The organism is Streptomyces sp. HNM0575, assembly GCF_012726265.1.
Classification (GTDB): Bacteria; Actinomycetota; Actinomycetes; order Streptomycetales; family Streptomycetaceae; genus Streptomyces.
In genome coordinates, this window is sequence record NZ_JAASAG010000022.1 from 1 (window position 1) to 44,172 (window position 44,172).

37 protein-coding genes and 1 pseudogene are annotated in these 44,172 nt (G+C 72.7%); 19 read left to right on the forward strand and 19 right to left on the reverse strand.

Going from position 1 to position 44,172, the window contains the following annotated elements:
* A partial coding sequence (locus tag HCC61_RS30340; RefSeq protein ID WP_206323191.1) for a hypothetical protein occupies positions 1–196 on the reverse strand: 196 nt, incomplete at its 3' end.
* 482 nt (positions 197–678) lie between these two features.
* On the opposite strand from HCC61_RS30340, the gene HCC61_RS29600 reads away from it, so the two are divergent.
* The 4 genes from HCC61_RS29600 to katG all read left to right on the forward strand — a co-directional run bounded on the left by HCC61_RS29600 (position 679) and on the right by katG (position 5,960).
* On the forward strand, positions 679–2,247 hold the full coding sequence (locus HCC61_RS29600; RefSeq protein ID WP_169140871.1) for an MFS transporter: 1,569 nt from the start codon (positions 679–681) through the stop codon (positions 2,245–2,247).
* A 171-nt stretch (positions 2,248–2,418) separates the two neighbouring features.
* Complete coding sequence (locus HCC61_RS29605; RefSeq protein ID WP_169140873.1) at positions 2,419–3,081, forward strand: LysE family translocator; 663 nt, start codon at positions 2,419–2,421, stop codon at positions 3,079–3,081.
* A 213-nt stretch (positions 3,082–3,294) separates the two neighbouring features.
* Complete coding sequence (locus HCC61_RS29610) at positions 3,295–3,699, forward strand: Fur family transcriptional regulator (protein WP_206323184.1); 405 nt, start codon at positions 3,295–3,297, stop codon at positions 3,697–3,699.
* A 29-nt stretch (positions 3,700–3,728) separates the two neighbouring features.
* Positions 3,729–5,960: a catalase/peroxidase HPI gene (gene katG / locus HCC61_RS29615; protein ID WP_169140877.1), complete on the forward strand. Its 2,232-nt coding sequence runs from the start codon at positions 3,729–3,731 to the stop codon at positions 5,958–5,960.
* A gap of 115 nt (positions 5,961–6,075) precedes the next feature.
* Here katG and HCC61_RS29620 read toward each other — a convergent pair whose 3' ends face one another.
* A complete protein-coding gene (locus tag HCC61_RS29620) occupies positions 6,076–7,041 on the reverse strand; it encodes a GNAT family N-acetyltransferase (RefSeq protein ID WP_169140931.1) in 966 nt (321 codons plus the stop codon).
* Positions 7,042–7,438: 397 nt separating this feature from the next.
* Between HCC61_RS29620 and HCC61_RS29625 the strand changes: the two genes are divergently transcribed.
* Complete coding sequence (locus HCC61_RS29625) at positions 7,439–8,017, forward strand: DUF1707 and FHA domain-containing protein (RefSeq protein ID WP_169140879.1); 579 nt, start codon at positions 7,439–7,441, stop codon at positions 8,015–8,017.
* On the opposite strand, the gene glgX is transcribed toward HCC61_RS29625, so the two are convergent.
* The gene (gene glgX, locus HCC61_RS29630; protein WP_169140881.1) at positions 7,965–10,319 is read right to left on the reverse strand and encodes a glycogen debranching protein GlgX; all 2,355 of its coding nucleotides are present in this window, start codon (positions 10,317–10,319) and stop codon (positions 7,965–7,967) included. The genes HCC61_RS29625 and glgX overlap by 53 nt on opposite strands.
* A 256-nt stretch (positions 10,320–10,575) precedes the next feature.
* Between glgX and HCC61_RS29635 the strand changes: the two genes are divergently transcribed.
* From HCC61_RS29635 to HCC61_RS29650, 4 genes are all read left to right on the forward strand, one after another.
* Complete coding sequence (locus tag HCC61_RS29635) at positions 10,576–11,838, forward strand: SAV2148 family HEPN domain-containing protein (protein WP_169140933.1); 1,263 nt, start codon at positions 10,576–10,578, stop codon at positions 11,836–11,838.
* Positions 11,839–11,887: 49 nt separating this feature from the next.
* Positions 11,888–12,415, forward strand: coding sequence for a DUF1697 domain-containing protein (locus tag HCC61_RS29640; RefSeq protein WP_169140883.1), 528 nt, complete (start codon positions 11,888–11,890; stop codon positions 12,413–12,415).
* A 355-nt stretch (positions 12,416–12,770) separates the two neighbouring features.
* Positions 12,771–14,006 (forward strand): S8 family peptidase, encoded by a 1,236-nt coding sequence (locus tag HCC61_RS29645; RefSeq protein WP_169140886.1) that lies wholly within the window; start codon positions 12,771–12,773, stop codon positions 14,004–14,006.
* Between the two features lie 617 nt (positions 14,007–14,623).
* Entirely contained in the window at positions 14,624–15,352 is a 729-nt protein-coding gene (locus HCC61_RS29650) for a winged helix-turn-helix domain-containing protein (RefSeq protein WP_240969413.1), read from the forward strand.
* A gap of 340 nt (positions 15,353–15,692) precedes the next feature.
* Here HCC61_RS29650 and HCC61_RS29655 read toward each other — a convergent pair whose 3' ends face one another.
* The 9 genes from HCC61_RS29655 to HCC61_RS29695 form a co-directional block, all read right to left on the reverse strand.
* Positions 15,693–16,562 carry a sirohydrochlorin chelatase gene (locus HCC61_RS29655; RefSeq protein WP_169140888.1) on the reverse strand — a complete coding sequence of 290 codons (870 nt, stop codon included), beginning with the start codon at positions 16,560–16,562 and terminating at the stop codon, positions 15,693–15,695.
* Between the two features lie 44 nt (positions 16,563–16,606).
* Positions 16,607–17,977, reverse strand: coding sequence for a GTP-binding protein (locus HCC61_RS29660; protein WP_169140890.1), 1,371 nt, complete (start codon positions 17,975–17,977; stop codon positions 16,607–16,609).
* Between the two features lie 2 nt (positions 17,978–17,979).
* On the reverse strand, positions 17,980–18,915 hold the full coding sequence (cysD, locus tag HCC61_RS29665) for a sulfate adenylyltransferase subunit CysD (RefSeq protein ID WP_169140892.1): 936 nt from the start codon (positions 18,913–18,915) through the stop codon (positions 17,980–17,982).
* On the reverse strand, positions 18,912–19,589 hold the full coding sequence (gene cysC / locus HCC61_RS29670; RefSeq protein WP_169140894.1) for an adenylyl-sulfate kinase: 678 nt from the start codon (positions 19,587–19,589) through the stop codon (positions 18,912–18,914). Before cysC ends, cysD begins: the two co-directional genes overlap by 4 nt.
* Before the next feature lie 91 nt (positions 19,590–19,680).
* Complete coding sequence (locus HCC61_RS29675; RefSeq protein WP_169140896.1) at positions 19,681–20,391, reverse strand: phosphoadenylyl-sulfate reductase; 711 nt, start codon at positions 20,389–20,391, stop codon at positions 19,681–19,683.
* Positions 20,388–20,582: a hypothetical protein gene (locus HCC61_RS29680; RefSeq protein ID WP_169140898.1), complete on the reverse strand. Its 195-nt coding sequence runs from the start codon at positions 20,580–20,582 to the stop codon at positions 20,388–20,390. Before HCC61_RS29680 ends, HCC61_RS29675 begins: the two co-directional genes overlap by 4 nt.
* A 234-nt stretch (positions 20,583–20,816) precedes the next feature.
* Positions 20,817–22,514 carry a nitrite/sulfite reductase gene (locus tag HCC61_RS29685; RefSeq protein WP_169140900.1) on the reverse strand — a complete coding sequence of 566 codons (1,698 nt, stop codon included), beginning with the start codon at positions 22,512–22,514 and terminating at the stop codon, positions 20,817–20,819.
* A gap of 616 nt (positions 22,515–23,130) precedes the next feature.
* Positions 23,131–23,790 carry a GNAT family N-acetyltransferase gene (locus HCC61_RS29690; protein ID WP_169140937.1) on the reverse strand — a complete coding sequence of 220 codons (660 nt, stop codon included), beginning with the start codon at positions 23,788–23,790 and terminating at the stop codon, positions 23,131–23,133.
* 170 nt (positions 23,791–23,960) lie between these two features.
* Complete coding sequence (locus tag HCC61_RS29695) at positions 23,961–25,904, reverse strand: P-loop domain-containing protein (protein WP_169140902.1); 1,944 nt, start codon at positions 25,902–25,904, stop codon at positions 23,961–23,963.
* A gap of 345 nt (positions 25,905–26,249) precedes the next feature.
* Here HCC61_RS29695 and HCC61_RS29700 point away from each other — a divergent pair, with 345 nt between their 5' ends.
* Entirely contained in the window at positions 26,250–27,233 is a 984-nt protein-coding gene (locus HCC61_RS29700; protein ID WP_169140904.1) for a carbohydrate kinase, read from the forward strand.
* A 130-nt stretch (positions 27,234–27,363) separates the two neighbouring features.
* Here HCC61_RS29700 and HCC61_RS29705 read toward each other — a convergent pair whose 3' ends face one another.
* Positions 27,364–27,855 carry an ATP-binding protein gene (locus tag HCC61_RS29705; RefSeq protein WP_346777442.1) on the reverse strand — a complete coding sequence of 164 codons (492 nt, stop codon included), beginning with the start codon at positions 27,853–27,855 and terminating at the stop codon, positions 27,364–27,366.
* 188 nt (positions 27,856–28,043) lie between these two features.
* Between HCC61_RS29705 and HCC61_RS29710 the strand changes: the two genes are divergently transcribed.
* A complete protein-coding gene (locus HCC61_RS29710; RefSeq protein ID WP_169140906.1) occupies positions 28,044–28,913 on the forward strand; it encodes a helix-turn-helix transcriptional regulator in 870 nt (289 codons plus the stop codon).
* Positions 28,910–29,119 (forward strand): DUF397 domain-containing protein, encoded by a 210-nt coding sequence (locus HCC61_RS29715; protein WP_169140908.1) that lies wholly within the window; start codon positions 28,910–28,912, stop codon positions 29,117–29,119. The genes HCC61_RS29710 and HCC61_RS29715 overlap by 4 nt, the downstream gene beginning before the upstream one ends.
* Positions 29,120–29,191: 72 nt before the next feature.
* Here the strand turns inward: HCC61_RS29715 and HCC61_RS29720 are convergent, their stop codons facing one another.
* Positions 29,192–30,928 carry an acyl-CoA dehydrogenase family protein gene (locus tag HCC61_RS29720; protein ID WP_169140910.1) on the reverse strand — a complete coding sequence of 579 codons (1,737 nt, stop codon included), beginning with the start codon at positions 30,926–30,928 and terminating at the stop codon, positions 29,192–29,194.
* 18 nt (positions 30,929–30,946) lie between these two features.
* On the opposite strand from HCC61_RS29720, the gene HCC61_RS29725 reads away from it, so the two are divergent.
* A complete protein-coding gene (locus HCC61_RS29725) occupies positions 30,947–32,074 on the forward strand; it encodes a YihY/virulence factor BrkB family protein (protein WP_169140912.1) in 1,128 nt (375 codons plus the stop codon).
* Positions 32,075–32,188: 114 nt separating this feature from the next.
* Here the strand turns inward: HCC61_RS29725 and HCC61_RS29730 are convergent, their stop codons facing one another.
* Positions 32,189–32,845 (reverse strand): hypothetical protein, encoded by a 657-nt coding sequence (locus HCC61_RS29730; protein ID WP_169140915.1) that lies wholly within the window; start codon positions 32,843–32,845, stop codon positions 32,189–32,191.
* Positions 32,842–33,195 (reverse strand): PadR family transcriptional regulator, encoded by a 354-nt coding sequence (locus tag HCC61_RS29735; protein ID WP_169140917.1) that lies wholly within the window; start codon positions 33,193–33,195, stop codon positions 32,842–32,844. The genes HCC61_RS29730 and HCC61_RS29735 overlap by 4 nt, the downstream gene beginning before the upstream one ends.
* 353 nt (positions 33,196–33,548) lie before the next feature.
* Here HCC61_RS29735 and rsgA point away from each other — a divergent pair, with 353 nt between their 5' ends.
* From rsgA to HCC61_RS29750, 3 genes are all read left to right on the forward strand, one after another.
* The gene (rsgA, locus tag HCC61_RS29740; RefSeq protein WP_169140919.1) at positions 33,549–34,718 is read left to right on the forward strand and encodes a ribosome small subunit-dependent GTPase A; all 1,170 of its coding nucleotides are present in this window, start codon (positions 33,549–33,551) and stop codon (positions 34,716–34,718) included.
* 356 nt (positions 34,719–35,074) lie between these two features.
* Complete coding sequence (locus HCC61_RS29745; protein WP_240969416.1) at positions 35,075–35,617, forward strand: hypothetical protein; 543 nt, start codon at positions 35,075–35,077, stop codon at positions 35,615–35,617.
* A gap of 184 nt (positions 35,618–35,801) precedes the next feature.
* Positions 35,802–36,602, forward strand: a complete 801-nt coding sequence (locus HCC61_RS29750) for a maleylpyruvate isomerase N-terminal domain-containing protein (protein ID WP_169140923.1) — start codon at positions 35,802–35,804, stop codon at positions 36,600–36,602.
* A 118-nt stretch (positions 36,603–36,720) separates the two neighbouring features.
* Here the strand turns inward: HCC61_RS29750 and HCC61_RS29755 are convergent, their stop codons facing one another.
* On the reverse strand, positions 36,721–37,191 hold the full coding sequence (locus HCC61_RS29755) for an NUDIX domain-containing protein (protein ID WP_169140925.1): 471 nt from the start codon (positions 37,189–37,191) through the stop codon (positions 36,721–36,723).
* Positions 37,188–37,454: pseudogene (locus tag HCC61_RS29760) on the reverse strand (XRE family transcriptional regulator); the annotation flags it as partial. The pseudogene HCC61_RS29760 and the gene HCC61_RS29755, both read right to left, overlap by 4 nt.
* Before the next feature lie 177 nt (positions 37,455–37,631).
* Between HCC61_RS29760 and HCC61_RS29765 the strand changes: the two are divergent.
* Entirely contained in the window at positions 37,632–38,927 is a 1,296-nt protein-coding gene (locus tag HCC61_RS29765) for an MFS transporter (protein ID WP_206323183.1), read from the forward strand.
* 106 nt (positions 38,928–39,033) lie between these two features.
* Complete coding sequence (locus tag HCC61_RS29770; RefSeq protein ID WP_169140941.1) at positions 39,034–40,611, forward strand: AlkA N-terminal domain-containing protein; 1,578 nt, start codon at positions 39,034–39,036, stop codon at positions 40,609–40,611.
* A gap of 39 nt (positions 40,612–40,650) precedes the next feature.
* Here HCC61_RS29770 and HCC61_RS29775 read toward each other — a convergent pair whose 3' ends face one another.
* Entirely contained in the window at positions 40,651–41,040 is a 390-nt protein-coding gene (locus HCC61_RS29775) for a PPOX class F420-dependent oxidoreductase (RefSeq protein WP_169140929.1), read from the reverse strand.
* Positions 41,041–41,788: 748 nt separating this feature from the next.
* Here HCC61_RS29775 and HCC61_RS31095 point away from each other — a divergent pair.
* On the forward strand, positions 41,789–43,261 hold the full coding sequence (locus HCC61_RS31095; protein ID WP_346777443.1) for a protein phosphatase 2C domain-containing protein: 1,473 nt from the start codon (positions 41,789–41,791) through the stop codon (positions 43,259–43,261).
* Positions 43,262–44,172: the final 911 nt, after the last annotated feature.

A 44,172-nucleotide genomic window follows, 5' to 3' on the forward strand; every position in this document is an offset into this window, starting at 1 on the left:
TGTCCAAAATCCCCGCCACCGGGATCAGCACATCATCCTCAGCGACCTGCGGCTCAGCATCCTCACGCCCACCACGACGCCCACGACGATCCCGATAACGCCCCCGACGACCACGACGACCCTCCCGCTTGTCGCGCTTCGACGGCGGGCCCTGCTCGGCGCCGGGACGTGCGGGCTTTTCGACGGTGTCGCTCACGGAGGGCCTTCCGGACGGGGATTCATACGTACGTCCTCGCAGGCGGAGACGCCGGAGAACGGAAGCCTCCGCCGTGCTTCGCCAAGCGGACTCGGTCCGGGCGGGCGCGGGCACGGCCGCAGGCTCGGGGACGGTGGACGGACCACACCGTCATGCGTGCACTTCCCACGCTGGCCGCCGGGAAACCCGGTCGACCGCTCCCGCGCCCCCTCGTACGGTGCTGTGGCGGCGGCACGGAATAGCGAGGCGGGGGGCGGCGGTTCGCTTGTACGTTGCAATGGATCGCGGCGGTCCTGCCGACCCGGCCCGGGCCTCCGTCCGGGCCGGCCGCCCCGGGAGCCCGAACGGCCCCGGCGGTCCCGGCCGCCCCGAGGTTTCTGCCGTACGCGCAGCCGCCCGCCGCCCGTCCCGCACCGCCTTACGTCCCGCACCACCGCCCTTACGTCCCGTACCGCCGCGTCACGACCGAATCCGGAGTCCGCATGACCCAGGCCAGCAGTGCCGTCCCGTCCTCGACCGCCCGCTCCCGCGGTTCCGGCCAGGGAAGCGAGGGCGGCGTCGGGCCCGACGGCGGCGGGCGGTCCCGTACCTACGGAGGCCCGTCCTCCGGAGGCCCGTCCTCCGGAGGACCGGCCTCCGGCGATGTGCCGCGCCGGGGGGTCGTCCCGGTGCTGGCCTTCGCCGGTATCTCCGTCGCGGTCATGCAGACGCTGCTCGTCCCCGTCGTCGCCAGGCTGCCCGCGCTGCTCGGCACCGCTCCGTCCGACGCCGCCTGGGTCGTCACCGCGACGCTGCTCTCCGGCGCCGTGGCCACGCCCATCATGGGGCGCCTCGGCGATCTCTACGGCAAGCGCCGGATGATCCTCGTCAGCCTCGCGGCGATGGTGATGGGCTCGCTGCTGTGCGGCGTGACGTCGTCCCTCGTGCCGATGATCACCGGCCGGGCCGTGCAAGGGTTCGCGATGGGCGTCATCCCGCTCGGCATCAGCATCATGCGGGACGAACTGCCGCAGGACAGGCTGGGTTCGGCGATGGCGTTCATGAGCTCGTCGCTCGGCGTGGGCGGGGCGCTGGCGATGCCCGCCGCCGCGTACATCGCACAGCAGGCCGACTGGCACGTGCTGTTCTTCGGCTCCGCGGGGCTCGGCGCGCTGGCCATGCTGATCGTGGTCGCCGTCGTGCCCGAGTCGGCGCAGCGCACCGGCGGACGCTTCGACGTGCCCGGTGCGCTGGGCCTGACCACCGGGCTCGTGGCGCTGCTGCTGGCGATATCCAAGGGCGGCGACTGGGGCTGGAGCAGCGGGCTCACGCTGGGCCTCTTCGCCGCCGCGCCCGTGGTCTTCGTGCTGTGGGGCCTGATGGAGCTGCGCGTGCGCGAGCCGCTTGTCGACCTGCGCAGCACGGCCCGCCGTCAGGTGCTGCTGACGAATCTGGCCTCCATCACCGTCGGGCTCGCCTTCTACGCCGCCACCCTCGTGCTGCCGCAGCTGCTTCAGCTGCCCCGGGCCACCGGCTACGGGCTCGGGCAGCCCCTGGTCGTCGCCGGCCTGTGCGTGGCGCCGATGGGCTTCGCGATGATGCTCGTCTCGTCGCTCTCCGCGCGCATATCCGAGGCCCGCGGCCCGAAGGTCTCGCTGATGTCGGGGCTGGTGATCCTCGCCGTCGCCTATCTCACCGGCACGGTCCTGATGGGCGCCGTGTGGCAGGTCGTGCTCACCGCGGTCCTCATCGGCACCGGCATCGGCATCGCCTACTCGGCCATGCCCGCGCTCATCATCGGTGCCGTCCCGAAGTCGGAGTCGGGCGCCGCGAACGGGCTCAACACCCTGATGCGCTCGATCGGTACGTCCTCGTCGAGCGCCGTCGTCGGCGTCGTACTGGCGCGCATGAGCGTCCCGCTGGGCGGCGCCCACGTCCCCACGGAGAGCGGCTTCCGCGTCTCGTTCCTCATCGCGGCTGGAGCGGCGCTGACGGGGCTGCTGATCGCCTCGTTCCTGCCGGGGCAGGGCGAACGCGAGGCTGCGGACGCAGCGGAGGCGGTGCGCGACTGAGCCTCGTACGGCGGCTGGTCGCTGGTCGCTGGTCAGCAGCCGGTCGCCGGTCGGAGCGGCGGGGAAGCGGGGGAGCGGGGGAGCGGGGGAGCGCAACGGTCCCGTCGGTACCCGCGTACCCGCCCGGAAAACGGTTCGCGGCGGGAACCGCGCCCCGCCAGGATGGCCCGTATGCCCGCCACCCTCCTCTCCTTCCTCGGCGCCTGTCTGCTGATCGCGATGGCGCCCGGCCCCAGCACGGTGCTGATCGTCCGCAGTTCGCTGCGCAGCCGCCGCTCGGGCTTCATGACCGTGCTCGGCAACGAGACGGGGGTCTTCATCTGGGGCCTCGTCGCCGCCTTCGGGCTGACGGCGCTGCTCGCCGCGTCCCAACTGGCGTACGAGGCACTGCGGTTCGGCGGCGCGGCCGTGCTGATCGTCTTCGGTGTGCAGGCGATGCGCTCGGCGCGCCGGGGCGGCGGCCTCGACACGGCGCCCAGCGCACCGGCACCGGCCGGCGCACCGGCACCGCCCGGCGCACCGGCACCGGCCGGGGAGCGCGCCTGGCGGTCCTACCGCGCGGGGCTGCTGCTGAACCTCGCCAACCCGAAGGCCGCCGTCTTCGCGATGTCCTTCCTCCCGCAGTTCGTCCCCGAGGGTGCGCCCCAACTCCCGCTGATGGTCTCGCTGGCGGCGCTCTGGGCGGTCTTCGAGGTGGGCTACTACGGGATGTACGTATGGTTCGTGGGGCGGATGCGCCGCGTGCTCTCGCGCGAGGGAGTGCGGCGCCGGCTGGAGCAGGTGTCCGGCGGCGTGCTGCTGGCGCTCGGCGTGCGGATGGCGTTGGACGGTTAGCGCGGCGGGCTCTTGGACCGGCCGGGACCGGGCGGCCCGGGCTTCGTGGACCGGGCCGGGGGACTCCGAGCCGCAGGTGCCGGATCGGCCGGGGGACTCCGAGCCGCAGAGGCCGGACGACCTGGTGACAGCCCTCGTCGGTGCAGATTCTTGATTGATTCCAGAAAATGAGGCACGCTTCCGACCGTGCCAACGAACTCGGACTTCGAGCGCATGCTGCGCGGGGCTGCTCTGCGTGTCACGCGGCCCCGGGTGGCGGTTCTGCACGCGGTGCACGTACATCCGCACGCCGAGACCGAATCGATCATCGGTGCCGTGCGTGAGGAGCTCGGCGGGGTGTCCCACCAGGCGGTCTACGACGTGCTGCGCGCGCTCACCGCCGCCGGTCTCGTGCGGCGGATCCAGCCGCCCGGCTTCTTGGCGCGCTATGAGGCGCGGGTCGGCGACAACCACCACCACGTGGTGTGCCGTTCATGCGGTGCCGTCGCCGACGTCGACTGTGCCGTGGGCGAGGCCCCCTGCCTCACCGCGTCGGAAGACCACGGCTTCGAGATCGACGAGGCAGAGGTCACGTATTCGGGCCTGTGCCCGGGCTGTTCCGCCGTACCCGATTTCTGATCAACCCTGATCCACGTGGAAGGATTTCCGTGTCTGAGAACAATGACGCAGTCGTCGAGCAGGCGAGCACGGAGAGCGGAGGTGGCTGCCCGGTCGTGCACGGCCGCGCCCCTCACCCGACTCAGGGCGGCGGCAACCGCGGCTGGTGGCCGAACCGCCTCAACTTGAAGATCCTCGCCAAGAACACCGCCGTGGCCAACCCCATGAGCGAGGACTTCGACTACGCCGAGGCGTTCAAGAGCCTCGACCTGCCCGCCGTGAAGCAGGACATCGCCGAGGTCCTCACGGACTCCAAGGACTGGTGGCCGGCCGACTTCGGCCACTACGGCCCGTTCATGATCCGCATGGCCTGGCACAGCGCGGGCACCTACCGCATCAGCGACGGCCGTGGCGGCGGCGGGGCCGGCCAGCAGCGCTTCGCCCCCCTCAACTCCTGGCCGGACAACGGGAACCTGGACAAAGCCCGCCGCCTGCTGTGGCCGGTGAAGAAGAAATACGGGCAGCAGCTGTCGTGGGCCGACCTGATGATCCTCGCCGGGAACGTCGCCCTGGAGTCGATGGGCTTCCAGACCTTCGGCTACGCCGGCGGCCGTCCCGACGTGTGGGAGCCCGACGAGGACGTCTACTGGGGTCCGGAGACCACCTGGCTCGGCGACGAGCGCTACAGCGGCGACCGCGAGCTCGAAAACCCGCTCGCCGCGGTCCAGATGGGCCTCATCTACGTCAACCCGGAAGGCCCGAACGGCAATCCCGACCCGATAGCGGCCGCGCGCGACATCCGTGAGACGTTCCGCCGCATGGCGATGAACGACGAGGAGACCGTCGCACTGGTGGCCGGCGGCCACACCTTCGGCAAGACCCACGGCGCGGCCCCCGACAGCAACCTCGGCCCCGAACCGGAGGGCGCGCCCCTCGAGTTGCAGGGCCTGGGCTGGAAGGGCGGCCACGGCACCGGCGTCGCCGGTGACGCCATCACCAGCGGCCTTGAGGGCATCTGGACGGACACCCCGATCACGTGGGACAACAGCTTCTTCGAGATCCTCTTCGGTTACGAGTGGGAGCTGACGCAGAGCCCCGCCGGGGCCAACCAGTGGCAGCCGAAGGGCGGCGCCGGCGCCGGCACCGTCCCCGACGCACACGACCCGTCGAAGACCCACGCCCCGACGATGCTCACGACCGACCTGGCGCTGCGCATGGACCCGGTCTACGAGCCGATCTCGCGGCGCTTCAAGGAGAACCCGGCGGAGTTCGCGGACGCCTTCGCCCGCGCCTGGTTCAAGCTGACCCACCGCGACATGGGCCCGATCCAGCGCTACCTCGGCCCCGAGGTGCCGAGCGAGACGCTGATCTGGCAGGACCCGGTGCCCGCCGTCGACCACGAGCTGATCGACGCCGGCGACGTCGCCGAGCTGAAGAGCCGGATCCTGGACTCCGGTCTGTCGGTGGCCGAGCTGGTCTCCACCGCGTGGGCGGCGGCCTCGTCGTTCCGCGGCAGCGACAAGCGCGGCGGCGCCAACGGCGCCCGCATCCGCCTGGAGCCGCAGAACCGCTGGGAGGTCAACAACCCCGAGCAGCTGACGGCGGTCCTGGGCAAGCTGGAGGCCGTACAGGAGTCCTTCAACTCCGCCCAGAGCGGCGGCAAGCGCGTCTCGCTCGCCGACCTCGTGGTCCTCGGCGGCTGCGCGGGAGTCGAGAAGGCGGCCAAGCAGGCCGGTTACGACGTGGAGGTGCCCTTCACCCCGGGGCGTACCGACGCCTCCGCCGAGCAGACCGACGTGGACTCCTTCGAGGCGATGGAGCCGAGCGCGGACGGTTTCCGCAACTACCTCGGCAAGGGCAACCGGCTTCCCGCCGAGTACCTGCTCATCGACCGGGCGAACCTGCTCACGCTGAGCGCGCCCGAGATGACGGTGCTCGTCGGCGGTCTGCGCGTCCTGGACGCGAACTACGACAGGTCCTCGCTCGGCGTGCTCACCTCCAACCCGGGCTCGCTGACGAACGACTTCTTCGTCAACCTGCTCGACATGGGCACGCAGTGGGAGCCGGCGTCGGAGGCCGCCGAGTCCTACGAGGGCCGCGACACCGCCACGGGCAAGGTCAAGTGGACCGGCAGCCGCGTCGACCTGCTCTTCGGGTCGAACTCGGAACTGCGGGCGCTCGCCGAGGTGTACGCCTGCGACGACGCGGGTGAGAAGTTCGTGCACGACTTCGTCGCCGCGTGGGACAAGGTCATGAACCTCGACCGGTTCGACCTGGCCTGACGGCCCCGGGCCGGGCAGCCCCGTACGGGCGCCCGCGCTCCGACTCCCGGAGCGCGGGCGCCCGTTCATGTGCTCCTGCGGCTCCCGGGCGCCGCAGTTCCGCGCGTCCGACGGGTCATGTCCGGCCGTCCGGCGGGGACATGCAGAAGCGGTGCTGTACGACCGGGTAGCCCGCCTTCGCGAACGCCGCGGCCATCGGGGCGTTGCCCAGATCCGTGGAAGCCGCGATCGACGTGGCGCCCTCCGCGGCGAGTTGCCGGGTGCACTCCGCGAGCAGGTCGTATGCGTAGCCGTTGCCGCGCTGCCCCGGCACGACGCCGATGAAGCCGACCGCCAAGCCGCTCGGGGTGCGGCCCGGCACCTGCACACCGGCCGTCCGGCCATCCGGCGTGTACGCCAGGCGCCACCACTTGCGCCCTCCGTACGAGGCCATCCACCGCAGATGCCCGAGGTCCTCACGGGCGGCACGCTCGATGCCCGCCGCGGTGACGCCCTCACCTACGTGCTCGGCGTCGAGGGCCTGCCGCGCGTGCGCGTCGAGGGTGCCGTGCTCGATCTGCCGCAGCACGTCGAGGACCACTTCGTCGTCCGGTTCGGGCCGGAAGGCGAGACGCCCCGGTCGTTCCGGCAATCCGCACTCCGGGGTCCACAGGTAGCGGAAGCGTTCGACGAGCGGGGTCCAGCCCGCGTCCGAGGCCGCGTCGATGCGGGCCCGGGCCGCGGCCCGTACGGAGGGGTCGGTGCGCCAGCCCGGCGGCAGCAGGAGTTCGTACTCCACCTTCGGCGACATGGCGCGCAACAGCCGTACGCCCGCGTCGTGTTCACCGGGGGCGAAGTCGAACCAGTCGATGACCATGGGCCGTTCGTCGCCGGTCCCGGCCCAGCAGGCGGCCCGTGCGACGACATGTCCCGCGCGCTCGGCGACCCAGGTCCACTCGGGCCGGTGTTCGCCGCCCCCGCGGAGGGTGTTGTACGGGCGGCCGAGCAGAGCCCCGCCCACCGCGCCGGGATCGTGCAGAGAAGTGAAGACGTCGCGGGCCTCGGACTCCCCGAGCGTGCGTACGACGAGATCTCCGGTCATGCCGGTCATGGTCAAGTGGTCCTTCCGGGAGGTGTGTTGCGCTCCCGGCAGGCGCCCCGCCGGCTAGTGCGGGTGCCTGTTCCTGGACGATGCCCGGTGGGAGGAGCCGCCCCCGGCCATGGGGCCGAGGGGGAGGGAGCGCGGGTGTGACGGTGCGGTGCACATCGGCTCTCGCCTCCTCTCCTCTTTCCTGGGCATCCTTCCCCGGTCCGTGGGCCGGGGGAGTGCTCGCAAGCTATCGGGCCTCCGCGAGGACGTCCACGGAGTTTTCCGTGAATGCCCGTCGGCTCCGTCTGCCGGGTTTGCCGCGGGCAGTGGGTGAGTTGGATGTCTTGGTTCCGCTACTGCGCGAGGCCGGGCCTGGACAGGGGGTTTTGGGGCGCTGAGAATGCTGTACATGACATCCCTGGAGTCCGGTGCCTACCCGCCGCGGCTGTCCGACGCCGACCGGGAGCGGGCTTTGGAGGTTCTGCGCGAGGGCGCCGCGGAGGGACGCATCTCGCACAACACGTTCGAGCGGCGCATGCACGTGATCCTCCAGGCGCAGTGGCACGGCGAGCTGCACCCGGTGCTGCACGACCTGCCGACGCGGCGGCCCCGCAAGCGCTGGCTCGTCGAAGGCATCGCACGGCTGCTCTCCTTTCCGCGCACCGTGCGCGACGCGTGGCAGTCCGAACGGCTGCCGGAGCTACTGCTTCCAGGGCCGGGTTCGCATGCGTACTCCATCGGCCGGGCGCCCGGTTCGATGCTGCGGCTCAACCACTTCACCGTCTCCCGTACGCATGCGCAGCTGCGCGCCACCGGCGACGGCTGGAAGCTGCGCGACCTGGGGTCCAGCAACGGGACGTGGGTCAACGGCAGCAGGGTGACGGGCTCTGTGCGGGTGCGGCCGGGCGACGTGGTGAGGTTCGGGCAGATCGGCTTCAAGCTCGCGCTGTCCACGCCGCCTTCGCTGGAGCCGCCCGCCCGGTTCTGACGTACGGCAGCCGCAGCACCGCCATGCTGCGGGCGGTCAGCGCGATCCGCTCGCCGGGCGCCGCAGCGCGGTCCTCCTGCTGCGACGGAGGCGCCTCTGCGGCGGTGTCCAGCACGAGCCGCCAGGGCCGCCCGTCCGCCGGGTCGCCGGGCCGTGAGCCGGGTCCGTGCGGGACGGTGAACTCCACTGCCTCCGCATGGGCGTTGAACAGCAGCAGGAACGAGTCGTCCGTGACCGGTTCGCCGCGCCGGTCCGGTTCGGGGATCGCGCCGCCGTCGAGGAGCACCGTCAGGGAGCGGGCGCTCTCGTCGTGCCAGTCGGCGTCGGTCATCGCCTTGCCGGCCGGGGTGAACCAGGCGATGTCCGGGGGCCGTTGGGAGACGGCGTCGTCGCTTGCCTCCGGCCCGGAGCCGCGGAGGAACCGGCGGCGCCGGAAGACCGGGTGGCGGCGGCGCAGGGCGGTGAGTTCGCAGACGAACGCGAACAGGTCGCCCTCCGGGCGGAGTTCGCGACCGGACGCACCGCCCCCGTCCGGGTCTGCGCCGCCCCCGTCCCGGTACGCGCCGCCCCCGTCCCGGTCCGCTGCGCCCCCGTCCGGGTACGCGCCGCTGTCCTGGTCCGCATCGCCGCCGTCCGCCCGCGTACCGCTCTCCTTCGGCTCCGGCCAGTGCACCCACGTCAGTTCGCCGTCATGGCAGTAGGCGTTGTTGTTGCCGCGCTGCGTGCGTCCGAACTCGTCGCCGTGGGAGAGCATCGGGACGCCCTGCGACAGCATCAGCGTCGCGACGAGGTTCCGCATCTGCCGCCGCCGCAGCCGCTGTACGTCGGGGTCGCCGGTGGGGCCCTCGGCGCCGCAGTTCCACGACCTGTTGTGGTCCTCGCCGTCCCTGCCGTCCTCGCCGTTCGCCTCGTTGTGCTTGCCGTCGTACGCGACGAGGTCGTGGAGGGTGAAACCGTCGTGGCACGTAACGAAGTTGACCGAGGCCGTGGGACGCCGGCCGTGCCGGAAGAGGTCGCTGGAGCCCGTCAGCCGGGACGCGAACCCGGGGAGCGTGCCCGGCTCTCCGCGCCACAGGTCCCGCACGGTGTCGCGGTAGCGGCCGTTCCATTCGCTCCACAGGGGAGGGAAGTTGCCTGCCTGATAGCCGTTCTCTCCCACGTCCCAGGGCTCGGCGATCAGCTTGACGCGGCTGACGACCGGGTCCTGCTGCACCAGGTCGAAGAAGGACGAACGCCGGTCCACCTCGTGGAACTGCCGCGCCAGCGTCGCCGCCAGGTCGAAGCGGAAACCGTCCACGTGCATCTCGGTCACCCAGTAGCGCAGCGAGTCCATGATCAGCTGAAGGACGTGGGGGCTGCGCATCAACAGTGAATTACCCGTGCCCGTCGTATCGGTGCAGTAGCGCGGATCGTCACCGAGCCGGTAGTACGAGGGATTGTCGAGTCCCCGGAAGGAGAGCGTGGGACCGAGATGACCGCCTTCCGCCGTGTGGTTGTAGACGACGTCGAGCAGGACCTCGATGCCCGCGTCGTGCAGCGCGCGCACGGCCTGCTTGAACTCCCGCACCTGCCCGCCGAGTTCGCCGCGGGAGGCGTAGGCGTCGTGCGGTGCGAAGAAGCCGATGGTGTTGTAGCCCCAGTAGTCGGCCAGGCCCGCCCCGGCGAGGCCCTGGCGGGTGACCGACTGGTGCACCGGCATCAACTCCAGTGCTGTGACGCCGAGTTGCTTCAGGTGGCCGACGACCGCCGGGTGCCCGAGCGCCGCGTACGTGCCGCGCAGCTCCGGCGGGACGCCGGGATGCAGCATCGTCAGGCCCTTCACATGGGCCTCGTAGACGACGGTGCGTTCGGGGCTCGTTCGCGGCGGCCGGTCGTCGCCCCAGTCGAAGCCGGGGTCGATCACGACCGAAGTCATCGTGTACGGCGCCGAGTCGAGGTCGTTGCGCACGTCCGGGTCGTCGAACCGGTGGCCGTAGAGTGCCTCGTGCCACTCGACGCTTCCGCTCATCGCCTTGGCGTACGGGTCGAGCAGCAGCTTCGCGGCGTTGCAGAGCAGCCCGCGCCCCGGTTCGTACGGGCCGTGCACCCGGAACCCGTAGCGCTGCCCCGGCCCCACGCCCGGCAGATAGGCGTGCCGCACATGGCCGTCGTGCTCGCGGAGCTCCACCCGCGACTCGCGGCCCGCCTCGTCCAGCAGGCACAGCTCGACGCGGTGCGCGGCCTCGGAGAAGACGGCGAAGTTGGTGCCCGCGCCGTCGTAGGTCGCCCCGAGGGGGTAGGCGTCTCCCGGCCAGACCTGCATGCGATGCTCTCCTCCTGCCGTCTGAGGCCTTCCGGCCGGCGCGCGGGCCGGCACCGTGCGGCCGCTGCCGCCGCCGCACCGGGGCATCCTTGCGCAGGTGGCGCGAAAGGGACGGGGCAGCGGGTGGCACAGTGGGCGGCAATCCCTCGTACGGCCGTACGGGCGGGGCAAGTTGATGGGGGTTCAGGGTGCGGCCTCTCCAGGGCCGCAGTAGTCTTCCTTGATCGCTCAACAGGGTCAGGAAGGCGGTGCGCGGGTGGGTGCGGGAGGGCTTGAGCTCCCCCCAGGTGAAAGCGGCGACGACGGTGACGGGGAGGCCGCCGGCGCGCCGGCCGGTGCGGTGTCACTGGCACGCCCCATGGAGATCGGCGCGGACCTCGACTGGGACGCGGACGCGTGGTCCGAGGTGCGCACCCGAGCCCGTCGCGCGGGACGGGCCTACATCTGGCTGAATCTCGTCGAACAGCGCCTGCGCGCGGTCGTCTCCGCCGTGCTGCGCCCCATCTACGAGCCGGTGCACGGCGACGAGTGGGTCATCGCGGCGGCGGGCCCGGCCGGTCAGGAGTGGGTGCAGCGGGCCGTGGCGGTACGGGAGGTGAGCCGCCGCAAGGGCTATCTCCTCGACCCCGCCGACGACAACGTTCTCTGCTTCCTCACGCTGCCGCAGCTGCGCGAGCTGATGGTGCAGCACTGGCCGTGCTTCGAGCCGTACTTCGACGACCGCCGCGAGGTCGAACTCGCCCTGGACGAGCTGGAGGTGGCGCGCAGCGCCGTCGCCCGCAACCGCGCGCTGTCCGAGACGGTCCTCGCACAGGCCGAGCGCACGTGCGCCCGGCTGCTGGAGATGCTCGGGGCCTCCGGCGACGAGACGCCCTCCGCCCACCGGCTGCCCGTCGACGCGGTGGAGGACCTCGTCGGCGACCGCTTCGCGGACGTCGTGGGCGTCCACTCCGACCGGGTGCGCCTCCAGCGGAGCCTGCCCGCCGAGGACCTCTTCGCCGGCGCACGCCGCCTGGACGCCATGGGCATAGGCCTCAACCTGCTCGTGCAGAACTACTCGGGGCGCCGGCTGGTGCGCCTCGCGGCGTCCGGCTGCCGGCTGCGGCTGCTCTTCCTCAACCCGGCCAGCAGTGCCGTACGCCGCCGGGAGCGCGAACTGGGCATAAAGAAGGGCGAGTTGAGCCGCACCGTCGAGATGAACATTCTCCACATGCGGCGGGTGCGCGCCCGGCTGCGCGACACCGCCGCCTTCGAGATCCACGTCTTCGACGAGACGCCCCGCTTCTCCGCGTACATGGTCGACGGCGACGGCGCGGACGGGCTCGCGGTGGTGCAGTCGTATCTGCGGCGCGTGCGCGGGATGGAGGCGCCGGTGCTGGTGCTGCGCGGCGGGGGGCGCGATCTCGTGCAGCAGCGCGCCGAGCAGCAGAAGCCCCAGGACGAGGGCGTGCAGGGCCTGTTCCAGACCTACCGCGAGGAGTTCGAGACCGCCTGGACGGACTCCCGCCCCGTCTCGTGAACCGGCGGCCGGGCACCGGGCATGCCGTGCCTCTTCTAAGCTGCCGCCCATGACGACGTATGCGGCGCTACTGCGGGGGATCAACGTGGGCGGCCACAAGAAGGTGCCCATGGCCGAGTTGAGGGACGTCATGGCGGGACTGGGGTGGACCGGGGTCCGCACCTATCTCCAGAGCGGCAACGCGGTCTTCACCACGGACGACCCCGACCCGGGCGGCCGCCTGGAGAGCGCGGTCGCCGGGCACTTCGGGTTCGAGGTCCGCTGCCTGATCCGTACGGCCGAGGAACTGCGCGCGGTCGCGGACGCCTGCCCCTATCCCGCGGCGGAGCTGGACCCGGCGAAGCTTCAGGTGCTCTTCCTCGAAGACCCCCCGGAGAAGGGGCACTTCGACTCCGTGGACGCCGCGGACTTCGCTCCGGACACCTTCGAGCACATCGGCAGCGCCGTGTACTGCTACTTTCCGGACGGGATGGGCCGCAGTAAGCTTCCGGCCGCGCTGGAGGCCGTACGTCCCAAGGTGACGATGACCGGCCGCAACTGGCGTACGGTCCAGCGGCTGATCGAACTCGCGAGCTGAAGCCCGGGGCCGAACTCCGGGCGACTCGCGGCGACTCGGGGCGTATCGCCCTCCGGAGGGCGATACGTGAAGGTCCAGGCGGGAGTTGTGAAGGTCCCGGCGTGAATTGCTCCCGGGTGAGTCAGTCCGGTCAGATATCTGACCGAAGTGATGCCTCGTCAGGTCAACTTGGAGGGATACAGGGCGCTTTGCCGTGCCACCCCGAAAGTTGCCTATGTCACACCCGCTCATACGGCTTGAGGTGAGCGGATCAATCAGACAGTGTTTCGAGTCCCGGTTGCGGATCATCACCGCTGTGCACCGGGGCTGACAACGTGACCAAAACCCCCCACACCTCACGAGGAGGACCCTCGTCATGGCAACCAACACGCCCAGAAGCCCGGAGAAGTCCGCCAGGCGGCGCCGTATCACTCTGGCGACCGGCGTCGCCGCGGCGGTGGTCGGGGCGGCGACGCTGCTGACGCTGCCCGCCGGTGCCTCTCCCGCCGAGGGCCACGTCTTCGGCACGAAGGCCAAGGGCGCGGTCGACGGCAGCTACATCGTCATGCTGAAGGACAGCAAGGGTGCCAACTCCGTGAAGTCCGCGGGGAGCGACCTGGCCGACCAGTACGGCGGCAAGGTCAAGAACACCTACGACTCCGCGATCAACGGCTTCTCCGCCAAGGGCCTCAGCGCCAAGGAGGCCCGTCAGCTCGCCGGCAACTCCCAGGTCGCGAAGGTCGTGCAGAACCACACCTTCAGCGTGAACCAGACGCAGTCCAACCCGCCGTCGTGGGGCCTGGACCGCATCGACCAGGAGAAGACCAAGGGCGACAAGAAGTACACCTTCCCGAACAGCGCCGGTAAGGGCGTGACGGCGTACGTCATCGACACCGGCGTCCGCTTCACGCACGAGGACTTCGGCAAGCGCGCCAAGTCCGGCTTCGACGCGGTCGACGGCGGCAAGGCGGACGACGGCCAGGGCCACGGCACGCACGTGGCGGGCACCATCGCGGGCAGCGCCCACGGTGTCGCCAAGAAGGCCAACATCGTCGCCGTGCGCGTCCTGGACGACCAGGGCTCCGGCACGACCGAGCAGGTCGTCAAGGGCATCGACTGGGTCACCAAGAACGCCAAGGGCCCGTCCGTCGCCAACATGTCGCTCGGCGGTCCGAAGGACGAGGCGCTGGACGCGGCAGTGCAGAAGGCCGTCGACGCGGGCATCACCTTCGCCGTCGCCGCCGGCAACGAGAGCCAGGACGCGGACAACAGCTCCCCGGCCCGTGTGAAGGACGCCCTCACGGTCGCCGCCAGCGACGACACCGACAAGCAGGCCGACTTCTCCAACTTCGGCAAGCTGGTCGACATCTACGCGCCGGGCGTGGACATCGTCTCCGCGACGAACACCAGCGACAGCGCCACGGAGACGCTGTCGGGCACCTCGATGGCCTCCCCGCACGTCGCGGGTGCCGCGGCTCTCTTCCTCGGCGAGAACAAGGACGCCAAGCCGGCGGACGTCGCCAAGGGCCTGAGCAAGGCCGCGACCAAGGACGCGATATCCAACCCGAGCTCGGGCACCAAGAACGAGCTGCTGAACGTCAACAGCAAGTGACCTCCGGGCACGCTTGCTGAGCGGACAGCTCACGCACGACGCCGCCCGCCGCGCTCCTCGTCGAGTGCGGCGGGCGGCTGCGTTCTGTCCAGGGCCACCGGCCGTCTCAGGGGCTCCCGGCCGGGCCTCATCCGCTATTCGAGACGTCGCGTCCCATTCGTTGACGCCGTACCGTAATTGCTGTCATGCTCAATTCCGTGAATCAGTCTGCGAAGCTCGTAGCGCGCCTGCACGTCGACCTTCGACGGCACGCCAGCGCAATCTGTGCCGCCGGCTCCTGAGCCGCGCGCTCCCTGATTCCGCCTCCGCTCTGCTCTCGGCTCCGCCCCCGGCGGGACCGATCCGAGCTGCGGTTCTTCCTCCGCCGGCCTGAGCGAGGGCGCCGAACTGCCGCCCCCGGCCGACGGTTTGTTCACCACCGGATTCCCGATTCCCGATTTCCGCCGCATCTCCGGCCGGACGCATTCCCCGCCCGCACTCAAGGCTGTTCGTACGCCCGCACCACGTGATTCCGGCACGGCCGAAATGCGGTGCCGCTCACGGCCGTTCGTACGCGGGGACGCGGATTCGCCGGTATGCGCTCACCCACGAGAACTCTCCGCGAAGGAGCCCTCCCGATGACCTCCGCACTTTCAGCCGCACGCCATCTCCGCATCGTCGACGAGTCCGCACCCGGGGAACCGGGGACCGCGAAGGACGCGGGCGACGGCGACGGTGCGCACCCCGGTGAACAGGCGCCCGTCGTGGGCTATGTCGTGCTCGTCCCCGAAGGCACGGACCCCACCGAGCTGTTCACCGCGGACGGCACGAGAGCCCGATTCCGCCCCCTGCTTCCCGCCGAGCAGCCGCCGGCTCCGCCGGCGCAGCATCCGCCCATACAGCAGCCCGCGGGCGCCGAAGCGGTCGCTGCCGAGACGCCCTCTGCCGCGCACGCCCCGGCCCACGCAGCACCGCACAACGGAGCCGGCGGTTCGGCCGACGCCGCGTCCGGTGGCTCGGCCGGCACCGCGTCCGGTGGTTCGGCAGGCACCGCGGCTCAGGCCCCGGCCGACCCCGGCTCCGGCGTGCACGTCGACCCCGAGCGGCACACCGCGCACGTGGACGGGCGCCAACTGGACCTGACATACCTGGAGTTCGAGCTGCTGGCGCACTTCGTGGCGAATCCCCAGCGGGTGCACACCCGCGGCCATCTGGTGGGGACGCTCTGGGGCTACAGCCACGTCGGGGACGGCCGCACGGTCGACGTGCACATCGCCCGGCTGCGCCGCAAGCTCGGCCGGTACCGGGAGACGATCGTGACCGTCCGCCGCGTCGGCTACAAGTACGAGCCGGGCAGGGCCCGTTGAGGCTGCCGCGGGTTGGTCGCGGGGCGCGGCAGCGTTGAGGCCGTAGCCGTGGCCGTGAGGCCGCAGCGATGAGGAGGCCGCAGCCGTCGGATGACATGACGGCTGCGGCCTCTCGTCGAGAGCGGCAAGCGTGCCGGGTTCTTCGAGGACCGGCCCGGCGAGGCCGGTCCGTTCAGGAGCGGGCCCGTCGAGGACCGGCTCGTCGAGAAGTGACCGTCGAGGACCGCCTGTTGAGGACGGCCCGCCGGATCTAAGCGGTCCCGGCCCGGGCCCGGGCTCGTTCGCTCCGCGTTGTTCAGGCCCCCTCGTTCAGGCCCGTCTCGTTCAGATCCCGCCTCGTTCAGGCGCTCAGCGCCAGCGGCCCCCGTGCCGCCGCCTCGTCGTACCGCAGCGCCATCAGCGACGCCAGCTCGGGCGCGGAGCCCAGCACGGGCGCCAGCACGTCCGCGCGCTCCTGGAGCGCGCCGTTGCGGATGCGGTCGGGCAGATACCCGGGCGCGATCACGTACGGCGCCACCGCGACATGCTCCACACCGTCGGCGCGCAGCCCCCGTACGGCGTCCTCGGTACGGGGAAGGGAGGCGGAGGCGAACGCAGGACGCACGGCGCACCAGCCACCGGCACGCCGCCACTCCCGCGCGGTCTGTGCGATCACTGCGATCGCCTCCGGGTCGGAGGAGCCCGCCGAGGCGAGGACGACGCCCGTCGAGCGGTGCCGGTCCGCCGTGAGCCCCGCCTCGCGCAGCCGCCGCTCCAGCGCGCCGACGAGCAGCGGATGCGGACCCAGCACCTCCGCCTGCCTCACGCGCAGCCTCGGCAGCCGTGACGTCGCCTCGTGCAGTACGGCGGGGATGTCGGACTTGGCGTGGAAGGCGCGGCTGAGCAGCAGCGGCAGCGCGACGACGTCGCGTACGCCCTCCGCGTGCAGCCGCTCCAACAGCCGTGGCACCGAAGGGGTGTTGAACTCCAGATGGGCCGCCTCCACGCGCAGTCCGGGGCGCAGCGCCCGCAGACGGGCGCAGAGCGCCGCGACCGTCGCGGAGTGCCGCGGATCGCGGCTGCCGTGTGCGACGACCACGAGAGCGGGGCCTGCGGCGGGCCGTGCCTGTGTGCCTGCGGCGTTGCCCGCGGTGGTCGCCGCCGGGCCTGCCGCAAGCCGTGCCGCGAGCTGCGTCGCGTGCCGTGTGGCGTGCCGTGTCGCGTGGTGCATGGCGCTGGGTCCGTTCGTCCTTCGCTTTCCTTCCGGCGGGAACCTCAGAAGTCCCAGCCGTCGTCGTCCGCGCCGCGTCCGGCCTCGGCCTCCGCCGTCTCCCGTACGGCGTCCGCGAAGGCGTGCCCGGCCATTCCCGCCGTCAGCGTCGAGCCGTCCGCGGGGTCGATGAGCACGAAGGAGCCGGTGCGGCGCGAGTCGGCGTACGCGTCGACGGGCAGTGCCTCGGAGGTGCGCAGCACGACGCGGCCGATGTCGTTCGCCACCAGTCGCCCCGGCTCGGGGTGCTGGGACAGGTCGTCCAGCGTGAGCCGGGAGGGGATCTCCTTCACGATCGCCTTCACGGTGCGGGTGGTGTGCTTCAGCAGCACGCGCGCGCCGGGCGTCAGCGGGGTGTCGTGGAGGTGGCAGACGGTCGCGGTCAGGTCCTGGCTGGCGGTGACGGTCGCGTCCGACGGCACGATCATGTCGCCGCGCGAGATGTCGAGGTCGTCGGCGAGCAGCACCGTCACGGACTGCGGTGCCCAGGCCACGTCCACGGACTGGCCCAGTACGTCGAGGCCCTCGATCACGGACGTACGGCCCGAGGGCAGCACCGTCACGGGCTGCCCGACGCGCAGTAGCCCGGAGGCGATCTGGCCCGCGTAGCCGCGGTAGTCGGGGTGCTCCGGGGTCTGCGGCCGGATGACGTACTGCACGGGGAAGCGCGCCGGGTCGTCGCTCGGATCGTCGGTGACGGGGACGGTCTCCAGGTGCTCCAGCACCGTCGGCCCGCCGTACCAGTCCATGTGCGCCGACGCGGTCACGACGTTGTCGCCGACGAGCGCCGAGATGGGGATGGCGGTGATCTCGGGGACGCCGAGGGAGGCGGCGTAGCGGGTGAACTCCTCGGCGATGCCCGCGAACACGTCCTCGTCGTAGTCGACGAGGTCCATCTTGTTGACGGCGAGCGCGACGTGCGGGACGCGCAGCAGCGCGGCCACGGCGGCGTGCCGGCGGGTCTGCTCCACGACGCCGTTGCGCGCGTCGACGAGTACGACGGCCAGCTCGGCGGTGGAGGCGCCGGTGACCATGTTCCGCGTGTACTGCACGTGGCCCGGGGTGTCGGCGAGTATGAACCGCCGCCGCGGCGTGGCGAAGTAGCGGTACGCAACGTCGATGGTGATGCCCTGCTCACGCTCGGCGCGCAGCCCGTCCGTCAGCAGCGCCAGGTCGGGCGCCTCCTGGCCGCGGCTGCGGGAGGCGGACTCCACCGCCTCCAGCTGGTCCGCGAGGACCGACTTGGAGTCGTGCAGCAGCCGCCCCACGAGCGTGGACTTGCCGTCGTCCACGGAGCCGGCGGTGGCGAAGCGCAGCAGCGAGGTCGCCGCGAGCGCCGAGTCGGAGTCCGCGCCGGAGAACGCAGAAGTGTCCATGGTCAGAAGTACCCCTCGCGCTTGCGGTCCTCCATGGCGGCCTCGGAGAGCTTGTCGTCGGCACGCGTCGCGCCGCGCTCCGTGAGCCGCGACGCGGCGATCTCGGTGATGACCTTCTCGATGCTGTCGGCGTCGGAGTCGACGGCGCCGGTGCAGGACATGTCGCCGACGGTGCGGTAGCGCACCTTGCGCTGCTCCACCCGCTCGCCGTCGCCGGGACCGCCCCACTCGCCCGGCGCCAGCCACATGCCGGAGCGGGAGAAGACGGTGCGCTCGTGCGCGTAGTAGATGGCGGGGAGTTCGATCTTCTCGCGGGCGATGTACTGCCACACGTCCAGCTCGGTCCAGTTCGACAGCGGGAAGACCCGCACGTGCTCGCCGGGCGCGTGGCGGCCGTTGTAGAGCTGCCACAGCTCGGGCCGCTGCCGCCGCGGGTTCCAGCCGCCGAACTCGTCGCGCAGGGAGAAGACCCGCTCCTTCGCGCGTGCCTTCTCCTCGTCGCGGCGTCCGCCGCCGAAGACCGCGTCGAAGCGGTTCGACTCGATGGCGTTCAGCAGCGGCACGGTCTGAAGCGGGTTGCGGGTGCCGTCGGGCCGCTCCTTCAACTCGCCGCGGTCGATGAACTCCTGTACGGAGGCCACGTGCAGCCGCAGACCGTGCTGCGCCACCACGCGGTCGCGGTACTCCAGCACCTCGGGGAAGTTGTGCCCCGTGTCCACGTGCAGCAGCGCGAACGGCACCGGCGCCGGAGCGAAGGCCTTGAGGGCCAGGTGCAGCATGACGATGGAGTCCTTGCCGCCGGAGAAGAGGATCACCGGACGCTCGAACTCACCCGCCACCTCACGGAAGATGTGCACACCCTCCGACTCCAGCGCGTCCAGGTGCGAGAGCGCATACGGGTCGTCCCGCTCCTCCAGCGCCGTGACAGCCGTCCTCACAGCAGTCCCCTCTCACTCAGCAGCGCGCCCAGCGCCGCAGCGGATTCCTCCACGCCCTGCCGGTGCGCCTCGATCCGCAGATCCGGCTTCTCGGGGGCCTCGTACGGGTCGTCCACACCCGTCAGTCCGGAGATCTCACCCGAGGCCTGGCGCGCGTACAGCCCCTTCACATCACGCTGTGAGCACACCTCCACGGGAGTGGCGACGTGCACCTCCAAGTAGCCGGTGCCGGCGGCCTGATGGCGCTCGCGCACCGCCGCCCGGCTGTCCTCGTACGGAGCGATCACCGGGACGAGGACGATCACGCCGTGCGAGGCGAGCAGTTCGGCGACGAAGCCGATGCGCTGCACGTTCAGATCGCGGTCCGCGCGGGAGAAGCCCAGACCGGCGGAGAGGAAGGTGCGGATCTCGTCGCCGTCCAGCACCTCCACGCGGCGGCCCCGAGCGGTGAGCTGCGCGGCGAGCGCGGTGGCGATGGTCGTCTTGCCCGCGCTGGGCAGTCCCGTGAGCCAGACCGTGGCGCCCGTCGCAGCACCGGCCGGCGCGGTCTCGGCGGATTCCGCCGCTTCTGCGGTCTCGGCGCCCTCCGCGGTCTCCCGCTGCGCCTCGGCCGCTGCCGCGGGGGCAGCCGCTTCCGCCGCGACCGTCGCCGCCGCCGGGGTCGTTGCAGTCATCTTCCGAGTCATCTCCCGCTCTCCGCCGCGGAGTTCACCGCGTCCGCGTACTCGTCCACGTGTACGCCCATGTTCACGCCCACGCCCGCGTTCACAGGTGGATTCCGCACTCGCTCTTGCCCTGGCCCGACCAGCGTCCGGCCCGGGCGTCCTCGCCCTCGAGCACGCGCCGCGTGCACGGGGCGCACCCCACCGAGGCGTAACCGTCAGAGAGCAGAGGATTGGTCAGCACGCCGTGCTCCGCGATGTACGCGTCGACATCGGCCTGATTCCAGCGGGCGATCGGCGAGATCTTGACCTTCTGCCGGCGCTCGTCCCAGCCGACGACGGGAGTGGCCGCCCGGGTCGGCGACTCGTCGCGGCGCAGACCCGTCGCCCACGCGTCGTACTCACGCAGGCCCTCCTCCAGCGGCGCCACCTTCCGCATCGCGCAGCACAGGTCGGGGTCGCGGTCGTGCAGCTTCGGGCCGTACTCGGCGTCCTGCTCCGCGACGCTCTGCCGCGGCGTCAGCGTGACCACCTCGACGTCCATCACGGCGGCGACGGCGTCACGCGTGCCGATGGTCTCCGGGAAGTGGTAGCCGGTGTCGAGGAACACGACCTGCACGCCCGGGGCGACCCGGGACGCGAGATGCGCGACCACCGCGTCCTCCATGGAGGAGGTGACGCAGAAGCGGTCGCCGAAGGTGTCCGCGGCCCAGCGCAGCACCTCCAGCGCCGGTGCGTCCTCCAGCTCACGGCCCGCATCCTCCGCGAGCCGCCGCAGCTGTGCCGCGGAACGCTGCTGAGCGGCTGTGGTCATGACTTCGGGTTTCCTTCCCGGGCGGTCCCGTCCTCCCCGCGCTGCAAGCCCCTGGCCAGCAGCCCGAGGAACGAGAGCTTGAACGCCCTGTTGCACGCGGCGCATTCCCAGCTCCCGTGCCCCTCCTCGGAGGGGCGCAGATCCTCGTCGCCGCAGTACGGGCAGTAGAACGGCGCGGCACGCCCGCTCACTGTGTCTCCCGCTCAGCCTCGGTGCGCTTTGACGCGTCGGCTTCCCTCGTCACTGCTCGCTCCTTCGTCGCTGTGCGGTTCCTCGGTCCAGCCGACGCCGCGCCCCGAGGCTCGCTCGCTGTGTTCCCCGCTCAGCCTCGGTGCGCTTTGACGCGTCGGCTTCCCTCGTCACTGCTCGCTCCTTCGTCGCTGTGCGGTTCCTCGGTCCAGCCGACGCCGCGCCCCGAGGCTCGCTCATTTGAGGGCGCCCTCTTCCGCGCGGGCCGCCCACTGGGCGAAGCGCTCGCCGTCCTCGCGCTGCTCCTGGAAGTTGAGCAGCACGCGCTCGATGTAGTCGGGCAGCTCCTCGGCGGTGACCTTCAGCCCGCGCACCTTGCGGCCGAAGCCCGGCTCCATGCCGAGCGAGCCGCCCAGGTGCACCTGATAGCCCTCGACCTGCTCGCCGTCGGCGTTCGTGACGAGCTGGCCCTTGAGCCCGATGTCGGCGACCTGGATGCGGGCGCAGGAGTTGGGGCAGCCGTTGACGTTGATGGTGACCGGCTCGTCGAACTGCGGCATCCGGCGCTCCAGTTCGTCGATCAGCGACGAGCCGCGGGCCTTCGTCTCGACGATGGCCAGCTTGCAGAACTCGATGCCGGTGCAGGCCATGGTGCCGCGCCGGAAGACCGAGGGACGGGCGGTGAGGTCGAGCGTCTCCAGCGACTCCGTCAGCGACTCCACCCGGTCCCCTGCGACGTCGAGGACGATCATCTTCTGCTCTGCGGTGGTACGCACGCGGCTCGAGCCGTGCGACTCGGCGAGGTCCGCGATCTTGGCGAGCGTGCCTCCGTCGATACGGCCGACGCGCGGCGCGAAGCCCACGTAGTAGTTGCCGTCGCGCTGCTCGTGGACGCCGACGTGGTCGCGCCACTGCTCCACGGGCGCCTCGGGCGCGGGCCCGTCGGCCAGTTTGCGCAGCAGGTACTCGTCCTCCAGCACCTGGCGGAACTTCTCCGCGCCCCAGTCGGCGACCAGGAACTTGATGCGGGCGCGGGTGCGCAGCCGCCGGTACCCGTAGTCGCGGAAGACGGAGACGATGCCCTCGTGCACGTCGGCGACCTCGTCGCGCGGCACCCAGGCGCCCAGCCGCACGCCCAGCTTGGGGTTCGTGGACAGGCCGCCGCCGACCCACACGTCGAACCCCGGGCCCAGCTCGGGGTGTTCGACGCCGACGAACGCGACGTCGTTGATCTCGTGCGCGACGTCGAGCAGCGGCGAGCCGGAGACCGCGGTCTTGAACTTGCGCGGCAGGTTCGAGTACGCGGGGTTGCCGATGACCCGGCGGTGGATCTCGTCGATGGCGGGAGTGCCGTCGATGATCTCGTCGGCGGCGATGCCGGCGACCGGCGAGCCCAGGATGACGCGCGGGGTGTCGCCGCAGGCCTCGGTCGTGGAGAGGCCCACGCCCTCCAGCCGGCGCCAGATCTCCGGCATGTCCTCGATGCGGATCCAGTGGAACTGGATGTTCTGCCGGTCGGTGATGTCCGCGGTGCCGCGGGCGAACTCCTGGGAGACCTCGCCGACCGTGCGCAGCTGCCGCGTCGTGAGCTGCCCGCCGTCGATGCGTACGCGCAGCATGAAGTACTCGTCGTCCAGCTCCTCCGGCTCCAGCACGGCGGTCTTGCCGCCGCTGATCCCGGGCCGGCGCTGGGTGTACAGGCCCCACCAGCGCATGCGTCCGCGCAGGTCGGCCCCGTCGATCGAGTCGAACCCGCGGTGTGCGTAGATCGTCTCAATGCGTGTCCGCACATTGAGACCGTCGTCGTCCTTCTTGGTCTGCTCGTTGCCGTTGAGCGGAGTGAAGTGACCAGCGGCCCACTGACCCTCGCCGCGGTGGCGTCCGGCCTTGCGGCGGCTCGGTGCGGAAGCGGGACGCTTGGGGGTGTCGGCCATGGCGGATGTCCTTCGGGTACTTCGGGTGTCCTCGGGGCGCCGTCCCCGGCCGGGCAGCCGGGAAGGCAGGGCACAGCCGGGTCGTCGAAGACGTACAGGTCAGCACGGGCAGGCGCGCGCGGCGAGGTCCGCTTCCTCCGGTACGTGGCGCGTGCCAGTACGGGCGGAGGGCAGGGGTCGGCCGCTGCGGTTCAGTCTGGGAGAGCACGGTCCCCCTGGAGGAACCTCCCGGGCCGCCTGGCCCAGGGGAGTTCGGTCGGGGGTGCCCGCGACGGTGAGGGCGGCTCTGGTCGGCGGTGCTGGGACTGTCAGCCCGCGCGACAGATGGCGCTGGACATACGGCCGAAGTCGACGTGGCGTCGACTCACCAAGGCGATTCCAGCACGAGACATGACGGAAGCGTCGCACGGTGATGAACTGGCAGTCCACCGATATCCATGATGTGGACAAACCTGTCCCGGAATGTGAACGGGGTCGGAGGCGTCCCGGACGGTGCCCCGGACAGTGTCCCGGACGGTGTCCCGGAGGGCGCGGTGACGGTGCGCCCGCTCGTCATTCCGGCCCGCCGACCCGGCCGCCGGTCCGGCCCGCCGGTCCCGCTCCTCGGCACGGCTCTTCAGTCCGGCGCCGGGCGCGGCCCCGGCGCCCGTACCGCGACGGCGGCTCCGTCCACCGCCCTGCCCCCGGCGGCCGCCACCGGTGCCGGTGCCGGTGCGGGCTCCTTCGTCACTTCCTTGGCGAAGATCCGGAAGCCGCGCCGCTGGTAGTTGCGCAGCGCGTACGGGCCGTCCTTGCTGCATGTGTGCAACCACACCCGCGCCGTCGGCAGCCGCCCCTCCCAGCGTGCGGCCATGTCCCAGGCCCGGCGCACCCCGTACGCCAGCAGCCGCTTCCCGATGCCCCGTCCCCGGAAGCGGGGCAGCAGGCCGAAGTAGCTGACCTCCACCGAGGCCCCGGGCCGGGTGCCGCGCCCGGAGGTGTCCCCGGTCGCACCGTCCAGCTCGATGTACCCGGCGGGAGTGCCCTGTTCGTAGGCCACCCACGTCTCCACGCCGGGCCGCTCCAGCCACTCGCGCCACCGCTCCCGCGGCCACGGCAGCCGGTCGGTCCACTCCACGTCCTCGCCGACCTCCGAGTAGAGGAAGCGGCTGAAGGCGGGCTCGGGCACCTCGGCCCGTACGATCCGCAGACCGGACGGCTCGTCCGCGCTGCGGACGCCGACCAGGTCTTCCGGAGCGGTCTGTTCCAGAAACCATGTGGTGACGGTCCGCGTCACGCTTCCGTCCGCGCTGCCGTCCGCGCGCCCGTCCGCGCTGCCGGTGTCCGCTCCGCGCCCGTCCGCGCTGCCCGCGCCCGGAGTGCCCGGAGCGCCAGGCACCCCCGTCGCTCCGGCGCCGCCGGCCGCTCGTCGCCCGCCCGGCCCGTGCTCCCCCGACCCGTGGTCGCTCAACCCGTGCTCGCTCTCGAACTCGTCCTGCCTACGGCCCTGCTGACGCGCAGACCCCGTACGCGGTTGAGCGCCGCCGCCGTCTCGAAGCGGCGCGGAACCGCGAAGTCCTCGTCCCGTACGGCCAGCAGCGCCCCGGCGCCCCGCTCCGCCAGCTCCCCGTCGAGCAGGTCCAGGGCCTCGGAGAGGGTACGCGTGCCGTCCACGTATCCGCGGCGCACCATCAGATCCAGCGCAAGACCGATCCCCGTCACCTGACGCGAGTCCGCGATCTGCTCCACGGAGCGCAGGTCGACCTCGTGCTCCCCGAACGTCAGCGCGTCCTCGCCGCGCGAGCGCACCTTCCTGCGCCCGCCCGACTCCGGTGCCAGCGACGCCGGGTCCGGCCTGCGGTGCACCACGGCGGGGAAGGTCTCGGCCTCCGCCTGCCGCCCCGTCGGCACGGACGCCACCTCGCGGGCCCGTTCGGTGACGTCCGAGGTCCGGTAGGCGTCCATCATCAACACCCGGTCGGCGACCTCCAGATAGTCCCCGGAACCGCCCATCACCAGCACCGTCGAGACGCCGTGGTCCCGGTGGAGCGAACGTACGGAGTCCACGAGCGGCGTCAGCGGCTCGCGCTCCTTGGCCACGAGGGTCTGCATCCGGGCGTCGCGGATCATCAGGTTCGTCGCGGCGGTGTCCTCGTCGATGAGCAGGACCCGCGCCCCGGCCTCCACGGCCTCGCACAGGGACGCCGCCTGGGAGGTGGAGCCGGAGGCGTTGTCCGTGGAGAAGTCCGTGGTGTCGGAGCCGTCGGGGAGATGGCCGACGAAGGCGTGCACGTCGACGCGCTCCACGCGCCGTCCGTCCTCGGCCCGCAGCTTCACCGTCTCGGGGAGTGAGACGACGAGTTCACGTCCGTCGCCCGGCACGTGATCCCAGATGCCCGTCTCCAGGGCGCGCAGCAGCGTCGACTTGCCGTGGAAGCCGCCGCCGACGATCAGGCTCACGCCCTCGCGCAGGCCCATGCCCGACACGGCGCCGGCGTTGGGCAGTTCGACCGTCACCCGCAGGCCCTCGGGGGAGGAGAACTGCACGACACCCTCGCCGCTCGCGGGACGGTCGTCGACGCCGCTGCCCCGCGGCAGCACCGCGCCGTCCGCGACGAACGCGACCAGGCCCCGGCCGGGCAGCGCCGCGCGCAGGGCGTCGGAGTCCTCCACGGTCTCCACGAACTCGTCGACCGCCGCGGCGTCCAGCGCCTCGTACCGCAGCGCACGCCCGGCGATCTCCGGTACCAGCCGGCACATCAGGCGCTGAGCGGCACGGGCGTCGATGCGGCGGCCCTTGCCGGGCAGGGCCAGACCGAACCGCAGCGTGACGCTTCCGTCGTCCGCCGAGACCTGGCACGAGCCGCGCTCCAGCACCTCCTGGCCGCCCGCGTCGATCCTCAACGCCCGCTCTGCGCCCGCGACTTCGGCGGCCCGGCGGGCGAGGAAGCTCCCGAGGGCGCGGCGGCGCACCGCCGTGCCCCACAGCTCCGCCGGGAACCCGGCCCGCGCGGCGGGCACCCGCACCGCCACGCGCGCGGGCGGCGCGAAGGGGTCGGCCTGCCCGCGCACCAGCCGCAGGGTCTCGCCGGTCCCCTCGGCGCCGGGCAGCCGCCACGTGCCGACGAGGCTCTTGTAACGGCCGTACGAGGCGCCTTCGAGACGGGCGAGCTGCTGCTCCAGACCGTCGCGCGGGGCCGCGCCGTCGTCCGGGCCGCGCTCCTCTCGCGGGCGGTCCTCCCGCGGCGCTCCGTCCGCTCCGTCCCTGTGGGGTCCGCGGTCCCCGCGGGAGCCGCCGTCCCTGTGGAATCCGCGCGGCCCTCCGCGGTTCTCGCGCGCTCCACCGCGGCTTCCGCGAGGTCCGCGGTGCGCCCGGTGTCCGCCGCCGTCGCGGCCATGCTCCCGTGGCACTGCGCTGTCCCTTTCCGCCGGGGGTGGTCTGCGTCGGGACGATACATACCGGACGGCTCCGGCGCGGGTGGTGGGGCATGTGGGCGGCCCGCCGCGCGGGGGCCGCCGTACTCACGTCGCCGCGCGCTCGTCCGCGGCCGTGCCCGGTGCCTTTCCTGGGCCGCCCGTAACGGGCCCGTATGCGAAGACCCCTCGTTGACAGGGGCACGGGCGGCTGCTGGACTCCAGCGCGAGCCGTGCGCCGCGCCCGTCCGCGTGCCCGCTTCCCGACCGCCCGCATCCGCGCACCGACCGAGCCCCGCAAGCCGCCGCCCCGCCCCTGAGCCCGAATCCGTGAGGTCCCGCATGCCCGCGCCAGCCCCCGCCGCCGACGCCGGCGGCGCCGACCACGCTCCCGTCGCCGTGCTCGGCGAATGCGTCGCCGACGCCTTCGTACGGCCGCCGGCGACGGACCCGGGCACCCCGGCGATCGGCCTGGACGTGCTGCCCGGCGGCGGCCCCGCCAACACTGCCGTCGCCCTCGCCCGCCTCGCGACCCCCACTCGCTTCCTGGGACGCGTCTCCGAGGACGTCTTCGGACGTCTCTTCCGGGACCATCTGGCCACCTCCGGCGTGGACTTGAGCCGTACGGTCACCGCGTCCGAGCCGAGCACCCTCGCCGTCGCCGACCTCGACGACGACGGCCGCGCCGACTACTCCTTCCACGCCGAGAACACCGCCGACTTCCAGTGGACGGCGCAGGAACTCTCCGCCGCGGCCGACGGCCCGCTGTCCTGCCTGCACACCGGCTCGCTTGCCCTCGTACGGCCGCCCGGCGGCGAGGCGATCGAGTCGCTGCTCGCGGACGTACGGAACCGGGCCACCGTCTCCATCGACCCCAACGTCCGTCCGCTGCTGGTCGATCCGGGCGTCTACCGCCGCGCCCTGCCGCGCTGGTGCGCCGCCGCCGACATCCTCCGCCTCTCCGACGACGACCTCGCCCACCTCGCACCCGAGGGCACCACCCCGGAGGAGGCCGCCGACACCTTCCACGCGGACGGCGCCCGCCTCGTCGTCGTCACCCTCGGCGCGGACGGCGTCTTCGCCTCCCTCGACGGCGAACGCCTCCACACGCCCGCCCCGCCCGTCACGGTCGTCGACTCGGTCGGCGCGGGCGACTCCTTCATGGCGGGCTTCCTCCACTCCCTGCACGGGGCGCACGCCCTCGGCGGCCGCCTCGACGCCCTCCGCGCCGAACAGGTCGCCGCCGCCCTGGAGTTCGGAGCCCGGGTGGCCGCGGCGGTGTGCGCGGTCCGGGGGGCGAACCCGCCGTGGGCGGGGGAGTTGTAGACCGATGCCGCGGCCCGGGCCGACCGGAGGGGCCTCGGCTCTCGGCTCCGTGCGCGGTCGCGACTCCGTGCGAACTCACGCCGGGCTCATCGAAGGCGAACGCGCGGACGGCCCCCTGCGCAGGGGGTGATCATCGCAGGTCGGCAGAGGTGCGGACGGTGAGGTTCGTCTCCGCCCAGACCGTTTTGCAGGGGGCCGGGCCCGGCGTGACGCCCCAACGGTCCGCCAGGGCCTCGACGAGGAGCAGGCCGCGGCCCGATTCCGCCTCCGGTGGTGAGGGGGCCGGGCGGGTGCTTGGGAGACGTTCGGGGCGGGCGTCGGTGACCTCGATGCGTAACGCCGTACGGGCGGACCGCCCGGACGGGCCCTCGGTGACGCGGACCGTGAGGCGGAAGCTGCGTCCCTTCACGTGGCCGTGCAGGACCGCGTTGGAGGCGAGTTCGGAGACGAGCTGTGCCGCGGTCTCCGACGGCAGCTCCCAGGAGGCGAGTTGGGCGACGGTCAGCAGCCGTGCCAGGCGGGCGCCCCTGCGGGTGGGGGAGAGCAGGACGGTGAACTGCCGTGCGGCGGTGGGAGTCCGGAGGCGCGGGGCGCGGCCCGGAGTGCGGGTGATGTCATTCACGATCACCGAGAGTCGCGCCGATGACGCAACGCGACCAGAGTCCGCGGGCGCACGGGGCGCCGCTGTACGGCGGTACGTCCGCCCAGTACGGCTTGTCCGGACCCCTGTATTCCGGTCACTCGGAGTGCGGAGTTGTGCATACGCTGTGCTGACTGCGGGAGTACGCACGGTAGTTGGGCGGGGTACGCATGGCGGAGGGCACGGCGGACTACACGACGGACGGTGCCGACGGGGCCGGTTGGGACCCTGCGCTCGAAGACGACTCGGGTGCTGTGATGCGGGCGGTCGGCCGCATGATCAAGGTCTGGCGTGAGGCGGCGGGCCTGAAGCAGGCGGAGTTCGGGGCGGGGATCGGTTACGGCGAGGAGATGGTCTCCTCGGTCGAACGCGGCAGGCGCGTCCCGAAGCCCGAATTCCTCGACAACGCGGACCGGTTGCTCGGCGCAGGCGGCAAGATCTCCGCGATGAAGGGGGAGGTGGCGGAGGCCCGTTATCCCAAGAAGGTCCGCGACGTCGCGAAGTTGGAGGCCGAAGCTTCTGAACTCGGTGCGTTCGCCAGCACGGTCGTCGACGGTCTGTTGCAGACGGAGAGCTATGCGCGGGCGCTTTTCGACTTGCGTCGGCCCACCTACTCCGAAGACGAGATCGACCGTCAGGTGGCCGCCCGTATGGCCCGGCAGGAGATCTACAGCAGACGCCCCGCACCGCTGCTGACCTTCGTCCAGGAGGAGGCGACTCTGCGCCGGCCGATCGGAGGCCGGGAGGTATTGCGCGGACAACTCGAACACCTCCTGGAGATGGGCGAGTTGCGCCACGTCGAGATCCAGGTGATGCCGACGGCGGTGGAAGAGCATTCGGGGCTCGGAGGCTCCTTGCGGGTGCTCAAGCTCATTGACGGCACGATGGTCGGCCTGAACGAGGTGCAACTCACCAGCCGCTTGATTTCCGAGCCCAGGGAGGCGCAGATCCTGGACATGCGTTATGGAATGATCCGCGCACAGGCCCTCACGCCGCGTGAGTCCATGGCCTTCATTGCGAAAATCCGGGATGAATCATGACCCTCAACCCCTCTGCCGGGACCAGCGGTTCCTCGCTGGAGTGGTTCAAGAGCAGCTACAGCACCGACGACGGTCCCTCGTGCGTCGAAGTCGCCGCCTCCCGCGGCACCGCCCACGTGCGCGACTCCAAGGACCCGGCCGGGCCCAACCTCGCCTTCGGGGCCCGCTCGTGGGCCCGCTTCGTGTCGTACGCGGCCACCCGCTGACCGCGGCCCGGCGCGCCGCGTCTTCACGCCTCACCGGGTGAACGCGGCGCGCCCGGCCGGGACATGCGCGTCCTACGGAACCTCGGGACGGGCCCGGTCCGCGAGGGAGCGGAGGTCGAGCGTGTGGGGGAGGGTGCCGAAGGCCGTGCCCCAGTCGCCGCCGAGCCGCGAGGCGCAGTACGCGTCGGCCACCGCCGAAGGCGCGTACCGCACCAGCAGCGAGCCCTGGAGGACCTGCGCCATGCGTTCCACGAGGCGGCGGGCGCGGGCCTCGATGCCGTCCAGGTCGGACAGTTCGTTCAGCAGGTCCTTCACCGCGGCGTCCAGCCGGTGGTCGGCTCCGCGGGCCCGGCCGATCTCTTCGAGGAACGCGTTGAGCGCCTCCGGCGAGCGCTGGAGCGCCCGCAGCAGGTCGAGGGCCTGCACGTTGCCGGAGCCCTCCCAGATGGAGTTGAGCGGCGACTCGCGCAGCAGCCGCGGCATCCCGGACTCCTCGACGTAGCCGTTGCCGCCGAGGCATTCCAGCGCTTCGCCGACGACGGGCGTACAGCGTTTGGTCACCCAGTACTTGGCCGCCGGTACGGCAAGCCGCAGCAGCGCGCGCTCCTGCTTCGCCCCCTCACCGTCGCCCTGTGCCGCGTCGAACGCCGAGGCGAGCCGCATCGTTAGGGCCGTCGCCGCCTCTGACTCCAGGGCCAGGTCCGCCAGTACGTTCTGCATCAGCGGCTTGTCCGCGAGTAGACCGCCGAACGCGCTGCGGTGCGTGGTGTGGTGGGCGGCCTGCGCCACGGCCTGCCGCATCAGCGCGGCCGAACCCGTCACGCAGTCCAGCCGGGTCGCCGCGACCATCTCGATGATCGTGGCGACGCCGCGGCCGACCTCGCCCACCCGCCGGGCCCACGTCGTACCGTCGAACTCGACCTCGCTGGAGGCGTTCGAGCGGTTGCCGAGCTTGTCCTTGAGGCGCTGGATGCGGAAGGTGTTGCGCGTGCCGTCGGGCAGGACGCGCGGTACGAGGAAGCACGTCAGCCCCTGCTCGCCCGGCCCGCCCCCGGCGGCTCCGGCCCCGCCCCCGGCTTCGCCCGCGTCCCCGGCACCCTCGCCGGCGACCTGCGCCAGCACCAGGAACACGTCCGACATCGGCGCCGAGCAGAACCACTTGTGGCCCGTCAGCGCGTACTCGCCGCCGCCCGCGCCCGCGAGCGGCACGGCGACGGTCGTGTTCGCCCGTACGTCGCTGCCGCCCTGCTTCTCCGTCATGCCCATACCGGCGATGGCTCCGGCCTTGGAGCGGGCGGGGCGGTCGAGACCGGGCTCGTAGGCGTGCGAGGAGAGCAGCGGCTCCCACTCGGCGGCCACTTCGGGCTCCCGACGCAGCGCGGGGACCGCGGCGTGCGTCATGGAGACCGGGCAGCCGTGGCCCGCCTCGACCTGCGACCAGACGTAGAAGCCGGCGGTGCGGCGCAGCTGCCCGTCGGGCCGCGACCAGGCGTCGGTCAGCCCCGCGCCGACGGCCCGGTCGAGCAGGCGGTGCCAGGCGGGATGGAACTCGACCTCGTCGATGCGGTGGCCGTAGCGGTCGTGTGTACGCAGCACGGGCGGCACCTCGTTGGCCTGCCTGCCCCACTCCTGGGCCTCGGCGGAACCGGCGCCCAGGCCGAGTTCGCTCAGCTCGGCCCGTACGGCCTCGGCGTGCTCGGGCGAGGCGTGGCGGGCGACCGCCTCGGTGAGGGCGGGGTCCGCCGCGAAGATGTCGTAGTCGACAAGGGGCGGCGGCTGATTGGTCACGGTGTGAGTCGAGGCTGGCATGGCAGATACGTTAAGGAGGTGCAGCCAGCCGACGAAACCCCACCGCGCCAGGGCGGACGCTTCCGCAGGGCGCGCGTCATCTACCGGAACGTACCCAAGCGCAAGATGGCGTGGCTGCTGCTGAAGGACACCGTCAACTCCTGCATGGAGTACCGGGTGCTCGGGCTCGCGGCGGAGGCGGCGTTCTTCACGCTGATCTCCATCCCGCCGCTGCTCCTCGGCCTGATCGGGCTGCTGGGGTATCTGGACGCCTGGATCGGCACCGACACGATCGCCTCGATCCGGCAGAACTTCCTGAACGCCGCGACCGCCGTGCTCTCCGACCGCGGGGTGCGGCAGCTGGCGCGTCCCCTCATCGACGACGTGATCCGGGGCGGCCGGCCGGACGTGATCTCGCTCGGCTTCGCGCTGGCGCTGTGGTCGGGGTCGCGTGCCGTGAACGTCTTCATCGACACCATCACCGTGATGTACGGGCTGGACGGGCAGCGCGGCATCGTCAAGACGCGGCTGCTGGCCTTCCTGCTCTACCTGGTGGCGCTCGTCATCGGCGCCGTCGTGCTGCCGCTGATGGTGGCGGGGCCGGACGCCGTGATCCGCCTGGTGCCGCAGGCGCAGTCGCTGGTCGCCGTCTTCTACTGGCCGACTGTGCTGCTGCTGTCGATCGCGTTCCTCACGACGCTGTACCACGTGTCGGTGCCCGTGCGGTCGCCGTGGCGCGAGGACATCCCGGGGGCGCTCGTGGCGCTCGTGATGTGGGTGGTGGGCAGTGCGCTGCTGCGGCTGTACATCACCAACACCGTCGAAGGGCCCACGATCTACGGCTCGCTGGCCGCGCCCGTCGCCGTACTGCTGTGGATCGGCGTCTCCGCCTTCGCCGTCCTGGTCGGCGCGGCCGTCAACGCCGCCATCGACCACGTGTGGCCGTCCCTCGCGACCGCGACCGCCCGGCGGATGAACGAGCGCATGCGAGAGGAGGCCGCCGCGGAGGTCGTCGCCGCCGCGGCCGCGAGGCGCGCGATGCGCAGCGCGGAGAGCACGGGCGGCGAGGACGTGACGGACCCGCCGGCGGAGTTCCCGGAGCGCTGGACGAAGTTCCTCCCGCACGCCGACATCCGCTCCCGGCTCCGTTCGCGCCGCAACCGCTGAGGGCGGCTACGCGGCGACGCGGCTACGCGGCGACTTCGCGCGCGCGGCCTGCGGTGCCGCCCCTTCGGCGCCGCGGGGTGCGGGCGCCCATGCAGGGCGCGGGCCGCTACGGGGTTACGGGGTGGAGGTCTCCGAGGGCGTGGGAGAGGTGCTGCTCTCGTCCTCGGAGGGCGGGGACGTGCTGTCGCCGGGGGACTCGCTGGGGGTGTCCGTCGGAGTCTCGGTGGGAGTCTCCGTGGGTTCGCTGCTGGGCGTCTCGCTCCCGGGCGTGCTGCTCTCCGACGGTGCGGGCGGGCGCTGTTCGCTCGGCTGGACCCCGGTGTCCGACGACGTCATCCCGAACGCGAGCGTGCCGATGACGACCACCGCCACGACCGCCGTGACCACCGCGCCGATCAGCAGCGGTGAGAACCGGCGGGCCGGTGCGGGCGGTGCGGGCGGTGCGGATGCCGAGGCGTCCTCCGCGGGCCCGCCCTTGTCGAGTGCGTACGCGGACTCCCGGGCGGCAGGCGGCTCCTGGCCGAGGGCGTGGGCGGACTCGGCGGATCCCGGACCGGTCTCCGAGGCCACGATGTCGGCGGGCGGGCCGAGCCGGTCCAGTACGGCGCGGACCGCATCGGCGTGCGCGGCCTCCGCCTCCTCGACGCCGGCGGTTATGTGCTCGACGATCTCCTGCCTGAGCTCCGCGCGGCGCTCGTCCGTGAGGAACACGGAAGCGTTGTCGAAACGACGCAGATACTCTTCGACGAGCTGGTCTCCCGTGGATGTCACGGATTGTTCCCCTCACTGCCCAGAAGGCTGTCGACGGTCGATTTGAAAGCCCCCCATTCCCCCGCGAAGCCCGTCAGCGCCTTACGCCCGGAGGCGGTCAGCGTGTAGTAGCGGCGCGGCGGCCCGCTTTCGGACTCCTGCCATGCGGTGCTGACCCAGCCCTCCTTGCGAAGCCGGGACAGCAGCGGGTAGATGGTGCCTTCGCTGGTCGCGAGGCCATGGGCGTCACACAGTTCGCGTACCAGCTCGAAGGCGTACTTCTCGCCGTCCCGAAGCAGCGCGAGAACGCAGAACTGAAGGATCCCACGCCGGAGTTGGCTCACTCCGGAATGCATTCCACCAAGTACCATGCGGTACAAGGTACCTGCTGGGGGACGGTACCGCCAGCGGTCGCCGGAGGAGGGCAGCGCCAAGTGGGCGCGGGCAGCGGGAAATTCAGTGGTGCGGCGGTCTCCGGCGCCTCTATCGTGAGTGCGCTCACGCGGTGGCCGCCGGCCGCCGCGGCCGGCCGACGAGGACGGGAGGTGTGACCGATGGCTGTCTCAGTGACGGGCGCTGCCCGCGTACCGAAGATCGTCCACTCCACCTCCGCGGACCCCGGCTGACCTCTTCTTCAATCTCCGGCTGTTCCTCCCGCGTCGCGCACTTCCGCGTCACGCCGCCGAACTCGCCGCCCGGGGCCCGCACTTGTGAAGGGCTTCCAATGGATCTCACCTCTTCTCCGGCTTCCTTTCCGGCCTCGTCGCATCCGCTCTCCCGCTACGGCTGGGACACCCGCGTCGCCGACGCCTTCGCCCCGTACGACGACGAAGGCCTGACACCGGCCCGCGTCGTACGGGTCGACCGCGGCCGGTGCGACGCCGTAACCGCGGACGGAATCGTGCGAGCGAGCACCGCGCCCGTCGCCACCGCCGATCCGCTCCGCGCCGTATGCACGGGCGACTGGGCCGCGCTCGGCCACGGTGCGGAGAGCAGCGCGGAGGGCGGCGCGCACAGCGGCGGTGACGGGCCGATGCCGGAGGTCGTGGCGCTGCTGCCGCGCCGTACGGCCTTCGTGCGCTCGGCCTCCTCCAACCGCTCCGAGGGACAGGTGCTCGCTGCCAACGTCGACATCGCCCTCATCGCCGTCTCCCTCGCCGCGGAGCTCGAACTCCCGCGCGTCGAACGGTTCGTGGCGCTGGCCTGGACGAGCGGCGCCCGGCCGCTGATCGTCCTCACCAAGGCCGACCTGGTGAAGGACCCCGCCACGCTCGGCCAACTCGCCGCCGACGTGGGCGAGTCGGCGCCCGGCGTCGACGTGCTGACCGTCAGCGCAGCCGAGGGCGACGGCCTGGACGTGCTGGCAGCCGTCGTCGCGGGCGGCACCTGCGTGCTGCTCGGCCGGTCCGGTGCGGGCAAGTCCACGCTGGCGAACGCCCTGCTGGGCGAGGACGTCCAGGACGTACGGACCGTGCGCGACAGAGACGGCAAGGGCCGTCACACCACGACCACCCGCGACCTGCTGCCGCTGCCCGAGGCCGCGGGCGGCGGCGTGCTCATCGACACCCCGGGCCTGCGGGGCGTCGCCCTGTGGGACGCGGAGGGCGGGGTCGGCAGCACGTTCTCCGAGATCGAGGAGCTGGCCGAGGAGTGCCGGTTCCACGACTGCCGGCACGAGAGCGAACCGGACTGCGCCGTTCTCGCCGCCGTCGACGACGGCACGCTCGCCGCGCGGCGGCTGGAGAGCTACCGCAAGCTGCTGCGCGAGAACGCGCGTATCGCGGCCCGTACGGACGCACGGCTGCGGGCCGAACAGAAGCGGCGGTTCAAGGAGATGTCGGCCGTCGGACGGCACAACGCGGAACGGAAGCGGGGGGTGGGGCGCGATCGGTGAGCCTCGGGGCCGGGGTCCGGGCGAGCCGGGAGCCCGGCGGTCCAGGGGCCCGGGGTCCGGGTGGGACGGGTACGAGCGGTGGCCGTGGGCGGGACCGGGGCGCGATCGGAGAGCCCCGATCCCCGGGCACGAGGCCCGACTTGCGCGGGGCCGGACGGGTCACGGGAGGGGCGGCCCCGCGGTTGCTACCGTCCCTCCCGCGCGCTCCCGCTCCCGCGCTCCGTCCTCCGGGCGGGTTCACCGCGGCGGCACACCCGACGGACACACACCACGGACCGCCGCCGCACACATACCGGAAGGCCGACCCGTTGACCCCGTTCGGACCCCGCGAGTTCCAGCTCGTACTGCTGCGCAGGATGGCCGACTTCCAGCAGGACCGCGTCCTCGAAGCACTCGCCGAACTGGGCTCCGGGCGCGCGGAGATGCGGGAGGCCAACCGGCGGTGGCAGGCCATGCTGCACGCCCAGCGCGGGCGGCGCAGCGCCGTCGGGCGCTACCGGTCCGTGCTGGGCCCGCCCGAGTACACGGCTCGCCGCCCCATCGGCGATCTCGACTGCGAGGTCCTGGCGTGGCCGGTGCCGCTCTGGCCCGACCTGCGGTTCGAGGTGCTGAACGTGCCGGGCGGGGGCGTCGTCACGGAGTGGCTGGTGCGCGCGCCGGGAGCCCACGGGCCCGAGCTCCGCACCGTCGAGGATCTGCGCCCCTGGTCCTGCACGGTCGACGAGGTGGCGCGCGCGTTCGCGCCCGCACGGCCGCTGGAGGGCTCGGCGCCGACGCGGTGGGGGCTGGGCTTCGACGCGGCGGACGCGGCAGGGGAACGGTACGACGTGATCGCGGAGTTCTCGTGGGGGCTGCTCCAGCGGTTGCCCCGGCTGGAGCGCCGGGAGAGCCGGGAGTAGCACCGGGCGACCCGGGGGTAGCGCCGGCGAGCCGGGAAGTAGTGCCGGGCGAGCCTGGAGTGAGTGAACTTGCCGGAGCGGCGGGGCAGTTGGCGGGGATCTCACCGGCCGGCGCCCGACCCGCCCGGCCGGCCCCGCCGTAAACCGGAGGCCGTCACCGTCACCGGCGGCATACCGTGCCGCCATGACCCTCCTCGGCTACGACCGATACCGCGCCGAACTCGTCGCGCAGACCGACCTGTTGAGGTCGTGCGTCGAAGGCGCCGACATGAGGGCCCCGGTGCGCACCTGCCCCGGCTGGAACCTCAGCCAGTTGCTGCGGCACCTCGGCGGCGCCTTCCGCTGGGCGGAGACGGCCGTACGCACCCGGGCCGCGGACCCCGTGCCGCACGACCTCGTCGACGACGTCGACGCCTACGCCGACGAGAAGGCCGACGCGCTGGACGCCTGGCTCGCCGAGGGCGCCGCGCGCCTCTCGGAGACGCTGCGCGCCGCCGGGCCCGGGACGCGGGTGTGGACACCCGGCCCGGGAGGGACCACGGAGTTCTGGGCCCGCCGCATGCTGCACGAGTCCGTGGTGCACCGGGCGGACGCGGCCTGGGCCGTCGGCGCCGAGTACGCCCTCGGGGACGATGTCGCCCTCGACGCCGTCGAGGAGTGGATGGGCTTCGGTTCCGTGCCGGAGGTCGTCGAGCCACGGGCCGGGGCGCCGGCGCTGCTCGGACCCGGCCGTACGCTGCACTTCCACGCGACCGGCACCGCGACCGAGGCGACGGCGGACTGGCTGGTCGACCTCACCGGCGACGCGGCCGTCTGCCGCCGCACGTCCGAACAGGCCGCGGTCGCCGTGCGCGCCCCGCTGACCGATCTCGTCCTGCTGCTGTACCGGCGCCGGACCGCCGCCGCCGAGGCCGTAGAAGTACGCGGCGACGCGGACCTGCTCGACCTCTGGCTGGACCGCTCCGGCTTCTGGCTCCGGGAGTGACCTGCGTACCAGCGACGCTTGTACGGGCGGCAGTTCGGCCCAAGCATGCCCCTATGACCCCAACGTGGCCCGGGGGCGCCCTTCCCGTCTGAGCGGACGGCGGGGCCGATTCCATGCCCTAGCCCAGGTATGGGGCCGAACCGGGCTCGGTCGCATGCTGCAACCGGAGCCGCTGTGTGTGGTGCATGCGCAGCGAACCGATGTCATCCGGAGCGACGAACCGCAGCTCTTTGGACTCGTCCGAGAGCGCCAGCTTGCCGCCGATGACCCGCGCCGTAAAGCAGACGTTGAACTGCCGGCGCACTTCCCCATCGCTGTAGGCGATGACGTGTCGGGGATCGGTGTACGTGCCGACAAGGCCCGTGATCTCCACATCAAGGCCCGTCTCTTCCTTTACTTCGCGTACCGCCGTTCCGGGCAGCGAGTCGGTCATCTCCATGCCTCCACCGGGCAGGGCCCACAGGTCGTTGTCAGCCCTGCGCTGCAAGAGAATGCGACCCGCTTCGTCCGTGACGACGGCAGAGGCCGCAACGACCAGGCTGCTGGGCTCCGGGGCGTTGGCGTCGTCGTAGAACTCCGTGCGGGTCATTCGCTGCCTTCCCGTACCGGCTGAGCCGTCTCCCAGACGGCGTCGAAGCTCTCCGCGTAGGTGCCGAACATGCGGCTTCCTTCGTTCTGCCGGAGGTGCCATACGGGCGCGCCGTACGCGTTCACACCCCACACATGCGCGTTGACCAACATCTGATCGTCAATGCGATAGATGCTGTTGTAAAGCGTGGTCCCGTGCGTCCGCAGCTCAATGCCGGGCACTCCGATCAGCGGCCGGTAGTGCATCACAGCGAGACGGCAGCGAGGTCGTGGACTTTGCGTGTCCTGTTCGGCAGGTGGCCGGACGAGGCTGACGGGGACCCCGCAATAACCAGGTGCCGTGCGTGAGCGCGCTCCCGTACGCTCGGCCGCATGAACTGGCGACATTGAGTTCCACCGGTAGTCACCGCGTTCGCCGCGGCCGAGGGAGTGCCCGCCGCGGTGTCCCGGCTTGCCCGTCGGCTCTACGCATACGCGTTTCTCGAAGACCTCATCCTGCTCTACCCGGTCTATGCGCTCCTCTTCGCCGAACACGGCCTGTCCGCCGCCGAGATCTCCTCGCTGTTCGTCATCTGGTCGTGCGTCACGTTCGTCGTGGAGATCCCGTCCGGGCTGTGGGCGGACCTGTTCTCCCGGCGCCGCCTGCTGGCTCTCGCGCCGCTCGTGACGGGCGCCGGATATGCGCTGTGGACGTGGCTGCCGTCGTATCCGGCGTTCGCGGCGGGCTTCGTGCTGTGGGGCGTGGGCAGTTCACTGCGCTCGGGGACGCTTCAGGCGCTCGTGTACGAGGAGTTGGGGCGCCGGGCGGCGACGGATTCGTACGCCCGGCTCCTGGGCCGCTCGCAGGCGATGGGCACGACGGCGACGGCTGCGGCGACGGGGCTCGCCGGGCCGGTGATGCACATCGGGGGGTACGCCGCGGTGGGGGCGGCGAGCGTCGCGGTCTGCCTGCTCGGCGCGCTCACGGGGCTCGGCTTCCCCGAGTCGCGGGCCTCCGGGCGCGCGTCCGGCAGTGACCGGGGGCCGGAGCCCGAGCCCGGCAGTGACCGGGGGCCGGAGCCCGAGCCCGGCAGTGAACGGGGGCCGGAGCCCGAGCCCGGCGGTGGCCATGAGCCGGGCCCCGGGCCCGAGTTCGGCGGCGGCCCCGGGCCCGAGCCAGAGCCCGGCTTCGTCACCGTGCTGCGCTCGGGGCTCGGCGAGCTGCGGGCCTCGCGGCGCGCACGCGACGCCGTGCTGCTGACCTCCGCGGTGACCGGCGCGCTGATGATCGACGAGTACGTGCCGCTGCTGATCCGCTCCATGGACGTCGGCGCCTCGTCGGTGCCGTTGCTGATGCTGCTCGTCACGGTCGGCGTCACCGCCGGCGGCTGGTGCGCGGGACGGGGCGCCGGACGGCTCGGCCCGGCGCTCGGCGTCGCGGCGCTCGCCCTGGCGGCGGGCGCGGTGAGCGGTCCCGCGGGCACGGTGCTGCTAGCGCTCGCCTTCGGCATCTTCCAGTGGGCGATGGTGACTTGTGACGCGCTGCTCCAGGAACGGGTCACCGACCGGGCCCGCGCGACGGTCTCGTCCGTCGCGGGGTTCGGGGCGGAGGTGATCTCCGTGCTGGTGTGCGTTGCGTACGGACTGGGCTCTCAGCTGTGGGCGCACAGCACCCTCTTCGTGCTGGCCGCCGTGCCGTATCTGCTGATCGCGCTCGTGCTCCAGTGGCACCCTCGCGCACCCCGCCGCCGGCGCTGACCGGGGACGCCCGACGCCGGGGGAGGGAGGGCACGGGCACGGGCACGGCATCATGTCCGATTCCCGCGAGTGCGTGCCCCGGCGCGGGCGCACACTTGGGGGCGTGATGACGGATGAGAGCAGGTACGAGGCGGTACGCAGCCGGGACGCGCGCTTCGACGGCGTGTTCTTCCTCGGCGTGCGTACCACCGGCATCTACTGCCGACCCAGCTGCCCCGCGGTCACGCCGAAGCGCGAGAACGTGCGCTTCCACCCCACGGCCGCGTCCGCGCAGCGCGCGGGCTTCCGCGCCTGCCGCCGCTGCCGCCCGGACGCGGTGCCGGGCTCGGCGGAGTGGAACGTGCGGGCGGATCTCGTCGGACGTGCGATGCGCATGATCGGGGACGGTGTCGTCGACCGGGAGGGCGTCGCGGGCCTGGCGGCCCGCCTCGGCTACAGCGCACGGCAAGTGCAGCGGCAGCTCACGGCCGAACTCGGCGCCGGCCCGGTCGCCCTCGCCCGCGCGCAGCGCGCGCACACGGCGCGGGTGCTGCTCCAGACGACGCCGCTGCCCGTCACGGAGATCGCCTTCGCCGCGGGATTCGCGAGCGTACGGCAGTTCAACGACACGGTCCGCGAGATCTACGCCCGTACGCCCAGCGCGCTGCGCGAAGCGGCGTCGCGCGGCGGCCACGGCCGGCGGGCAGCGGCACGGGCACGCACCGGACCGCCGCACGGTCCCGGGCCCACCGGCCTGGCGCTGCGCCTCGCCCACCGCGGCCCCTACGTGCACCGGCAGATCTTCGGCTTCCTGGAGCGGCGCGCGGTGCCGGGGGTCGAGGAGGTGACGGGCGGGCCCGGCTCCCGTACGTACCGGCGCACCCTGCGGCTGCCGTACGGAACCGGAATCGCCGAGGTGGACGAGGAGGCCGCCGGCGACTGGCTCGACTGCCGCCTGCACCTCACGGACCTGCGCGATCTGACGACCGCGGTGCAGCGCGTCCGGCAGCTGTTCGACCTCGACGCCGATCCGCAGGCCGTCGCGGAACGGCTCGGCGACGACGAGTCGCTGCGCCCGCTCGTCGAGGCCACCCCGGGACTGCGTTCGCCGGGCGCCACCGATCCGTACGAACTCGCCGTGCGCGCGGTGCTCGGGCAGCAGATCACCGTCGCCGCCGCCCGCACCCTCGCGGGGCGGCTCGTCGCCGCGTACGGAAAGCCCCTCGCCTCGCCCGACGGCGGCCTCACCCACCACTTCCCCGACGCGGGCACGCTCGCCTCCGCCCCGCTCGCCGAACTCGGCATGCCGGAACGGCGGCGTGCCACCCTGCGCACCGTCGCGGAGGCGGTCGCGGACGGCACCGTCACGCTGGACCCGGGAGCGGACCGCGACGAGGCGGAGCGATCCCTGCTGGCGCTGCGCGGCATCGGGCCATGGACGGCGGGCTATGTGCGGATGCGGGCCCTCGGCGACCCGGACGTCTTCCTCGACGGTGACGTGGGTGTACGGCACGGGCTTGCGCGCAGCGGAGCCGGGGCGGGAGCGGGCGGGAGCACCGGCGGTGGGGCCGGTACGGGTGGTGCCGGTGCCGGTGCCGGTGTGGGTGTCGATGCCGGTGCCGCTGCGAGCGCGGGTGCCGGCGCGCGCTGGCGGCCGTGGCGGTCGTACGCGCTGCACCACCTGTGGCACCTCGCGGCGTCCTGAACTACCGGCGCCTGCCGGGCAGTTGGGGCCGCCCGCTCCTCAGGCCGCGTCGAGCCCCCAGCTGTGCACCCAGTGCGGGTGCACGCGGATCAACTCGTCGCTCATGCCCGGGGCGAGGTCGTGCGGTCCGGTCAGCAGCTCCGCCTCGCCGCGGATCTCCACGCCCCGTACGGTCCACGGGTCCGTGCTCACCAGATCGTCCACGACGAGCGCCAGCCGCGGATTGGCCTGGAGATTGCGCCACCGCTTGGTCCCGGCGAGGTCGAGGCCTCCGGAGAGGACCGTCCCGTCCTCCTGTAGGAAGTAGCCGACGGGGTTGACCTGCGGCTGCCCGGACGGGTCGACGGTGGCCATGCGGCACAGGCGCTGTGAGGCGAGATAGGCACGTTCGGCTGCGTCGAGGCCGCGTCTGCGGCGCGTAGTGCTCATGCGGGAAGGCTCACATGCGGCGGGCGTCCCCGCATCGGACGCCGGTCCGAACAGGGCCTGCGTCCTGAGACCTCGGCCGTACAGCCCGGGCCCCGTCCGGTATGGCCGGGGCCCGGTCCGCACGGACCGCGCGCCGCCCGTACGGACCGGGAAGGGTGAGGCGCCGAAGCGGTCATGTACGGGCCGCGCGCGGGGCAGGAATGTGGTCATGAGTCAGCAGGGGTGGCCTCGGAACCCGCGCTCCGGTCAACAGGACGACTGGTGGAGCCAGTTGTACGACCCCGGGTCACCGGACACGGGCAGCAGCCGCTCGGGCGACACGCTGGACGACCGGTACGCGTCCGTGCGGCGGACCATGGGATCGGGGACGGCGCCCGGGAGGGCACCGGAGGCTTGGGCGGAGACGGAAGCCCCGGAAGCCCCGGAAGCACCGGAGGCTCCGGGGAGGGGGCCCGCGAGACGGGAGCCGGAGACCGGCGGCAGGGCTCCCGGGAACCCTGGGCGGGACGGCACGGGACCCGGACGTGACTCGCAGGCCGGGCGTGATGGCGGTCAGGACCCGGAACCCGGGCGTGACGCCGGATCCGGCCGGGAAGCGGATCCGGGGCCCGGCCGGGAAGCGGGCCAGGGTCCCGGCCGGGGGGCGGCCCCCGGGGTGCCGCGCTCCGAGGAGCCGCCGGCCGATCCGCGTACCGGCGGCACCTTCCGGCGGCAGCCCGTGTCCACACCGCAGCCTCCTCCGGAACCGGTGGCCAGCCCCCTGCCGGACCCCGAACCGGCCGCCCCCGCAACGGACTTGACCGACGCGGGCAGCGACGCGGGCCGCGATGCTGCCCCGGACGCGGGTACACCGGTGGCATCGGGCGCCTCCGCGGACGCCGGGCTCTCCGCAGAGTCCGGGGTCTCTACGGACTCCAGCGGCGTACCGCTCCGTCCGGACCATGTCGGCGACCGCCCCCCGACATACGAGGCCGAACCCGGCACGTTCCCGGCGGCCGACGCCTCGTCCCTCTCCGAACTCGTACCCGACACCGTCCTGGACGGCGCCCACTACGGCGGACTCACCCTGCGCGCCGCCTCGTTGCGCGGCGACTCCGCACGCCACCGCGGGGCCCTGCGCCGCGACGCGCTGCTCACCGCCCGCTTCGGATCGGGGGAGTCCGCACTGCTGCTGGTCGCCGTCGCCGCCGGTGGACGGGCGGCCGCGGGCGGTCACCGGGCGGCACGCGAGATCTGCCAGTCCATAGGCGGCGTCGTCGGGCGGAGCCACGTCCGTCTCGCCGAGGACATACGCGCCGGGCGGCGCGGCGCGCTCAAGTCCGGTCTCCAGCGGCTGACCGAGCGCTGCTACGGCAAACTCCGGGCGCAGGCCGCGGCGTTGGAGATGCGGCCCGAGGAGTACACGGCGGACCTGCGCTGCCTGCTGCTGTCGGCCGATCCCCGGTGCCGTACGCGAGTCTTCTTCGGCGCGGGCGCCGGCGGACTGTTCAGGCTCCGGTCGGGCGAGTGGCAGGACGTCGAACTCGACCCAGGTCCATGGGACCCACAGGGCGCACGGCTCCCAACCGGCCTGCGAGACAACGGACTTACGGGACCGGACACCGGCGCATCGGGTACGGACTCCGCGGTGAACGCCCTCGATCCCTCGGAGCTCGGCGACCCGGCAGCGCTCAGCGTCCCGGTGGGGCCGGCAGTGCCGAAGGGGCAAGGGGCCCGGCGCACGGAGCGGCAGCAGCAGGACCCTCGGCCTCAACAGGCCGACCGTACGGTGCAGTTGGGCCGGTCAGGTGAGCCGGGCCGGACGGGCCAGCCGTCTCAGTCGGGTGAGCCGGGCCCGTTCGGCGAGTTCGGGCAGTCCGGTCGCCCGGGCGCGCCCGGGCGCACCGGGCAGGCCGCCGCCGCGTCGTCGGCCCCGTCCGACCCGTCCGCCGGGGGCGGGCAGCCGCTTCCGCCCGTGCCGTCGCCCGTACGACCGGAGCCCGACCGGTTCCGCTTCTGCGCGGCCGTCGCCCAGCGCGGCGACACGCTGCTGCTGTGCAGCCCCGGCCTCGCCGGACCGCTGCGTGCCGAGCCCGCGTTCGCGCGCCGGCTGGCAGAGTCCTGGTCCTGGTCCCCGGAGCGTCCCGAACCACCGGGCCTCGCCGCCTTCCTGGCAGACGTCCAGCTCCGGGTACGCGGCTACGCGGACGACCGTACGGCCGTCGCGGTCTGGGAGACCTGACCGCACGCGCACGGCGGAGCTCGCGAGCCCGCGCGGACGCGGACCGCGCCCCGGGCACCGTCACCGGTGGCCGCTCCCCAACTGGCCCTCCGGAAACCGGGCTTGGGCGGTCTGGGAGACCTGACCGCGCACGCGCGGTGGAGCCCGCGGGTCCGCGGAGGCCAGTGGGTCCGCACAGGCGCGGACCGCGCCCCGGTCACCGTCACCGGGTGGCTGGTCCGCAACTGGCCCTCGGGGAGCTGGGCTTCGGTGGTCTGGGAGACCTGATCGCGCACGCGCGGTGGAGCCCGCGAGTCCGCTGAGGCCCGGAGCCTGCGCAGACGCGGGCCCCGCCCCGCGCACCGTCACCGGTGGCCGCTGCGCAACTGGCCCTCCGGTAACCGGGTTTCGGTGGTCTGGGAGACCTGACGGCACACGCGCGCGGCGGAGCCCGCGAGTCCGCAGACGCGGACCCCGCCCCGGGCACCGTCACCGGTGGCCGCTGCGCAACTGGCCCTCCGGGAACCGGGCTTGGGCGGTCTGGGAGACCTGACCGCACGCGCAGGGCGGAGCCCGCGAGTCCGCTGAGGCCCGTGGGTCCGCGCGGACGCGGACCCCGCCCCGGGCACCGTCACCGGTGGCCGCTGCGCAACTGGCCCTCCGGGAACCGGGTTTCGGCGGTCTGGGAGACCTGACCGCGCACGCGCGGCGGAGTCCGTGCGTCCGCGCAGACGCGGGCCCCGCCCCGCGCACCGTCACCGGTGGCCGCCCCGCAACCGGCCCGCCGGTAACCGCACTTCGCGGGGCGGCAGCCCCCATTACCTTTTTCGTGGCCCTGCAACGGGGCTCCCGGTCTCTGGAGCTGGCATGACTGAGTCCCCCTGTCGAGTGCATGGCCTGGGGGGTGGTGTCACCGGTTCCGGAGGCACTGA

What these genes read in the sequence shown, in the direction of transcription:
- HCC61_RS29715 (WP_169140908.1), top strand. Translation starts at nt 28,910, where the DNA reads ATGACCCTCAACCCCTCTGCCGGGACCAGCGGTTCCTCGCTGGAGTGG.
- HCC61_RS29610 (WP_206323184.1), top strand. Translation starts at nt 3,295, where the DNA reads ATGCTGCGCGGGGCTGCTCTGCGTGTCACGCGGCCCCGGGTGGCGGTT.
- glgX (WP_169140881.1), bottom strand. Translation starts at nt 10,319, where the DNA reads ATGCAGGTCTGGCCGGGAGACGCCTACCCCCTCGGGGCGACCTACGAC.
- HCC61_RS29675 (WP_169140896.1), bottom strand. Translation starts at nt 20,391, where the DNA reads ATGACCACAGCCGCTCAGCAGCGTTCCGCGGCACAGCTGCGGCGGCTC.
- HCC61_RS29750 (WP_169140923.1), top strand. Translation starts at nt 35,802, where the DNA reads ATGACCCTCCTCGGCTACGACCGATACCGCGCCGAACTCGTCGCGCAG.
- HCC61_RS29645 (WP_169140886.1), top strand. Translation starts at nt 12,771, where the DNA reads ATGGCAACCAACACGCCCAGAAGCCCGGAGAAGTCCGCCAGGCGGCGC.
- HCC61_RS29700 (WP_169140904.1), top strand. Translation starts at nt 26,250, where the DNA reads ATGCCCGCGCCAGCCCCCGCCGCCGACGCCGGCGGCGCCGACCACGCT.
- HCC61_RS29685 (WP_169140900.1), bottom strand. Translation starts at nt 22,514, where the DNA reads ATGGCCGACACCCCCAAGCGTCCCGCTTCCGCACCGAGCCGCCGCAAG.
- HCC61_RS29735 (WP_169140917.1), bottom strand. Translation starts at nt 33,195, where the DNA reads ATGGTACTTGGTGGAATGCATTCCGGAGTGAGCCAACTCCGGCGTGGG.
- HCC61_RS29770 (WP_169140941.1), top strand. Translation starts at nt 39,034, where the DNA reads ATGACGGATGAGAGCAGGTACGAGGCGGTACGCAGCCGGGACGCGCGC.
- HCC61_RS29720 (WP_169140910.1), bottom strand. Translation starts at nt 30,928, where the DNA reads ATGCCAGCCTCGACTCACACCGTGACCAATCAGCCGCCGCCCCTTGTC.
- HCC61_RS29745 (WP_240969416.1), top strand. Translation starts at nt 35,075, where the DNA reads ATGGCCGACTTCCAGCAGGACCGCGTCCTCGAAGCACTCGCCGAACTG.
- HCC61_RS29640 (WP_169140883.1), top strand. Translation starts at nt 11,888, where the DNA reads ATGACGACGTATGCGGCGCTACTGCGGGGGATCAACGTGGGCGGCCAC.
- HCC61_RS29650 (WP_240969413.1), top strand. Translation starts at nt 14,624, where the DNA reads ATGACCTCCGCACTTTCAGCCGCACGCCATCTCCGCATCGTCGACGAG.
- HCC61_RS29620 (WP_169140931.1), bottom strand. Translation starts at nt 7,041, where the DNA reads ATGACCGGAGATCTCGTCGTACGCACGCTCGGGGAGTCCGAGGCCCGC.
- HCC61_RS29655 (WP_169140888.1), bottom strand. Translation starts at nt 16,562, where the DNA reads ATGCACCACGCGACACGGCACGCCACACGGCACGCGACGCAGCTCGCG.
- HCC61_RS29755 (WP_169140925.1), bottom strand. Translation starts at nt 37,191, where the DNA reads ATGACCCGCACGGAGTTCTACGACGACGCCAACGCCCCGGAGCCCAGC.
- rsgA (WP_169140919.1), top strand. Translation starts at nt 33,549, where the DNA reads ATGGATCTCACCTCTTCTCCGGCTTCCTTTCCGGCCTCGTCGCATCCG.
- HCC61_RS29660 (WP_169140890.1), bottom strand. Translation starts at nt 17,977, where the DNA reads ATGGACACTTCTGCGTTCTCCGGCGCGGACTCCGACTCGGCGCTCGCG.
- HCC61_RS29625 (WP_169140879.1), top strand. Translation starts at nt 7,439, where the DNA reads ATGACATCCCTGGAGTCCGGTGCCTACCCGCCGCGGCTGTCCGACGCC.
- HCC61_RS29605 (WP_169140873.1), top strand. Translation starts at nt 2,419, where the DNA reads ATGCCCGCCACCCTCCTCTCCTTCCTCGGCGCCTGTCTGCTGATCGCG.
- cysC (WP_169140894.1), bottom strand. Translation starts at nt 19,589, where the DNA reads ATGACTGCAACGACCCCGGCGGCGGCGACGGTCGCGGCGGAAGCGGCT.
- HCC61_RS29775 (WP_169140929.1), bottom strand. Translation starts at nt 41,040, where the DNA reads ATGAGCACTACGCGCCGCAGACGCGGCCTCGACGCAGCCGAACGTGCC.
- HCC61_RS29600 (WP_169140871.1), top strand. Translation starts at nt 679, where the DNA reads ATGACCCAGGCCAGCAGTGCCGTCCCGTCCTCGACCGCCCGCTCCCGC.
- HCC61_RS29710 (WP_169140906.1), top strand. Translation starts at nt 28,044, where the DNA reads ATGGCGGAGGGCACGGCGGACTACACGACGGACGGTGCCGACGGGGCC.